This window comes from Streptomyces sp. NPDC047042 (assembly GCF_040644035.1).
In the GTDB taxonomy this organism is placed as follows: domain Bacteria; phylum Actinomycetota; class Actinomycetes; order Streptomycetales; family Streptomycetaceae; genus Streptomyces.
Window position 1 is genome coordinate 93,654 of the sequence record NZ_JBEYVP010000032.1, and the last position, 43,794, is coordinate 137,447.

Consider the following 43,794-nt stretch of genomic DNA (forward strand, 5'->3'; position numbering starts at 1 on the left):
TCCCGGCACCGCCGAGATCGAGATCAACCCGCTGCGGCTCACGGCCGACGGACTGATCGCGCTGGACGCCGTGATCGTCCCCACCGCTTCCCCCGAACAGGCCGCACAGGCCGCCCAGGCCGCACAGGACCGTTAAGGAGAACGACCATGCCCAGGCCGAGCAGCAAAGGCGCTGTGCCCTGGCCCGAGGAGTACGCCAGGCGCTACGCCGACAAGGGCTACTGGGAGGGCCACACGATCGGCGACCGGCTCCACGCCGTCGCCGACGCCACTCCCGACACGGTCGCACTCGTCGACGGCGAGCTTCGGCTGACGTACCGTCAGCTCGCCGAGCGCGCGGACGCCGTGGCACTGCGGCTGGCCGCGCTGGGGCTTCGCCCGGACGACCGACTGGTGGTGCAGCTGCCGAACACCGCCGAGTTCGTGATCCTCGCCTACGCCTGTCTGCGTCTCGGCGTGATCCCGGTGATGGCACTGCCGGGACACCGCCGACACGAGATCGGCCACCTGGTCGAGCACAGCGAGGCCGTGGCCATCGCGGTACCGGACGTCCTCAAGGAACACGACCACCAGGCGATGGCCTTCGAGGTCGCCGAAGGCTCACCAACCCTCAAGCATGTCCTGGTACTCGGCGACAAGGTCGGCGACGACGCCGTGGACCTGCGGGAGTTGTGCGCCGCGCCCGGCACGCCGACGGACCGGGCCACCGTGGACGGGTACCGGCCGGACAGCCGCTCGATCGCCGTCTTCCTGCTTTCCGGCGGCACCACCGGACTGCCCAAACTGATCACCCGCACCCACGACGACTACCTCTACAACGCCCGCCGCAGCGCCGAGGTCTGCGCGTTCGGCGCCGACACGGTCTACTTCGCCGCGCTGCCTCTCGGGCACAACTTCCCGCTCGCCTGCCCCGGTTTGCTGGGCGCGCTGCTGAACGGCGGCCGGGTGGTGCTGGGTTCGCCCAACCCGGAGAAGGCGTTCCCGATCCTCGAACGCGAGGGCGTCACGGCTTCGGCGCTGGTCCCGGCCATCGCCCTGCGCTGGCTCGACCACCACCGGGAAAACCCCGGAACCGACCTGAGTTCGCTCAGACTCCTCCAGGTCGGCGGCTCCCGGCTGGCCGACCATGTCGCCCGCCGGGTGCGCCCCGAACTGGGCTGCACCCTCCAACAGGTGTTCGGCATGGCCGAAGGCCTGCTCAACTACACGCACCTGGACGACCCCGAAGACATCATTTGTACGACGCAGGGGCGCCCCATGTGCGAGGACGACGAGCTCCTCGTCGTCGACGAACTGGGCAACCGGGTCCCCGACGGCGTCCCGGGGGTGCTGCTCACCCGAGGGCCGTACACGCCGCGCGGCTACTACTGCGCCGAGGAGCAGAACGCCCGCGCCTTCACTGAGGACGGCTGGTACCGCACCGGCGACATCGTGCGGCTGCTGCCCGACGGCAACCTCGTCGTCGAGGGCCGCGACAAGGACATGATCATCCGGGGCGGGGAGAACATCTCCGCCGAGGAGATCGAGAACTTCGCGTACCAGACGCCCGGAGTCGCCCGCGCCGCCGCCGTGGCGATGCCCGACGCACAACTGGGGGAGCGCGTCTGCCTCTACGTCGTACCGGAACCGGGACACACGGTCGCCCTCGACGACATCCACCACGTCATGGACAACGCGGGCATCGCCCGCTTCAAGTTCCCCGACCGGCTGGTGACGGTCCCCGAACTCGCCGCCACCAAGGTCGGAAAGATCGACAAGAAGGCCCTGCGGGCCGACATCGCGCGCCGCCTCGACACCGAAGGAACCTCCGATGACCAGTGACTCCGTCATAGCCCCGGAGGAGACGGACCCCGAACTCCGCAAGCTGTACGACGGCTTCGCCTCCGCGGGGCTCATCCCTCTGTGGACCGAGATCGGCAACCTGATGCCGCTCACCCCGCAGCCCGAGGCCGCCGCGCACGTCTGGCCGTGGGACACGCTCCTCCCGCTCGCCCGCAGGGCCGGCGACCTCGTGCCGGTCGGGCGCGGCGGTGAGCGCCGCGCCATAGCGCTCGCCAACCCGGGCCTGCCCGGCCGCCCGTACGCGACTCCCAATCTTTGGGCGGCGGTTCAGTACCTCGGCCCGCGCGAGGTCGCCCCCGCACACCGTCACTCGCAGGGCGCCTTCCGCTTCGTTCTGGAGGGCGAGGGCGTGTGGACGGTCGTGGGCGGCGACGCGGTCGAGATGCGCCCCGGCGACCTTCTCCTCACCCCGTCGATGCACTGGCACGGTCACCACCACGTCGGCGACGCGCCGATGGTCTGGCTCGACGGTCTCGACATCCCGCTCGTGCACCGCCTGGACGCCGGGTTCTTCGAATTCGGCGAGGACGGCGTCTCGGACCGCTCCACCCCGTCCCGCTCACGCAACGAACGCCTGTGGGGCCACCCGGGACTGCGCCCGATCGCAGCCTCCAGCACCCCCGACTCCCCGCTCATGGCCTACCGCTGGGCCGACACCGACGACGCCCTCACCGCCCAACTGGAGCTGGAGGACGAGGGACACCCCGGCGTCATCGAGCCCGGGCACGCCGGTATCCGCTTCACCAACCCTGCCACCGGCCGCGACGCCCTCACCAGCCTGCGCACCGAGATGCACCGCCTGCGCCCGGGCACCACCACCGCCACCCGCCGCACCGTCGGCTCGTCCGTCTGGCAGGTCTTCCGCGGCAGCGGCACCGTCACACTCGACGACCGCGAGATCGAGGTGTCCGACGGCGACCTGATCGCGGTCCCCTCCTGGTGCGCCCTCACCATCGCCGCCGACACACGGCTCGACCTGTTCACCTTCAACGACGCGCCGCTCTACGAGGCACTGAACCTCGCCCGCACCGAAACGACCGGGAGCACCTCCGCATGAAGCTCGCCACCATCCGTACCGCCGACGGCACGGCGGCCGTCCGCCTCGACGGCGACCGTGCCGTGGAGATGGGCGCCCCCGACGTCGCCGCCCTGCTGCGCCGCCCCGACTGGCGTGCGCACGCGGACGCCGCCGACGGACCGGCGCACGACGTGGCGGCCCTCGACTTCGCCCCGGTCGTCACCACCCCCGCCAAGATCTTCTGCGTGGGCCACAACTACCGCACCCACATCGCGGAGATGGGCCGCGAGATGCCGTCGTACCCCGCGCTCTTCGGCAAGTTCGCCAACGTCCTGCTCGGCGCCCGCGACGACATCGTCCACCCGGGTGAGACGGAGGAACTCGACTGGGAGGCCGAACTCGGTTTCGTCATCGGTTCGCGGCTGCGCCGTCGGGCGACCAAGGAGGAGGCGGCGGCCGCGATCGCCGGCTACACCGTCGTCAACGACATCTCCATGCGGGACTGGCAGTGGCGTACCCCGCAGTGGCTGCAGGGCAAGGCGTGGGAGGCCAGCACGCCGGCCGGGCCCTGGCTGGTGACCGGCGACGAGATCGACGACGCGGCCGACCTGGAGATCCGCCTGGAGGTGGACGGGCAGGTCATGCAGCGCTCACGCACGTCCGACCTGCTGTTCACCCCGGCGGACATCGCCGCGTACCTCAGCACCTTCACGACGTTGGAGCCGGGCGACCTCGTTCTCACCGGCACCCCGGGCGGGGTCGGCGCGGCCCGCGACCCGAAGGTGTTCCTGAAGCCAGGCCAGGTCGTACGGACCGTCGTCGAGGGCATCGGGGAGTGCGTGAACACGGTCGTCGAGGACAAGGCGTGAGCAGACCGGAACGGGTTCTCGAGTGGGTCGAGGACGGCCAGCACCGGCTGCTGGCGGCCATCGACGCGATGCCGGACGACGCGGTCACCGCACCGTCCGCGCTGCCCGGCTGGACCCGCGGCCATCTGCTCACCCACCTCGCCCGCAACGCCGACGCCCTGGTCAACCTGCTGACCTGGGCCCGGACGGGGATTCCGGCACCCATGTACACCTCGCCGGACCAGCGCGCCACGGACATCGAGGCGGGCGCCGGACGCCCGCTCGCCGAACAGCGGGCGGACGTACGGGAATCCGCCGCGCGTTTCCGGAAAGCCGCCGAGGCGCTCTCGGCCGACGCCTGGTCGGCCACTGTCGTGAGCGGCCAGGGCCGTGAGATCCCGGCGTCGGAGGTGCCGTGGCTGCGGGCCCGCGAGGTGTGGATCCACCTGGTCGACCTGCGGGTGGGCGTCGGCATGGACGCGTTGCCTCCCGGCTTCGCCCGAGCCCTCGTACGCGATGTGGCCGGGTGGATGTCGGCCCGCGTCGAGCCGGGCATCGGCGCCGAGTTGGCGATGGAGGGCCACGGCACCGTCGTACTCGGCACGCCCGTCCCGGGCGCCACGGTCACCGGACCGCCGCACACCCTGGCCTCCTGGCTCACCGGCCGGGGCAGCATCCAAGAGCTGCGTGAGCGGCGTGAGCTGCGTGTCACGGGTGAACTCCCGGACATTCCACGCTGGTTGTGAACCCAGTCCCCATCACCCGACTACTCATCACCCGACCACTCGATCACCCGATCACGCGATCAAAGGAGACCGACATGAGCGAGACCTTCGTCCTGGTGACCGGAGCCTGTCACGGCGGATGGGCCTGGCGCCCGGTCGCGACGGAGCTGAGAGCCGCCGGACACGTGGCGCACACCCCCACCCTGGCCGGGCTGGGCGCCGACGACGACCCGCGCGGCGTGACCCTCACCGACTGCGTGAACAGCCTGGTGGACTACGTCGAACGTGCCGGGCTGTCCGACGTCACCCTGGTCGGCCACAGCTGGGGCGGTTACGTCCTCGCCGGCGCGGCGCCGAAGCTCGCTTCGCGTCTGCGGCGCCTGGTCTTCTGGAACGCGTTCGTGCCGCAGGACGGCGAGTCCCTGATCGACGCGTGCCCGCCGCACTACGGCGAGATGTTCCACGCCGTGGCAGCCGCCTCCGGCAACGACACAGTGACGTTTCCCTTCGAGGTCTTCCAGCAGGCATTCATGCAGGACGCCAGTGAGGAGACCCAGCGCGTGATCCACTCCCTGCTCGTCCCGCAGCCTCTCGGCACCTTCACCGAGAAGCCGGACACGACGGCGTTCACCGCACTCGACATCCCCACCGCCTACGTCCTGGCCACCGAGGACCTCGCCCTGCCAGGGGAGTGGGCCTGGGCCGACCGCTTCCTGCCACGGCTCAAGAACCCGCTGGTCATCGAAACCCCGGGCAGCCACGAGGCCCTCTTCACCCGCCCCGCCGAACTGGCCGACGCGTTCGTCAGGGCCTGCGCGGCATAGGCGCCGGCCGGACGGCCGTACATGTGCCCTGCGTGCAGCGGCCTTCGTCCGGCGGCGGAGCAGCCGCCACGTACACACGTACACACGCGGGGAGGGGGATATTCGGGCGGTGCACGGCGGCGGCGCCCGTGCCCTCGAAGAGGGCGTTGGCGCGCGCGGCAGGCTGCCGGAGGCACCGGGCGGTGGGAGGCGGCCCAGGGCCGACCAGCCGTCCGGCAGCCAGTGCGGCCCATTGGCGGGGCCGATGGCGGCCCTGGCCAGGTGGCACTTGATGCCGCTGACCTGCTTGCCGCCGTCATAGCCATGCAGGCCACCGCGGTCACTGGCCCGAACACTTTGAGTGTCCACGATGCCGGCACTGGGCGTGGGATCACGGCCGAACTGCACCCGCCTCTTGCTCGCGGAGAACGGTCAACATCCGCTCCCAGACGCCGTCTTGCTGCCTTCGCTGCCAGTGGTGGTAGACCGGCTCTCAGCCAGTAGGCCAACGTGTTGCGGATCTCCCGCAGGGAGTTCGAGGGATTCGCCGAAGGTGTTCGGATCTTGGCGTTCATGGACAGCTGTCACGGCGGCTGAGAGGTCGCGTCGCAGACGGAGGCGTGATGTCCTGGAACCACCCACAGGAGTACACGCCCATGCGTCACAGCCGGACTTTCGCCTTCGCGTCCGCCCGGTCGCCCGCGCCGACCGGAGCGGGCGGGGGCCTGCTGCCGGCGCGGGAACTCGCGGCCGCCTGGTTCCTCGTCGTGCTGATCGCTGTGCCCGCCTGGGTGCTGACGATCGGACAGGCCCGGGACATGGGGGTCGAGCCCGGCACGATGGGGATGGCGCTGCCGCTGTTCTTGCTGCTGTGGGTGACGATGATGGCCGCCATGATGCTGCCGTCCATGGCGCCGGTGGCCATCACATGGGTGCGCGGGATCGGCCGCCAGTCCTCCGGCTGGGCGCGGACCGTGCGCACCGTCGAGTTCGTGGGCGGGTATCTGTTGGTGTGGACCTCCTTCGGACTGCTCGCCTATGCGGCCCTGGCCCTCACCGGTGGCCTCGTGGACGACCATCCCACGGCCGGGCGCTGGATCGGCGCGGTGGCGTTCCTGCTCGCGGGTCTGTATCAGCTCAGCCCCCTCAAGTACGTCTGCCTGCGGCACTGCCGTGACCCCATGAGCCACCTGGTGCGCTACGCCGGGTTCCCGCAGCCGGTCCGAGACCTTCGGGTGGGCGTCCATCACGGCGCCTACTGTGTCGGCTGCTGCGCGGGACTGATGGTCGTACTGGTCCCGCTCGGCGTGATGAACGTGGCGGCGATGGCCGCACTGGCCGTGCTGATCTTCGTGGAGAAGCTGTGGTCCCGTGGCCCGCTGCTCGGCCGGGTCGTGGGTGTCGCGTTTCTCGTGCTGGCCGTGCTCGCACCGTTCCAGGACTGGCTGCTGCCGGGGTTGCAGGGCTCGATGCCGTCGATGGACGGCATGTGATTCACCCGGCCCCGAGGACCGTGCCGCCCGCCATGCCGGCCCGTCGGCAGCTGGAGAAGCCCGCTCTTCCTGCTGCTGGCCGCGACGTTGCTCGTACGGTTCTGGCGCACGGGTGGCCCTGCCATGCCATGCTGCGGATGATGGGTGGCTCACCCGAAGCCGGCGAACAGAGGCACGGGCACGCCCCTACCCGCCATGCACACAATCACTGAGCTGCCTCTTCCCGCCGCACCGGTAGTGTCCCGGGTGGGCCACTCGTCGTGCCGGGGGCGCCGCCGGGTGGGGCTCCTGCCGACCCGTCTCGCTCGTCAGTCGGGACCGCTCCAGTCGAACGGGAAGTGTTTGCTCGACTTGCCCGAGCGTTCCCAGGAGAAGCCGAACGCGTCGGCGCGGTCGGCGGTGGACCGTCCCCAGGTGGCGATCTGGCCGGGGCCGACCTCGGCGCCCGGGGCGTTGTGGACCTGGACGCGTGTGCCGTCCGGCGTCGTCGGGCCGGTGAGGGCCTCGGCGGTGGCCGTGACCTTGCCGGGTATCTCGGCTCGCCAGGTGGTGAGGTCGTCGTCGATCTCGACGTGGATGGGGGCGAAGTCCATGCCGCGCATCTCGGGGTGGAACATCGCCCCGAACTGCGCCGGCCAACCGCCCGCCTCACCGCCGAAGATGGCGCCGAGCGCACCGCGCTGCTGCTCGTCGGCCCGTTCGTCGAGGAAGACCGCGGCGTACGGCTCGGTGTGCGTGCCGGCCCAGGGGTTTCCGACGAAGGAACCGAGCATCAGGACGTTGAGACCGTCGAGCCGCACGTCGCCGTAACTGCCTTCCCGGATGTGCCACACCATGACGCCTTCGCAGTCGCCGTAAGTCGGGGGCTCTGCGAACGTGCAGGGGCACGGTATGGCGCACTTGCACACATCGAACCAGTCACCGGCCAGGCGCCAGCGCGTACCGGTGGTGACCTGCTCTGTTGTCATCTCGCTTCCCTCCTGCCGAGCCCAGGGGAGCCCACTCGGAGTGGCGAGACCGCGTGTCCCGAGCCCGCACCCGGGGATGGCGAGGCGGTCTCCATTCCAGCTTGCACCTCCTGTCCCGGTAGGGGGAAACCGGGCCATCGTGGCGCTCACATACGCGGTCCGTCCGTGTGGGGGATACCGCCAGCCGCGCAGCCGCGCAGTCGCCGGTGTCGGCCGGCTTCAGCAGTCCCGATTGGTCAGCAGCCGGCGCAGCTCCGTGCGCCGCGTGCCGTCGGCGAGGACGACGGTGAGCCACGCCTTGGCCACCGGAGGACCGCAGTCAGGTAGGAGCGGTCGGGCAGTTCAGCGGCGGCGTCACTTGCTCGCGGCGAACCGAGGTAGAGCTGGGGCGTGTATCGAAAGTGGATCTTGGTGGCTCGATATCTGGGCAGACACGCCTGTCTCGCAAGATCGGCAGCGGTCGATGGGCGGGTACTGGTAGTAGTCGGCCATGGCAGGAGAGTTGTGGACCCCTGTGGTTTCGATGGTCGGTGTGGCTGTAGGTGGTGCGTTGACGTATCTGACTCAGCGCGCGACGCAGCGGACAGCTGACCGGGCTGAAGAACAAAGGCGGGCTGCGGTACGGGCCGAAGAGCGGCGTGCCGAGCAGATCAGGACCGTGCAGGAGTTCATTCGGTGCGCGCTGGAGGCTGAGGGCGTGGCGCATGCGCGGCCGCATGAATGGGCGGTCGGTGATGACTGGTACGTGACGGCGAGGCCGGCGATGGACGGTCTTCGAATAGCCGAGAAAAGCATCGAGTTGCTGTGTGCAGCCGACCTTCACTCACCGACGAGCACCTACGCCCGCGCCCTTAATGAAGCGGTCTGGCAGGAGCGTGACGGGGGGAGTCTGGCCGAGCGCCTGGAGCCGCTCAAGGCGGAGTTCCTCGCCGCGGCGCGCCGCAGTCTGACGTGACACGCACCGCCGGGCTCGGTCCCCGACGTGGGCTCGGCTCCCGCGAGCCGCAGTAGCAGGCCGGCGATCTCCGTGGCGGCGTAGCCCGCGCGTGAGGCGATCCGGGGGTCGCCGAGGTCGCGGCTCTGCTCGGCCCGCTCGGGCTGTGGTTGCGCATCCGAACCCGGTATCCGGCCGACAAGCGCTCACCGGCCGAAGCCCCCGCCGCGTCGTCCCCCGCCGCGCAGGCCGTTCTGGCCTTGGGCGCCGGGGTGGTGGGCGGCGTCTACGGGATCGGCGGCGGTTCCCTGCTCGGGCCGATCCTCGCCGCCCGCGGCCTGCCCCTGGCCCTCATCGCACCGGCCACGCTTGCCGCGACGACGTTCACCACCTCCATCGCCGCCGCGGCCGTCTACACCGCTCTGGCGCCGGCGAGCGCGGGGCCGTCGCCCCCAACGGATGGCCCGGCCCGGCCTGCGGCCCCGGCGGTCTCAGCAGCGGCTACCTCGGCGCCCGGCTCCAGCCGCTCCTACCCGAGACGGCACTGCGACCCCTGCTCGGCACTCTCGCCGCCGCCCTCGGAGCCCTCTACGAAGCCCAGACGTTGCGCTGATCGCGTCTGTGCGGTGTTCAGGCGGAGGCAGGGATGCTCAGCTCGCTGAGCAGGCCGCGCACCCGCGCCTCTATGGCGTCGCGGATCGGTCGTACGGCCTCGACGCCCTGGCCTGCCGGATCCTCGAGCTGCCAGTCCAGGTACCGCTTGCCGGGGAAGACGGGGCAGGCGTCGCCGCAGCCCATGGTGATCACCACGTCCGAGGACTGCACCGCCTCGGTGGTCAAAACCTTCGGCCTCTGGGCGGAGATGTCGATGCCGACCTCCTTCATCGCTTCCACGACGGCCGGGTTGACGGAGTCGGCGGGCGCGGAGCCGGCCGAGCGGACCTCGATGCGGTCTCCGCCGAGGTGGGTGAGGAAGGCGGCGCCCATCTGGGAGCGGCCGGCGTTGTGGACGCAGACGAACAGCACCGACGGGCGCGGGGCGGGAGTGCTCATGGCGGGTGTGTCTTTCTCGTGGTGTGGTCAGGAGACGGCGGGTTCGGGTTCGGGTTCGCCGCGCGGGACCTCGACTGCCCGGCGGGCCGGAACGGCGTGCAGGCCGTAGACCGCGGTCACAACGGCAAGTCCGAGGGCCGCACCGAGCAGTTGCGCGGCGATGAACGGGGCGACGGAGCCCGGCGCGATCCCGGCGAACGTGTCGGTGAACATGCGGCCGATGGTCACCGCCGGGTTCGCGAAGGACGTGGAGGAGGTGAACCAGTAGGCGGCCCCGATGTAGGAAGCCACCGCGGCCGGGGCCAACGCGGCGCGGCCGATCCGGTTCTGGCCGAAGACCAGCAGGATGAGCCCGGCCGTTGCGACGACCTCGCCGAGCCACAGGTGGCCGGCGGACCGCTGGTGGGTGGAGAACCTCACCAGCGGCTTGGCGAACATCGCGTCGGCCAGGATCGCCCCGCCGACCGCTCCCGCGATCTGGGCGGGCACGTACGCCGCGACGTCCCGCAGGGCGATGCCGCCTGCGGTGCGGCGGCCTGTGAACCAGGCGGCCAGGGTCACGGCGGGGTTGAAGTGCGCGCCCGAGACCGGCCCGAACAGTGCGATCAGTATGCCCAGGCCGAAAACGGTGGCCAGGGAGTTGGCGAGCAGCTGGACACCGACGTCATGTGACAGTTCGGTGGCCTGGATGCCGGAACCGACGACCACAGCCACCAGCAGCCCGGTCCCGATCGCCTCCGCGGCGACCCGACGGCCGAGCGGCGCGCTCACGCAGGGGCTCCGGCGGGCTGCGTCGTGGTCAGGAACGCGGCGAGCCGGTCCAGGACGCCGGGCAGCACCCAGTAGTACACCCAGGTTCCGCGGCGCTCGCAGTCGATGAGGCCGGCCTGCCGCAGGAGCTTGAGGTGGTGGGAGATCGTCGGCTGGGACAGGTCGAAGGCCGGGGTCAGCTCGCACACGCAGACTTCCCCGCCCTCCCCGCGCGAGGCGATCATGGACATCAGCCGCAGCCGCACGGGGTCGCCCAGCGCCTTGAAGACCTTCGCCAGGTCGGCCGCCTGGTCCTCGGCCAGTGGGGCGGCGGACAGGCCCGGACAGCAGGCGGTGCCCTGGCCGATCACCTCAAGCTCTTGTTTCGACATGCCTCTATGTTGACGTTTTTCGATTCAGGACGCAAGGTTGAATCAATGAACGTCAATACAAGCCGTTCCGGGCGCCGCCATGCCCGTCATCGAGGAGTGAAGTCATGAGCGAGCATTTCACCGACCTGCGTGAAACCGTCCGCCGGCGGTACGCCGCGGCAGCCGTGAAGGTCACCGAGGGCAATGCCGCTTGCTGCGGACCCGAGCCCGTCGAGGTCGACGAGAACTTCGGCTCGACCCTCTACGCCGCCGACGACCGCGACGCCCTGCCCGCCGCGGCGGTGGCTGCCTCCCTCGGCTGCGGCAACCCGACCGCCGTCGCCGAACTCCGCGAAGGCGAACGCGTCCTGGACCTCGGCTCCGGCGGAGGCATCGACGTACTGCTCTCCGCCCGCCGCGTCGGCCTCACCGGCAAGGCGTACGGGCTGGACATGACCGAGGAGATGCTCGCCCTGGCCCTGGCCAACGCTGCGAAGGCGGGTGCCACGAACGTGGAGTTCCTCAAGGGCACGATCGAAGCCGTCCCGCTGCCCGCGAACACGATCGACGTCGTCATCTCCAACTGCGTGATCAACCTGTCCACGGACAAGCCCGCCGTCTTCGCCGAGACTTTCCGCGTCCTGAGGCCCGGCGGCCGGATCGGTGTCTCCGACGTCGTCGCCGACGACACCCTGACCCCCGACCAGCGCGCCGAGCGCGGCGACTACGTCGGCTGCATCGCCGGAGCGCTCTCCTTCGCCGAATACCGCGCCGGACTCGAGGCCGCCGGCTTCACGGATGTCGCCATTACCCCGACCCACCCGGTCGCCGACGGCATGCACTCCGCGATCGTCCGCGCCACGAAGCCGGTGACCGCCGAAAAGGCCCGGTCGACTGCCGAGTCGAGCGATGCCTGCTGCGGCGTCGGCGCCTGCTGTACGCCCGCTGAGACCTCCGTCGACCCCGCCCTCACCGCGACCGAGGCCAAGACCGCGTCAGGGTGCGACTGCCAGGACTGACACAACACGGGTCCCACAAGTTGGGAACCCTGTCCACGGCTTGATTTCGTACGCCCATGACGGGCCTGTCGGCAGCTGCGTCACGGCCCGCGCGAGGACGACGTCCACGGGGCCACTCCACCCCATCGGCCTGCACGTTTGGTAGGTGCCGGACGAGCCGGGAGCTGCGGAAGCGGCGTGCGACGGCGGGTCTGTCACTGACCCAGCCGGCCGAACTCATCCACTACGGCCGCGGACACATCAGCCGTGTTGAGCGCGGCGAGAAGGAGCCGAGCTGGGAATTCGCCCGCAGCTGCGACCGCGTGCTCATGATCGCCAGATCGCCGACTATCTGCGGGGGTTGGCGGTGTCAGCGGACTCGCCCGGTGAGACGAGTCCTGTCTCGTAGGCGAGGACGACGGCCTGGGCCCGGTCGCGCAGGGTCAACTTGGCGAAGATCCGGGCCACGTGGGTCTTCACTGTTGCCTCACTGAGCGTCAGTTCCCGCGCCAGTTCGGAATTGGAAAGACCCCGCCCCATGAGCGTCAGCACCTCGCGCTCACGCGGCGTCAGCGCGGCCAGGTCCCGGTGGACGGCCGGCGTCGCGAGACCCGAACCGGTGCCGAGGGCGCTGGGGGCGCTGGGGGCGAAGCGCTCCACCAGGCGGCGGGTGATCGAAGGCGCGAGCAGGGCGTCACCGGTGTCGACCAGACGTACGGCGGCGGCCAGATGCGCGGGGGTGACGTCCTTGAGCAGGAATCCGCTGGCTCCGGCGGAGAGGGCGGCGTAGACGTAGTGGTCGAGGTCGAAGGTGGTCAGCATGATCACCCGGCAGTCCGGGGACTCCGCGAGTACGCGGCGGGCGGCTTCCAGGCCGTCCATGGTGGGCATGCGGATGTCCATCAGGACGACGTCGGGTCGCAGCCTCCGTACGGCGGCCACGGCCTCGGCTCCGTCGCCGGCTTCGCCCACCACGTCGATGCCGCGGGCGGTCAGGATCAGGCGGAAGCCGGTGCGGACCAGTTCCTGGTCGTCGGCGATCACGACACGAGGGGCGGATTCGGTGTGCGTCGTCATGGCCGGTCCAGCGGGATCCGGGCGCGGACGCGGTAGCCGCCGCCGAGTCGGCGGCGGGCGTCCAGGTCGCCACCGTAGAGGGCGACCCGCTCGCGCAGGCCGAGCAGCCCGCGTCCCGTTCCGTCCGCCTGGCCCGGGACCGGCTCTCTCCGCGCGGGCTGGTTGCCCGCCAGGATGCTCGGTCCGCTGTTCAGCACCTCGACTCGCAGGGAGTGGTCCGTGTATCGCACCGTCACGTCGGCTTTCGCTCCGTCCCCGTGTTTGAGGGCGTTGGTCAGGGCCTCCTGGATGATCCGGTAGGCGGTGACATCGATCCCGGTCGGCAGCGGGCGCGGTTCGCCCGAGATCCGCATCTCGACGGGCAGGCCGGCAAAGGCGATCCGGTCGATCAGCGGGCTGAGCCGGCTCAAGCTCGGCTGCGGTGACAGGTCCATACCGTAGGGCTCGTCGTCGCCGTTCTGCGCGGGTGCGAGCAGGCCGAGCAGGTGCCGCAGCTCGGTCATCGTGTTCCGCCCGGCGGTCTCGACGGCGCTCAGGGCCGCCGCGGCCTCGTCCGGCATCGTGGCCAGCACCTCGCGGGCCGCCCCGGCCTGGACCACCATGAGGCTCACGTTATGGCTGACGATGTCGTGGAGCTCGGTGGCGATCCTGGCCCGCTCGGCGTCAACCGCGGTCCGTGTCGCGCTCTCCCGCTCCCGTTCCAGCAGCCAGCCGCGCTCCTCGATGACCGCCCGGTGCAGCCGCCGCGCCCGGACCACCGCCACGCACAGACACCCGGCGGCGCCAACTGCCGCCGCCAGGGCAATGATCAGCCAAGTCGTCCCAGAGGCCCACACCGGATCATCTTCGCAGCCGCGCGACGCGCCCCGCATCAGCCCCCGGATGCAGCTCTGTACATCCCCAGGATGACCTGCCCGGACGGATACATCCGGGAGGCGACGCCCGCTCCGCGGAGTCCGTCCTAAGTTCGAGCCATGACAACTGATCACGACAGTGCCCGGCAAGTGGTGGTGCGGCTGGACGGCGTACACAAGGAGTACGGCGACACGAAGGCCCTGGACGGCCTGTCGCTGGAGGTCCGGGCGGGGGACGCGGTCGCCGTGATGGGTCCCTCCGGCTGCGGCAAGTCCACCCTGCTCAACATGGTGGCCGGCCTGGACCGGCCGACCTCGGGCACAGTCGAGGTGCGTGGTCATGACCTCGGGAAACTGAACGAGACCGGCTTGGCTCTGTTCCGGCGGCGGAACGTCGGCATGATCTTCCAGTTCTTCAACCTGATCGACGATCTGCCGGTCCTGGACAATGTGGCGCTGGCCGCGCAGCTGACCGGCACCCCGGCCCGGCAGGCGCGACGCCGTGCCCTGGAACTCCTGGACGAACTCGGTGTCGCCGAGCGCCGGAACAACTATCCGGCGACGCTGAGCGGGGGAGAGCGCCAACGCGTCGCCGTCGCACGGGCCTTGATGAACCGCCCGGCCCTGCTGCTTGCCGACGAGCCGACCGGCGCCCTCGACAGCCGGTCCGGCGAGCAGGTGATGGATCTGCTGATCGACCTCAACCAGATCGGCCAGACCCTGCTGATCGTCACCCACGACCCGCAGCTGGCCACCCGCTGCGCCAGCCGGCTGATCGAAGTCGCCGACGGCCGGATCGCCCGCGAGAGCACGCTGGAGGCGACCGCGTGAGCGCCGTTTGGAGAGCCTCCCGCGCGGCCGTGAAACGCCGCCGGCTCCAGACCTTCGTCATCGGGCTCGTCGTGCTCTGCTCCACGACGACCGTCCTGCTCGCGCTGGCGCTGCTGAGCGCCGCCTCGGGCCCCTTCGACAAGGCCTATGCCGCACAGCGCGGTGCCCACACGGTGGCGACCTTCGACACCACGAAGGTCTCGCAGGAGCAGTTGGCGCGGACCGCCCGGCAACCCGGGGTGGAGACCGCGGCCGGACCGTTCGGGCAGGCCGTCGTCGACATCCCCAAGGACTGGCTCTGGATGGCGGGCGGCACCCTCGCCGTGGTGGGCCGGGCCGATCCGGCGGGCCCCGTGGACCGGATCGACCTCCTCGAGGGCCACTGGGCCACCGCACCCGGCGAGATCGTCGTCAACTGGTCCGCCCAGGGCTCCCCGGGCACCGCGCTCCTCGGCACCAAGCTGGAGATCTCAGGTGGAACGACGCTGACCGTCGTCGGATTCGCCACCAGCATGAGCAAGTCGGCGAGCGCGTGGGTCTCGCCCGAGCAGATGGCCGCACTGCACCCGACCGCCGCCCAGATGCTGTACCGCTTCACGGACTCCTCGACAGAGGCCCAGCTGACCGCCTCGCTGGCACGGGCCACCACGGGACTGCCCCAGGATTCGCTGACCGGCGCACAGACCTACCTCACCCTCGAGCAGGCATTCTCCGCGCTGGCCGACTCCTACCTCCCGTTCATCACGCTCTTCGGCATCCTCGGCCTGCTCGTCTCCACCCTGATCGTCGGCAACGTGGTCAGCGGGGCGGTCGTCTCCGGGTACCGGCACATCGGGGTGCTCAAGGCCCTGGGCTTCACCCCGAACCAGGTCCTCGCCGTCTACCTGACGATGCTCGCCGTACCGGCGGTGGTGGGCTGCGTGCTGGGCACCCTGCTGGGCAACGCGCTGGCCCGGCCGATCCTGAAGGTCGCGTTCACCGGCATCGACGTGGGCCGGGCCCCGGTCGGCGACATCAGCCCATGGGTGTCCGTGGCCTGCCTCGTGGGCATGCCCGCCATCGTCCTGCTGGCCGCGCTGGTTCCCGCCCTGCGCGCCCACGGGCTGCCCGCCGCACGGGCGATCAGCGCCGGCGACGCTCCGCGCGCCGGGCGCGGACTGCGCGTACAGCGGATGCTCGGCGCCACCCGGCTGCCGCGCCCGGTCAGTCTGGGCATCGGCCAGCCGTTCGCCCGTCCCGGCCGCACCCTGCTGACCATGGCGGCCATCGTCCTCGGGGTCACCACGGTGACCCTGTCGACCGGACTGACCAGCACCATGGTGGCGTACGGCAAGGTCGGGCGGGCGGACGGAAGCGCCAGGATCCACGTGACGACCGGCGGCTCGGGCAACGACCGGACTCCGTCCCGGCTCAGTGACCTGCAGATCGAGAAACAGCTGCGGTCCCTGCCGGGCGCGCAGGGGGTGCGGGCCCGCGCCCTGTCCCAGGTGAACATGACCGGGCAGACCCAGCCCGTCTTCGCCGACTTCTACCGAGGCGACGATTCCTTGTACGACCACACCATCGTCAAGGGCCGAGCACCGTCTGCGGCGGGAGAGATCGTGGCCGGGCCGGCCTTCCTGACACAGCGCGGCCTGAAGCTCGGTGACCGGGTCACGCTGGAGCTGAACGGCAGGAAGATCACCGCGACCGTCGTGGGCCGGCTCATCGAGGGCGACGCCCGGGCCCTGGAGGCCACCTGGCGGACCCTCGCCCAACTCGCACCGAACGCCCACGCGACCGAGTACACGGTACGGCTCGCCCCCGGCGCTGACGCGCGCGCCTGTGCCGAGGCGGTCGCGGCGCTCGCCCCGGGCCTGCACGCGTCGGTGATGGACTCCGGCAACGCCGGCACGACCACCGTCGTCACCTTCTCGACGGTGTTCACGGTGCTGCTGACGCTCGTCGCGTCGCTCGGTGTCTTCAACACCGTCCTCCTGAACACCCGTGAGCGGCGCCGGGACCTGGGCATGCTCAAGTCGATCGGGATGACCCCCCGACAGGTGGTGGTCATGACGGTGACCTCGGTCGCCGGGCTGGGCGCGGTCGGCGGGCTGCTCGGCATCCCGCTCGGGATCGTGGCGCACCGCCTCGTCGTGGACAACGTCGGGGTGGTCGACTTCCCCCCGTCCATGAAAGACGTGTGGCACGCGCCGCAGCTGGCCGCGATGCTCATGGCGGGTGTGGCGATCGCAGTCCTCGGCGCCCTGGTGCCGGCCCGGTCGGCGGCCCGGATGACCATCGCCTCGGTGCTGCACACCGAGTAGAACGGCGCCGATGCCCGCAGGCTGGGGGAGATCATGCGGTTGCGGAGCGTCGTGCTGCTGGGTGTCGACGTACGGTCGGGATCGGGTCGACGAGAAGCCGACAGGTTCGCGGATTCCTGAGGGTACGGCCTGTGCTCGGGAGGTGTAGTGCCTTGGTGGTCCTCTTCCACGTGAGGCTTCGCTCAGGCGAGGGGCGGGGGACTCGCGGAGCGTGTCACCGACCGTGCTCACCGAGCCGACCGCGTGCCGACCCACCGCAGTTGCTGGGCCAGGCGTGGCGGCGGTGACCGTGGGCCTGAGGGTCATGGCCGGTATGCGCATCGTGAGCCGGCTTCCCACCTGGGCGGTTCCCCCGGCTGCGGAGAAGGTGCTCCACTCGCCGTAGGCGGCGAAACCCCGCACCACCCCGCACCACCCCGCACCACCCCGGATCACTCCTGCGGCTGCGAGTGCGACGACACTCCGACCGCCTGCGCGGACGAGTCTGCCAGTGGGCTGCCTAGCCCCGCCCTACAGCTGCCCTACAGCCCGTTGTCCAGCGTCAGGAGGAGCTCGGCGATCCGCCACCCACCGCCGGACCGGCGCAGGCCGAACGTGTAGACCCCGGTCGAGATCATCTGGATGCTCTGGCCGGTGTTCCTCGTCTGCACCAGATAGGCCCGCACCTCAGCGGTGGCGGCGCCTGCCGTGATGATGACGACATTGCCCAGGTGGTGCCGCACCCTTCCGGTCTGGACCTTGTGCCCGTCACGAACGAAGTCGAGGACCGCCGCGCGTCCGGCGACCGGGCCGAGCACTCCCTGTCCGGGCATCGTGAAGGTCCACGTGGTGTCTTCGGTCAGGACCGATTCCAGCTCGGGCACATTCAGCTCGTCGAGGGCGTGGGCGTACTTCGCCACCGCCTGCTGGAGTTCGGCGATCACGAGACCACCGTCAGCACGATCTTGCCCTGGATGTGGCCCTGCGCGGCCCGCGTGTGCGCGCTGCCGGCCTCCGGCAGCGGGTAGGTGCTGTCCACCCCGACCTGGACCTTACCCTCGTCGAACAGGCGCCCGATCTGGGCGAGTTGGGGACCGTTGGAACGCACCTGAATGTTCGAGACGGTGATGCCCAGACGCGCCGTCGCTTCCGGGTCGTACTCGGCGAAGAACACCGGAAGCATGGTGCCGCCGCGCTTGAGCACGGTCAGAAAGCGTGAGCTGTCCGGGCCCCCGACGGTGTCGATCACCAGGTCGACGCCGCCGACCACGTCCGCGGCGTGCGTCCTGGTGTAGTCGATGAACTCATCGGCGCCGAGCTTGCGCAGGAACTGCTCGTGCCGGCCCGAGGCCACCGCGATGACGTGCGCCCCCTTCCATTTCGCCAGCTGCACCGCGAAGTGGCCCACTCCACCGGCGGCCCCGTTGACCAGCACGGTCATCCCTGACGTGATCGGCACCGGCCGGTGCACCTGGCCGGTGAAAGGAGACGGCACGTCGTGGCCGAGCTCAACCAGGAACTGCCAGGCCGTCAGCACCGCCATCGGCGCCCCGGCCGCCTGCACGTGGTCGATACCGGCCGGCTTGTGAGCCAGGTCCGAAGCCGGCGCGGCCACGTACTCGGCGTACGTCCGGCCGTCGAATCCGGGGAACCGCAGCATGCCGAAGACCTCGTCACCGACGGCGAACCCCGGCACGTCCGGAGCGACCGCCTGGACCACGCCCGACATGTCCGTTCCAGGGACCAGGGGGAACTTCAGCTCCGGCCTCATCTCGGCCGGCATGACCTTCATCCCCTCACGCAGGTACCAGTCCGGCGGGTTGATGCCCACCGCGTGTACCCGGACGAGTACCTCGCCCGGGCCGATCTCGGGAACCGGCACCTCGTCGTACCGCAGAACTTCCGGCCCGCCCGCCTCGTGGAACTGGATCGCCTTCATCACGCCTGTCGCTTTCTCGGGGAAACGTTGCTCCCTCAGTCAAGGTCCAGGACGGCATGACCGTCCAAGACCGGTTCGGCAACCTGGTCATTCCGAAACGGCATGACACGTACGCTGCAAGGGTGAACGATCTCGGACAGGACCTGGAACTGCGGCTCGTGCGCTACTTCACCGTGGTGGCAGCGCACCAGCACTTCGGCAGGGCCGCCGACGAACTGCGCGTGGCCCAGCCGGCACTGAGCCGCCAGATCCAACGGCTCGAGAAACATCTCGGCACACGACTGCTGGACCGCATCCCCCAGGGCACCCGGCTCACTCCGGCCGGCCGGACGTTCCTGCCCCGGGCCCAAGCCCTGCTCGAGGCCGCCCGCCAGGCCGAACTGGCCGTACGTGAACAAGCCGAGACCGAACGAATCACCATCGGCTACGTCGAAGACCTGGTGATCACCGCCGCTGTACGGGAACTGCGTCGCCGTCACCCGGACGCCGAGATCGCCACCCGGCATCTGAGCTGCCGCGACGTCGGGGCACTGTCCGCCCAGCGCGTCGACGCCCTGATCGCGCGAGCCCCGCTGCCGCTCACCGCCGACGACCTGCTCACCACCCCGCTGTACGAGGAGCCCCGGATGCTCGTGGTCCCGCACGGCCATCCCTTGGCCGACCGCGAGTCGGTGACCGCGCAAGAGCTGGCCGGCGAAGAGGCGGCGCCGTGCGCGTTCGAGACCGCGGACTGGACTTCCTATCGACTCCTCGGGGCCGGCCTGCCGCCGATCGAGAGCTACGAGGACAAGCTCGAACTCGTCGCGAGCGGCGAGGCGATCGCCGTGCTACCGGTCGGCGACCGACGCAGCTCACTGCGTCCCGACCTCGTCACCGTCCCGATCGAGGGCGCTCCTCCCAGCCAGGTCGTCCTGGTCAGCCGCAAGGGCGACCCGAATCCGATGGTCAGGCATCTCCGGCTTGCCGCCAAGGCCGTCCTGACCGCCCCGGCAGCCTGACCGGCACCAGCCGCACCCGCTTGGCGCTGAACTGCGCCAAACTGCACCGAGCGGTGCTCACACGCGTCATGTACGTCGCGCATCTGCCGGAATCGCTCGCGGTTACCTACTTAGTGTGGGTCAGCTCTGTCTCGGTCGATGAGGAAGTGCTGCCCCGCGACGGCGATGTCCTCCGCAGTCTGAGCGTCGACGCACGGCTCCACCACGGCCACCGCCCCGCTCGCCTTCGTGTTCCCCCGGATGCCGACGCACCGCTCGCCGTCCCCCGCCGAGCGCAGCCGCCAGGCGCCGGCGCCGTCCGTGTTCCCGGTGCCCTCGGCCCGTTCGATGCGGAACAGTTGAACGGTGCCAGGGGCAGCGCAGTCGTCCCAGGGTTCGAGCATGGTCCGGAAGTAGCCCTCTTCCTCTCCGAGGACCGTCAGGCAACCCTTGCCCATGCCGGGTTTGTCCCACTGGATGCGGTACAGCCCGTCGTCCGTCTTCAGCAGCGTCGTCGTCGGTGGTACGGCTTTCCCGCACGGCCATTGGGCCGCTACTACCTTGGATTCGCCGCTGTCCGCCCGAGCCTGCCCCTCAGTGAGACACAGTCCGGGTGCACCGACTGGCCGGATGCGGGACAGCCCGGGGGCAGGTCCCTGCCGGGCGACGGGAGTCTGCCCGTTCTCGGCCGACCCGGCCGTCACCGGCGTCCGGCCGTCCGCGCTGCCCCCGCCCGACGGCTCGTCGTCCCGCTGAAGCAGCAGGAGCCCGCCGACGACGAGCAGGACGACGGTGCCGAGCAAAGCGAGGGAGGCGGTACGGACCCGGCTGCTGTCGGCACCAGAACCCGACGACGACACGTCCGCAGCTCCGGTTGGACCGGGAGGCGTCCCCGACGCCGTACCGGACGTCCCCGACGCCGCGATCCGCTGTCGCGAGGCCAGCCACGTGGCCTCCGCTCGCTCCGCACCGCAGGTCCGGACGAGCGCGGAAACGAGTTCGGCGCGCGGCAGCCCGTCCCGGCGCAGCATGTCAGCGACCGTACTGCGGGCCAGGACGTCACCCCGCGCGGCGGCCCGCTCTTCGAGCTGACGGTAGGTAAGCCCGCTGTGGTCCTTGAGCCGGCGCAGCAGGGCGACGAACTCGGCCGAGGTGCGCGCCGTTCCCGGATCCGGGAGTCCGGTGCCGTCGGTGCCCGCGCTTCCATCAGTGTCCCGGGCTCCCCCCGTGGTCCCCATGTGGTGATTGTCATCGTTGGCGACACGGGCATCAACCCCGGTCTCAGCCACATCACTTGATTTGTCCGTCTCTCTCGGACACGCTTCTGACCAGGCCGGACAGCTGTCCGTGCAGAGACGCCGCCCAGCCCGCGTTCCGCGTGCTTCGACATGCCTAGAGCGCGGATCTGGCCCATGATCTGCGGAGACGCGATCGCACGCATCCCAGGGCGTTTCTGTAGGCATGAAGCGACGCGCAGGTCAGTAAAAGGCCTGAGTGCGCCGCCGATCCACAACGAGGCGAGGAGCGGCTGGCCGAGCCCTGCTGTATCGGCGCAAGCAGTCTCAACATGGTCTACCTGCAGACACATGGTGCCCGGCAAGGCCCTCGACGGGCCTTGCCGGGCACCACGAAGGAGCTGACGCGTGTCAGTTCACCACGTAGAGCTTCTTCGGCCAGCCGATGCGGTCCAGGCGCTTGAACAGGTCCTTGATGTTGGTCGGGTTGAGCTTGATGCAGCCATTGGAGTAGTAGTCGTTGGGATTGCTGTTGGTCCACCGCTCGGACTCGATGGTCCCCGCGTTGCCGTTCGGCTTCATCTCGCTGTGGATGAACAGTTCGGTGCGCTTGGTGCCGTTGTGGCACTTGCGGTCGGAGATCTTGATGACGAAGCCGTTGATGATGCCGTCGAAGTTCTTGCGGTGCCACTCGATGGCGTACGGCCGGCTCGCCCCGGCGTTGGGCAACCAGCCCCTGCCGACGGCACAGGTGTCCTTGACCTGGCCTGAGCCCGCTGGGTACGTCTTGATCACCTTGTCGCGGCCGGGAGTGCGCTGGACCAGCTCGAGGTGGGATTTCGTGACCGAACCCTTGTCGAAACGCAGGTAGTAGGCGTCGGTTGCCTGGGTGGACGCCTGAGTTTCGGTGCGCGCCTGCGCCGGGGCAGTTGTGGTGGCTGTCAGGCCACCGACTAAGACGGCGGCGAGCGCGAGGGGAACGATGTGTGCGGGCTGTGCGGTCTTTCGCATGAGAACACTCCTAGGTGGTGTGTGGCGGTTCGTGACGGTTGCGCTGACGGAATCAACGCTGCTGGCCACGGTTCGGTCCGGCAAGGGATGCCCGGTGTCCCGGACAGTCCGGTGCTGTCCGGGCTGGTCACACCGCTTTCCGGACAGAGATCAGGGCCGCTGCAGGGACCTCGAGTCGCCTGTCGGGGTGAGGGCCGAGGATGGCGCCATGGGTACCGCGGGGGTGTGGAGCCCGAACGTGCATGCGGTGTCGAGCCGTTCGTCGGCATGATGAAGCAGCTCGAGGACGCGTCGGGACTGAGGTGCCGGCAACTTGGACAGCATGCTGAACACAACGGGCGGTTCCTTCCGCGCAGCACGAAGCCCCGGCTGGACGGGGGAGGCCAGCCGGGGCCGTAGGTGGTGGCGTGCGGAGGGCGGTCGCCTCGCGGCGAAAGGCTCCATGGGGCTTCAGCCGAACGATCTTCCCCATGGGCTATGGGTGAGGCCCGGGGACACTGTCCCCTCCGCAGCCACATACAGATGAACCGTCAACGGTCCCTGGTTGTTCCGCCGTTGGCGCCGCGCGATGTGTGAACTGGGGTACCCCGAGATGCTGGCCTGCCCGGCGACGACGGACTGTCCGTCACTGTCTACAGTGCCGATCCCGACACACCGGCCACGGACGCCCTGCGGTTCCTGGCAAGTTGGGCAGCCGCCCAGGACCAGTAGTAAATCCAAGGTCGGCACCAGAACCGGGTCGCCACACGGACCGACGGCGAGCGCTGAGGAGGGCCGGCATCGGTCAGCACACGAGCCCCGCTGCCCCGCCCCACCCGGCGCAGCAGCGGCAGGTACCCCCGCAGGTACTCAGGCACCACGAAGCACAGCTCGCCAGGCCCGTTGGGATCCTCGCGCAGCTTCTGGGTCAGCCCGTAAGGGTCAGCCCAGGTCTTGACGCCGAAGCGCCACGCCCCGGACCGGCCGGGACGATTCACCGCGGTCCACGCGCCCACCCCGCTGTACTACGTCTTCGGCGACCTCAAAGTCCTCACCCCGGCCGAAGTCGTCCACTGCACCGCCCACGCCATGCGTCGCCGCCGCGGCGCCTTCAAGAGAGGTACGAACACGACGAACTGTGCGGGCACAGCGCCAACTGGGTCGGGTTGGTGGCGCGCATCCTGAGTCTCTCCAGTGCGACCTGTCTGCTTCGCGTCGGTGAGAGTGCTGGCAGTGACGGTCGATCAGGAGAACGACTTACCAGCTGGTTGGCCAACCTGTGGCTATGGCGTGCAGCTGACACGGAGGTGGTATTCGCGGCCCGGCGTCTGCCATGGGGCGGAACATCCCCAGCCCCGGCTCACTACTACAAGAAGGCAAACCGCTCTTCGGGGACGACAGGGCAGCTCAGAGGCATATTGATCCGAAACTGTCGCAGGGGCGGGCTTTTATCTCTTGGCTGCTTCCATGAGTTGAGCGATGGTGCGGTCTGTCAGTTTCCACATGGTCTTCATTCCGTACGGCTCCTGTTCAGAATCGTTGAGAATTTCCTCACCTTCCGGATCACGAGAGATGTTAACCGTCAGGTAAGGATTGGTGCTGCCCTTGGTGAAGAAATCTCCTTCCTTCCATTTTGGCAATACCCACCAGGCGGTCGCATAGTCGGCTCGGTGTGTCATGTTGAGCACCTCGCTGCTACGGTAGATCCTCGAATGAAAACGGTAGAACTCGTCACCCTGGGCCGCGACCCACCCCGGGGCGTTCCAGATGTGTTTCCCGCCCTCAGATTCCGTGTCCCAGGAAGCCTCTTTGGATGCTGAGTAGCTGTTACCCAGCTTGCATCTGTCAGCCCTGATGAAAGAGACGCCCGCGCTCAGCTCCACGCGGCCCATGCCAGACTTGAGGGGCACCTCCACTGTGGCGTCAACTGAAAAATCGTCGCCGGGGTCGAGCCTGGAACCTGGAGACGTGATGTCCCCGGTACCCAGCATGCGAGAAGGGGAGTAAATCACGTGCGGCAGCGTAGAGCCGTAGCTCCACATGTCATTCTTCCAGGTACTCATGTTGCCATCATCTTCTGAGAACTTTGTGGGGTACCCATTGACTTTCCACATGGTTCCCACGACGTAAATTCGCACGGAGCCGGAGTTGCGGAACTCGATATGTGCCGGCACTTGCAAGGCCGTCCCGTCCGCACTCATAGTCGGCGTCCCGAAAGAGACACCAAAGGGGACCTGCACGGGAGTGTTATACGGGATGTACATCTGGGAATAGGCGAGGCTGGCAGCTCCGATGACTGCGGACACCACAGCACCCAGCGCGAAGCCGCGTGGATGAGGGATCCCTCGCCAGACATTTTGCTGAGTCAGCACCCACAGTGCCCACGCAATCCAGAGTGCCAGGCCGATCCACAGCCAGAGGAACGGGGTGTTCTCCCCGCCCTCGATCTGGATGACGAGGAACATCAGATCGGTGCCGGTCACGGCGCCGACACCAACAAGGACCGCCGCGCCCGAGTACGGCATGGTCCTTTTTCCCCAGTAGTCAAACAGGGCAAGGACGGCAACGAGCTCAACCAGCGCGGCGGCGATGAGAGCGACTCCCATGAGACGCCCGCCGTACGCCAGCGCATTGAACGCGTCCGCCATTCCCACATGCAACAGTACGGCGGCGGACACAAGGAGCCCCAGCGCCATGCCAACGGCCTTACCCCGCCTTCTCCATGGACGGTCGGGCCAGCGTTCGCTGTCGGCCAACCAGTGGACATGTCTGGAGTCGTTCAGGTCGAAGTCACGCGGCAGTCCGGCCCGACGCAAGAGCCTTCGCAGTTCCCGGAGAGACCAGGCACTACCGACGGGGCCACCCCCGACACGTACTGCCCGCAAGCCTCGTTCGTCAGGCGCCTGTACGACTACGAGCGGTTGACTGATCATGACCGAAGAATGACTGCGGCCTTGTGGCGACAGCGGGAAGGACACACCCTGCGATCGGGTGTTCATTGACATAAGCACCGTTCCTCTCCGGCGCCGCCTGCGGCGGTAAGAAGCTGTTGTTCTTCCGGACTTGAGAACGGCGTTTTCACTGGTCGGGAGCAGGGGCGGTGAGTCCGTGGGAGTCGTGACCTGTCATGTCGTCGTTGCGGATGCCGTCGGTTGTCGGACTGCTGGAACAGCACGAGCTCGCGGATTCGCTGTCGGGTCGACGGGCTGCGTGAGGAGGCAAACCGTATCCAAGGGTTGCCTGTGGACAGCATCCTGAGCTGCGGGATGGCGCTCGTGACACCGGTCACGGATAAAAGCCCCTTACGGATAAATGCCCCTCCGTTGCCGGGCCCAGAGAAAACGGACAGCCAGTGGCGGCGGCCGTCAGGTCGCGGCCAAGGGGTGGCTTCGCACAGTGGCCCCGTCCCGCGTCACTTCGCATGCGGGCTGGACCTGTCGCCGATCCGGCCGCGAACGACCGGAAAATCCCGAGGACGCGATGACCACCGCACCCAACCCGCCCATTCTGCCGGCCCCGGCGGACACCGCCGCGACTTCTCCTACTACTGATGTACCTGGAGAAGCGTCCCGGGCCCGGAAGGCTGCGGCGGCGAAAGCCGGAGCGGAGATCCGCGGCGAGGTCCTGCTCACCCTCGCGCAGCTGCGCCTGGCCACACCCCGCCAGCTCAAGGCTCTGGTGCTGCCCCACCAGCAGGACACCGACCACGTTCGTCGCGCGCTGCGCAACCTGCTCGCCGCATCCCCGGCTCTGGTCGGCCCGCCTACCGCGTCCAGCACAGCTACGGGTAGTGCACCCCGGCCGGGCTCGCCGAAGCCGCCGCCTCCGGTGACCTCGCACCGAGGGCCGGCCACGCCACCGGGAAGCGCGCGGCCGGCAAGACCGGCCTGCCGGAAGACGGTCTCGCCCTGGTCGACACCGTCATCGCCTTCCACCGGCCGGAGACGGCGGACCGTGCCGACTGGCAGGTGGAGGTCGCCCACCCGACCCCGGCCGGGAACCTGGTGCCCGACGGGGTGGTGCTGCTGGCCGACGGCTCCAGCGCGTTCGTGGAGATCGACCGCACGATGTCCTACGCCCTCCTGGTCGCCAAGCTGGAGCGCTACGACGCCTACCGAAACGCGCCTGCGTCCGGGCGCGGCAACGCCGCCCGGGCCCCGCGCCCCCACCGGCTGGAGACCTACGCCGGGCCGTCCCTTGACCGGCCGTTCCCGCCAGTGCTGCTCGTCTTCGCCCCCGCCCCGCGCCGTGCGGCCCCGGCAACGAGGGAGACCGCCTTCCATGATCGCGCCCGCGCCGTCCGGGGGTGTGAACTACAGGCTCACCGCGGCGACCACGACTCTGCCGCTGCCGCTGCCGGCCCGGCACGGCGCCGACGGGCCGGTGTCGCGGGTCGTCGGCAACGGCCGGGAGTGAGGAGCGCTGTTCTCTGGCCGCGCTGCCGAAGGCACGGTGAGCACGGTGGGTCCGGCCTCCACCAGGGCCGGGCCCACCGCCCGCACCTCCGTTGTCAGTGACGGCTGCGACGCTGATCAGATGAACGGAGACGAACAGCTGAGGCGCGGCCGGGTGTACGGCCACGACCACGACGACCCCAACCCGGGCCCGCTCCCGCACCGGACCTACGCCGAACTGGTCGGCGGTCCGCTGGACGGACTGCTGCTGGACATCCACGGATGGCGGACCGTGGAAGTCGACGACGGGGTGGCCCTGGCCACCGAGCTCGGGCAGTTCCCCGGCGGCCGGTCGCTGTACGACCCGCACCCGGGCGAACCCCGCACACCCGGTCCCGGGGTCAGCTGCCGCTTCTACTACTCCGGCGACACGCCCTGACCGCGCCCCGGCCGTGAGCCCGACCACGGCCGGAGTGACGGGTGGTGCGCCGCTACGCCTTCCGGAGCGGGGAGTTGGAGTCCCCTGCTGCGGGAGACCCATTGGAAACTCTGGCGGGACGGCAGTAGGTCATAGTCCAGGGTGCGCAGCGCGCAGCCCCGATCCCTCGGTCATGTGCCACGGCTCGATCCTTGACGGGCCGTCCCGCTCGGGACGGCTGGACCGGACAGCCGGTCAGACAAGGTCCCAGCGACCCACCCCCACCGGCGGAGAACGTCCAGCCCGTTCACAGCTGCCCGCTTCTGGCAGGCGCCAGAACGACGGGGCTGTACGTGGCACCGCTGCTTGTGGGGCAGGACTGGCGGTAGGTCTGCCTTCACGGGCCGGACGGCGCTCGCTCGTACGCCAGTGGCGATCTGTGCGGCTCGATTCTTCGTCCGGCTGTGAGGTTAGGCATCGGCGCCGAGGTCTCTACGCATGGCTTCCCGAAGGGCCTGGTACGCGCGGTCGTAGCGATGCCGTCCGGTGACGTACTCGCTGCAGTCCCGGCTGAATCCGTCAGCAACCACGTCGCGCAGGCCGCGAAGCCGCCGGAACGAATCGTCGGACTTCTCGACCACGTAGCGTGGCACGCAGATCGACAGCTCGTATCGCAGGCTGGTGCAGGCTTCGAGGGCTTCCCGCACTGCGCGCCGAGCAATGCTCATGACTTGTGGATCGGGGCTCGGGGAGCGCGCGAAGGGCGTACCTTCCCGAGTGATCGATTGAAGGTCACCGAGTAGGCCGACGCTGCGAACGTCGGTCGGGAAGGCCCGCCCGTGCTCAGCGTAGTCAATGCCGATGGCACCACCCCGAACGGCGCCCTGATCGACGAGATCGTCCGCGAGGACGCACGACGGATGCTGGCCGCCGCACTTGAGGCTGAAGTCAACGCTTGCAGGGCGCCGCGGGTGAACGACCATCGGGTCGACGAGGCGACCTGGGAGCGCAAGAGGTTTGCCTCGGTAATCCTGCCGCCCTGGTGCCGCAAGTCCCCGAAGATCAGCGTGGTGCTGCCGCTCCTCTACCTGCACGGCCTGTCCCGCGGGGATTTCGTGCCGGCGCTGCAGCAGTTCCTCGGTTCCTCCGCCGGGCTCTCGCCCGCCACGGTCGCCCGGCTGACCGCGCAGTGGCAGGCCGACCACAAAGCCTTCGGAGAGCGCGGCCTGACCGGGTCCGACCACGTCTACGGCTGGGCCGACGGCATTCACCTGCGCATCCGACTCGCGGAGGCCAAGTCCTGGGTCCTGGTTGTCATGGGCGTGCGCGCGGACGGCACGAAGGAGCTGATCGCGATGGCCGACGGCTACTGCGAATCCGCCGAGTCCTGTGCCGACCTGCTGCGCGATGCCGCCCGACGTGGGATGCGCGCCCCCGTCCTCGCCCTCGGCGACGGCGCACTCGGCTTCTGGAAGGCCCTGGCCGAGGTGTTCCCCGAAACTTGCCATCAACGGTGCTGGGTTCATAAAACGGCCAACGTCCTCAACGCCCTGCCGATGTCGGCCCAGTCCGGCGCGCGCAAGGCGCTGCAGGACACCTACGACGCCGAGGACCGCGAGCACGCGGTCACGGCCGTCGCCTCGTTCGACAAGACGTACGGCGCGAAGTGGCCCAAGGCCGGCAAGAAGATCACCGATGATGTCGGCGAACTGCTGGCGTTCTACGACTTCCCGGCCGAGCACTGGATCCCTCTGCGCACGACGAATCCCATCGAATCGAATCGACCTTCGCGACGGTACGACTGCGGACCAAGGTCACCAAGGGCGCCGGCAGTGCCGCCGTCGCACTTGCCATGGTCTGCAAGCTCGTCGAGTCCGCCCAGGCCTGCTGGCGGGCGGTCAACGCACCCCACCTCGTCGCGCTCGTCCGCGCCGGAGCCCGTTTCGAACAACGGCCACCTCGTCGAACGTCCCGAGGCGGTGACCGCATGAGCCGACCGACGCACGGCACGCTGCATCACATCGAGCTGTGGGTGCCGGACCTCAGCCGCGCGCTCGCTTCGCTCGGCTGGCTACTGGAGGCGCTGGGTTACGCCCTCTTCCAGAGCTGGGACGGCGGCCGCAGCTGGCGGCTCGGGCCGACGTACCTGGTCATCGAGCAGTCCCCGGCCCTCACCGCCGAACAGCACGACCGCTGCCGCCCAGGACTGAACCACCTGGCCTTCCACGTCGAAGACGCTGTCACCGTCGAGAAGTTGACGGCCACCGCAGCTCAGCACGGCTGGCATCTGATGTTCCCCAAGCGGCACCCATACGCCGGCGGCGGACAGCACTACGCCGCCTACCTGGAGAACGACGACGGCTTCGAGGTCGAACTCGTCGCGATCAAGTCACCCGAACGAAGCTGAGACCAACCGATCCACAGGTCTTGACGATTACTCCTGCGCGCCCGTGCTGTAGGGGGTCGGGATCTGGGTTCCGAACGGCCACACGGCAAGCGTGTCGGGCCGATGCGAGAGCTGCGAGGTCGGCCGACGCGTTGGCGATTCCTGCGCCCACGATCGTGCTGGCCAGCGAGACCCATTCCTGTCGGCTCGGAGGCTGACTGTAGGTTCTCACTACGGGTGACATGTTGATCTCGTTCGACCAGGGGTTTCATAGTTGTCTTACGCACTGTCGCCAAAGATCAATCTCAGAACTCGTCGTTTCCTCGCCGTGAGACGTGGATGGCGCAGGCGCATCGGCAAGGCTCAGCGCATCTGCTATCGGACTCTTGGTACCGTCCCGCTGATCCGCGGCGTGCCAGACGCTGAATGGGCCTTGGTGCAGAGCCGGGGCAATCTGCCGCCACGTCTCGCAGGCACGGCACGGTCAGGCGGCAGCCTTCTGTGGCTCGCCGGGTTCGTAGCTGTACAGCCACGCGGTGGCCTTCTCGTAGATGAGCGGCACGCACACGCGCATCAGCAGCGCCTGCAACCGCCGTTTGACGGGGCCGGCCTTCTTCACGCAGCGGTTGTCCTCGGCGGCGTCGAGGAGTTTGACGATGCGTGGGCGGCGTTGGGCGTCGTACGCCGTCAACGCGGCCGGGATCGTTGGCTCTGCTCGCAGCACGGTGGCGAGTGTGAGGGCGTCCTCGATGGCCATCGAGGCGCCCTGTCCGGCGCCGACCGGGTGTGCGGCGTCGCCGATCAGGACGACGCGGTCGGCGTGCCAGGTCGGGACCGGGTCGACCGCGTGGAAGGTCACCGTTGGCTGCAGGTGTGTGGTGGCGGCGATGACCGCCGAGGGCACTGCCTCTTTCGCGTAGAGGTCCGCGGTGCGCCGCAGCCAGTGCGTGTCGCTGACGCCGTTCCGGTCCGGTTCGACCGGGTCGGCGATCTGCGCCGACCACCACACCTCGTCGTCGCCTGTGGCGAGGTGGATGAAGGCGCCGTTGCGGGCGAAGGTCATGTTGAACACGCCTGGCTCGACACCGTCCATCCGGGACACGCCGGAGACGGCGTAGAGCCCGGCGTATTCGGGGTGCGGCGCGTCCTGGTCGAGCAGTGCGCGTACGGTTGACCAGATGCCGTCCGCCGCCACCAGCAGATCGGCGGTGTCGCGCTTCCCGCCGGCGAACTCGGCGACCACGCCGTCCGGTGTCTCGGTCACGGCGGTGAGCCGTTCTCCGGTCACGATCTCCGCCCCGGCTGCGCCGGCGGCGTCGCGCAATACCGCCACGAGTCGGCCACGCATCAGCGTGACGCTGTGCAGGGTGTCGCTGCGCCGCCGGCCCCGTGGCACGTCACCCAGCAGGTGCCCGCCGGCGGACCACATGCGTTGCCTGGGGATATCGACGCCGGCCGCCTGGATTTGTGGCAGGCAGCCGAGCGCGTCCAGGCCACGTAACCCGTTGGTGGCCAGGCTGACGAACGAGCCGACCGGCCCGGCCGGGTCCTCGTGCGTCTCGTAGAGGGTCACTTCGACATTGGTCTGGCGCAACGCCCGCGCCGTGGCAGCCCCGGCGACACCGCCGCCGATCACTATCGCACGCATTCCAGCTCTCCGTTCGGTCAAAGGGGGGTCGGTGAGCGTCAGGACGCCCATTCGACGAGTTGCAGCACGATGCCGTTGGGGTCGGTGACCTGGAAGAGCCGTTCACCCCAGGGTTCTTCGCGTAACGGCATAGTGATGTTGGCGCCCCCGGCGCGCAGGCGCTCGTGTTCGGCGGCGATGCCGGTCACGGTAAAGGCCAGGATCAGTCCGGCCACTTGCTGGTCACGCTGGTCCTCGGGCAGGACCTCGATGCCGCGCCGCAGCAGCACGATGTCGGCTGCCGCGGCGTTGGGTGTTGTGTCGGGTCGGGTCAGGGAGACGAAGCCGTCGGCGGCGTTTGCTTGCTTGTAGCCGAAGTGGGTGATGAGAAAGTCCCGGGACGCGGTCACGTCCTCGACGGTGAGCGAGATGGTCGTGGCGGTGATGTTCATCGTTGTCTCCCGGCTGTTTCCGTGGCGGTGTAGGTGAGGATGGCGACTCCGCTGTCGAGGACGACGTTGTCGCGCAAGGCGAAGCGGCGTGGGGCGGCGTCGGTCCTGCCCGCGAACAGAGGGATGCCGGCCAGGGCGGTTACCGGGTTGACCTTGAGGATGAGTTCGTCGATCTCCTGGTAGAGAGCGCCGGCGAGTTCGGCACCGCCGGCGAGCCAGATGCCCTTGGTGGTCTCGGTGGTCTCGGCCTTGAGTTCCCTGACTGCCGCCACCGGGTCGGTGGCGACCACCTCCACACCCGGGTCGGGGTTGTGGTCGAGGGTGCGGGAGAAGACCAGGTGCCGCAGATGCGGGTAGGCGTTGGTGACGCCCGCGTCCAGACCGATCTGGTATGAGCGGCGGCCTTCGAGCACGGTGTCGAAGCGGGTGCCCGGGTCAGTGATGCCGAGCGCCTCCCGGGCGCCTGCCGGCAGGGTCTCCGGGTAGTGCTTGACGATGTGGGCCAGGTAGTCCTGGCCGACGGTGAACAGGCTGCCTGTGGGGTCGGTGCGGTCGGGTTCGGCGATGTACCCGTCGAGTGTGGTGGCGACGTAGTAGGTCAGTGTGCGCAAGGGATTCCTTCCGGGGGAGGGTCAGCGGGTGCCACGGGCGCGTGGAATGCCACGGTGTGCCTTGGGTGCTGGCTGCGAGTAATGAATGGCGCGGACCTGCGCCTGTCGCCACGCGCCGTGGCGGCGGCGAAGGGGGAACTCATCGAGCGTCGGGTCGGACTGGGACTTGCCGAGGTCGGACTTCCGCATCCAACTTCCCTTCAGGTGAACTTTGCGACAGTGGTAAGTTTGCCTGAAGGCGCTCTGTGGTGTCAACATAAATTTACTACGAGAGTAAGATTCTTTCTGTGGAGGCCAAGATGGATGCCCCATTGGGCTTGCGGGAGACCAAGAAGCAGGAGACTCGACAGCTGATCTCCGACCACGCCACCCGGCTGTTCATCGAGCAGGGCTTCGAGAACACGACCATCGCCGAGATCGCCGCGGCCGCCCGGGTCGCGAAGAAGACGGTGACCAACTACTTCGCGCGCAAGGAGGACTTGGCCCTCGACCACCAGGACGAGTTCGCCGCCACGCTGGCGCATGTCGTGGCCTCCCGCCGTTCCGGGGAGTCCGCGCTCGCGGCCCTGCGCCGTGCGTTCGAGGCCGTGATCACGGCACGGGACCCGGTCGCGGGGTTCTCCGGTCCGGCGTTCTCCCGCATGATCACCGAGAGCCCGACCCTGTCGGCGTGCCTGCGTGGCCTGCATGACCGGCGCGAACACGTGCTCGCCGACGCGTTGGCCGAGGCTGTCGGTGTTCGAACGGACGACATGACCGTCCGGACGGTCGCCGGGCTGCTCGGCGCCGTGCACCGTGTTCTGTTCGGGCGCATCCAGGATCTGACCCTGGCCGGGCACACCAACGACGAGATCGCCGAGATCGTCACCGGGGAGGCGGCCCGCGCGTTCGACCTCCTCGAACCAGCCCTCGGTGACTACGCGGTTGCCTGAGTGGTCGCTTCGGTCTCGTAGTAGTGCAGGTTTTCGTCGGAGCGGGTGCGGTGCAGGCCGGCCTTCTCCAGCACCCGCTGGGAGGCGAGGCTGTCGTGGGCGGTGTCGGCGCGCACGCGGCGCACGCGCCCGGTGGTGAAGGCGTAGTGGAGCAGGGTGCGTCGAAAGAGTGTGGCGCGGCATGAGTCGCAGTGCCCGGACAGAAGCCGGGCTGGCTCCCGGGGGAGCTGGGATGCCTCATCTTCTTCGCGGGCGGCCCGGATGGGAGCCGGCCGGGCGAGCGGGACGTCGTTTTCTTGAGCAGTGCCAGGCGCACAGTGGCAAGGTTCGTCCCCCCTCGCGGTCAGCGATGTCCTGGAGTGAGAGGCGGTTTTGCTCGTACCAGGTCTGCCATTGCCCGATGCGGGCGGTCGTGTGCTGGGTGCGGCGGAAACGAGGCGGACTTCAGTCCACCGGGGTTCGGGACAGCAGGCGGATGGCGTGTGCCGTGGTGGTGTTCAGAGCCTGCGCAACCTGGGCGATGGAGAAGGCGCCGCCGGGGACGGTCTGGTGGAGCTGGGCAGCGGTGATGCTGTCCGGGTCCGGTCCCGGCAGCCGGAGGCCGCGCAGGACGGCGGCGTCGAGTTGTGGCGTCCACTGGACGGGTTCGTCGATACCGTGCTCGTCGAGGATCGTGCGTGCGGTGTGAGTGAGCAGGTCGGCTCGGCTGGCAGGATGCGCCAGCGAAATCGCTGTACTGCTGGCGTTGGGCATGGGTGGCGGTCGCGATGGCCGGGTGCGCGAGACTCGGGGGCGATCCGGTCAGGGTGTGGAAGATCCAGCGTTGGGCGTGCGCGATGTCGGGAGTATGGTTCGTGCGCAGGCAGCGCTCGTTCCGCCGCGGCTTGGTTCATGCAACACCCGTCAGGGTCTGCTGTTGCGACCACCTCTAGAGCCCAAGTTCCCAGGTGGGCCGGTACTCACTCCTATGAAGCCACCCCAGTCGGCGTCGCCGCCGTCTCCTGCCGAGCAGACGTCTCGCGCACCTTCCTCTATGACAACCCCGAGGCCAGGGCCGCCATCGCTCACCTATCTGACGTGGTGGCGGCTCACCACCGCGGCACGCCTGCTCCAGACGACCGACGCCCCACTGTCCGCCGTCGCGCAGCGCAGCGGCTACGGCTCCGCGTACGCGTTCGCCAACGCCTTCAAACGCGAGTACGGGATCTCCGCCGGCCGCTACCGGCAGCAACACCGCACCGACCACCAGCAGTTGTCCGAGAGCTAGGCCTCGAAAGCCCTGAAGACTACGAGGCCACATAGCTCATCGCGTCCGACGGTCGCACCTGAGGTGTAGCTCTTTTGAAGGGAAACCTTGACCTGCACCGAACTGTGGTCGACCCGATCAGCACCTGATCTTCTTCGGTCGCTGCGGACTGCGACTGCTATCAAGGACACGGCTGACGAGGAACACGTGCCAGCGGCCACCGCTCGCCCGCCCAAACGCTCGGGCACTGCCGCCCGCCCCAACCATCGGACCTGGCAAAACGCCTGATCAACCCCTCCCTTCAGAGGAGCTACACCCATTCCCGATGCGGGCATCACGCAGGTGACTCGCCGTTTCCGGCGGCAGCCGGGCCGAGGCTGGGTGAGAGGTGGGCCACCGCCAAGGCGACAGCCTCGTCGGCTGTGGCAGCTTCGCCGAGGACACCCTCGTGAAGAAACCGCTGAACGCGGTAGGGGCGTCCGGCGCGGGACGGGACAATGGCCACCACCACAGGGGATCTGTGCCCGGGGTAGGCGCTGAACCCGAGCGTCCAGTGGCTGGACATCGGGGAGAGCTGCCGCAGGCGCGGTTCGGTCTCGGCAGCATCCACGAGCAGGCCGAACTCCGGGAAGTGCGGCGCATCGGCGGCCTGTTCCCGCAGCAGACGCCAGCTCACGTCAACCGCTGCGGCCGGCCCGCTTTCGTGAGTCTCGGCAAGCTCGCTGAAGTGCAGAAACGGCAGTTTCGCGTGCAGTTCCCGCAGACTCTTGCCCTCCCCCCACGCCACACCTGCCCGGTCGACGTCAGCGAGATCGGGGGTTGCTCCGTGATGAGTTCGATCCCCTGGCTCCAACCGAAACACCGAACCAGCGCCTCTCGGCTCCGATGTGAACGGACAGCGGCCGACGTTCAGGAACCAAGGCCGCGATGCCCGCCGAAACGGCTGGTCCCCAGTCCCCGGGCACGGTCACGAGATCGACACCAAGGTCGGCCGCCACCTGGTCCAAGGCGGCGGCCAGGCTGCCCGCGGCGGCCAGGTCGGGATAGAGATCGGAGTTCACGGTCAAATTGTGCCTTCACCATGCTCTGGCAAAGAACAGCAATTGACGAACGAAGTGCCGCCGGGCGCCGAGGCGCACGGGGCCACACGTCACTGCTCATGCCCGGCGTTCGCTGCTTGGAGAGTGCGACTGACCACCAGGGTCGGGGACGAGGTGCTGCCGGAGCTTTATCGCAAGGTGCTGGTGATCGTGCGGCCGGCGACTCGACCATGCGTACTGCGGTAGCCATCACAGTCGGGTGCCTGGCAGCGAAGAGCCCCGCTTCTCCCGAAGGGAGAAGCGGGGCCCGTGGCCGCAGTCGTTGGAGCATCCTGCGGGGTTCTAGCAGGGGGGGATGGAGCCCTCCCAGAAGAGGGTGCCGGGTGTCAGGCTGATGAAGCCCTCGTGGCCGTTGGCGTGATTGAGGACCCAGACCCACCTTGCCGAGGCGGGGCCGACGTAGCAGATAGCGGCGATGTCGTTTCCGACGAACGCCTGGCCCGCGTTGCACCCAGCGCTGGGGCACTGACGGATCACATCGTTGGCGATGACGCCGCCCTTGTGCCCGACGCTGTTGCAGTCCTGATTCGAACGGGGGGCGCCGTTACCGAGGTTGGACCGCGCGATGAAGCCGGTGTGGCCGTTGGCGCGGTTGTAGACCAGGTCCCAACCCTGCAAGGTACACACGTCGGCCAGGTCGTTGCCCTGGTACGCCTGCCCCTGGTTACAGCCGCTGGCCGGGCACTGGTAGAGCGGCCGGAAGCCGTCCACCCAGGTTCCGACGCCGATTCCCTGCGCGGAGGTGGGGGAAAGGGAGCGCGAGGCGGTGGACGTTGCGGCGGCTGTCGGTGAGATCGCTGCCGCGCACAAGGCGATAGCGGCGAAGATCGCCCCGAGGAAGGACAGAGCTCCGGACGACCGCGTGTGAGCGCCGGTGTTGGGGGCGACCACACTCAACAGGCGGTCACCGAGCATTGAAATGCCACGCATACCTTCTCCCTCGTTACGTCGGAGCACGGGCCCGGGGAGGCCCCGGCTTCGATCGATGCGCCCATCAGTTGTTAGGCGCCGGACATGAGCTTTGACGGCCGGCGGATTGTCTGGCAGGTCCCTTTCACCACTCTGGACAATCTGCAGGCCCTGGCTGAGCGGGTGTTGGGGATGCCGAGGGGCAGGGGTTAGCGTCGGGTGAGGCACGTAGGTGCAGTGACGGGGGAGTCATGGGGCGTCGGGAACGGCCGCTGGATCCGGCGGAGGGGCCGGTCGCGCGGTTCGCTTATGAGTTACGGAAGTTGCGGCAGGAGGCCGGTGGCGTCACCTACCGGGTGATGGCGGGCACGGCGCACTATTCTGCTGCGACCCTGGCGCAGGCTGCGGCCGGGGACCGGCTGCCGTCGTTGTCCATCGCCCTGGCCTATGCCGGGGCGTGCGGTGGTGACCATGCGGAGTGGGAGCGGCGTTGGCGCGAGACCGCGCGGGAAGTGTCCCGGCAGGCCCGCGGGGCCGAGGACGGCAGTGAGCCGCCGTACCGGGGTCTGGCCCGTTTCGGTATCGCCGATCACGAGCGGTTCTTCGGCCGGGACCGGCTCGTCGACCAGTTGGTGGCCCTGGTCGGCCGCAAGCATCTGGTGGTGGTGACCGGGCCTTCCGGCAGTGGCAAGTCCTCTGTGCTGCGCGCCGGACTGATCGCCCGGATACAGCGGACCGCATCCGGGCAGGACCGGCCTGCCGCGATCCGCGTCCTCACCCCCGGGCCGAGCCCGGCCCGCACACATGCCGGGATCCTGGCCCTCGAGGCGGCCCCGGCCGGCACGGTGATCGTGGTGGACCAGCTGGAGGAGGTCTTCACGCTCTGCACCGATCCGGCCGAGCGGACCCGCTTCCTTGATTTGCTGTGCGACCTGCGGTCCGTTCATCAGGGCGTCCGCGTCGTGGTCGCCGTCCGGGCCGACTTCTACGGCCACCTCACCCGCCACCGCCGTATCGCCGAGGCCGCCCCGGACGCCACGGTGCTGGTCCCGCCCATGAACCACGAAGAATTACGGGAGGCCATCGTCCGGCCGGCCGCACTGGGCGGGCTCGTCGTCGAACGCACCCTGACCACCCGGATCATCCGGGAAGTCGCCGACGAAGCCGGCGGCCTGCCCCTGATGTCCCACGCCCTGCTGGAAACCTGGCGTCGGCGCAGCGGCCGGGTCCTGACCGAGGCGGCCTACGATGCCGCTGGCGGCATCCAGGGGGCGATCGCCCGCACGGCGGAAGACTTCTACGGCCACCTCACCTCAGAACAGGCCGAGACCGCCCGGCGGATCCTCCTGCGTCTGGTGACGCCCGGCCAAGGGAATCAGGACACCCGCCGTCCGGCCGACCGCGGCGAGATCACGAAGCTGGGCCCCGCCGCCGTGTCCGACACCGACCTGGTCCTTGACCGTCTGGCCCACGACCGTCTGGTCACCCTAGACAAGGACACCGTCCACCTCTCCCACGAAGCTGTCTTGTCCGCCTGGCCGCGGCTTCACGCGTGGATCGAAGAGGACCGCGACCGGCTGCGCACCCAGCGCCACCTCACCGAGGCCACCCACACCTGGCAGACACTCGGCCAGGACCCCGGCTCCCTCTACCGGGGAGTGCGCCTGTCCGTCGCCGAGGAGTACTGGGCCGGCCCCGGACAGCGGGACGATCTCACCCCGGCGGAACGGCAGTTCCTCACCGCCAGTCTCGCCGCACGCAACCGGCACCGCCGCCAGCGGCACACCCGCATGGCAGCCCTGTCTGTCCTCGTCGTCCTCAGTCTTGTCGCCGCCCTCACCGCCTGGCAGCAGAACCGTTCCAGTGAACGCCGCCGTCTGGAAACCGAGGCACGTCGCGTCGCCAACGTCGCTGGTAGCCTGCGTCCGTCCAACCCTCAAAGCGCGATGCGTATGAGTCTCGCCGCGTGGCAGGTCGCCGACCTGCCCGAGACCAGTTCCGCCCTGCTGGCCGCCGCGAGCGAGCAGGAGCAGGACGTCTTCACCGATCCCGACGGCAGCCCCGCGACCATGCGGCGGTTGAGCGCCGACGGAAGCACGATGATCAGCATTGGAGCGGACCGGGTGACGCGCTGGGACGTTGCCACCCGCAGGCGCATCGGCGTCTTGCCGGGCCTGGGCCGGAGCCTGGAAGTCGCGGCCCCGCCACGGACCGACGCCGGGTGGCTCCCGGTCTTCGTGGACAACCGGGTGGCTGTACGCGACCTCGCCGCCGGACGCTCCACCGGCCCTCCGCTGACAGACGCCGACGGTGGCGTGGAGATGAGCCCGAGCGGTCGCCTCCTGATCGTGTACGACAGGAAGGGCACGCAACTGGCCATCCAGCTCTGGGAGCCACAGGCTCGGCGCAAAGTCCTGCAGATCGAACTGGAGGTGACCGATGGACGTGCCGACCGCAGGGACGTGACCTGGGAGAACCTCTCAGCTCTCCTCTACAACTACAGCACAGAGCGCCGTGGCGGTCAGGACGATGAAGTCCCGGGTGCCCCCGACGCGACACTGAGCGCCGACGACCGCTACCTCGCCGTATGTGTCCCAGGAGAGCGGCTGCGACTGTGGGACGTCGCAAAAAACCGCCGGCTGACCGTACCTTGGCTCCCAAGAGTCACCGAGCGTCAATGTGCCCGGGAACAGATCGAGTTCAGCGCCGACAGCAGCCACCTCGCTGTCGCCGACGACACCGGCTTCCGCACCTGGAACATCACGACAGGCCGGGAACTGCCGAAAGTCGAGCACCCCGGGTTGAGTATCGTGGAGCTGGGCGAGGGCGGCTCGTTCATGGCCGCCGCGGACGGCTCGGAGATCCTCGTGTGGCGGCTCGCTGTTCCCCAGTACCCGGTCTACCGTCACCGACTCTCCGGAGAAACCGTGAAGGAGATCAGGCTGGACGCCCGCAGGGGTGTCCTGCAGTACGTCGGCGGCCCTGCGGAGTCCTGGGGACCCACGGTGCACACCCTCACCCTCGGCCGGGCTGTGTCCCCCCGCTGGGCCGACGTGCCTTCCCTTGCGAGCACCTTCAGTCCGGACGGCTCCGTACTGGCCACCGCGGTGCCGGACCTCGACAGCGAACGCATCCGCTTCCGTGTCGTCGACGGGCGAACAGGCAAAACCCTGGCCGAACCACCCGCCGTGAGGTGCCCAATGCCCGACCGCAACCCACTCGCCAACTGCGCGGTCCTCATGGACCTCGACTCCACCGGAAAAATGCTCGCCTACGGAGTCAGGCGCTACGAGCCCGCGACCGGACCACGAGGACACATTGCTCTGTATGACGTGTCCCGCCGACGGATCACGACGGCCCTGGACGCCGACGAACTCGGCGCGGACATACCGTCGTACGTGGCCTTCGGGCCACAGGATCGCTCGCTGTTGCTGTCGGACATACCGGGCTACGGTTCCGCACCCACCCGTATCTGGGACCTCCGCCGCCGCACGACGACTCGCTTGATCCCCGGCACCCCCGGCAGAGCGGTGCTGCATCCTGACGGCGACCTAGTCGTGTCCCAGCAAGGACGCGCGTACCAGCTGCCGTCCGGCACTCTCCTGTCTGCAAGCAAAGCACCCGGCATGACCAGTGCGGCAGCGTTCAGCCCGGACGGGAGGTATCTGGCAGCCGGGGACACGTCCGGCCGCGTCGTGCTGTGGGAAGGCCATCTCACACAACGCCTCGGCGTACTAGCCTCCGACACCACACACTCGCAGTACGTCTCAGCGCTCGCCTACTCTCCCGACGGCAGAATTCTCGCTGTCGCCGGAGACGAGGGCACCCTGCAACTGTGGGACACCGCCTCACACCAGCCGATCGGATCGCCATTGCCCACCCCTGGCGACACCATCCACGCACTGACCTTCAATGCCGACAGCAGCAGGCTCTACGCATCGGGCACCCACACGCCGCTCCAGACGTACGACGTCACCCTGGACACAGCCGCACGAACCGTCTGTCGCCGCGTCACCGAGGGCCTGACGCCACAGGAGTGGCGCCTCCACCTTCCAGGTGTTCCATTTCGAAAGACGTGCTTCTAATACTCCAGCTATAGATCGTGATCTCGCTGGTGGGAGCCGGTGCGGGGATAGGCGCGGCCACCGCTGATCATCGTGAGTTGTGTGGACTGACGATGAGACGGTGGCCGCAGGTCACAACGTAGATCCGGCTCGCTGGCGGGAGGCTTTCGAGGGCCTGATGGGACGCATAGCGGGTCGCTTCGCGAGGTTTGAAACTCGATGCAGGGCTGGGCGGTTGGTCCTGGGGCTGCTGGCGGGGCTGCCGCGCAGGAACTGCTGGACGATCGCCGAGTGGGCCGGGGAGAAGACCCCGCACGGGATACAGCACTTGTTGCGTCGGGCCTCCTGGGATGCCGACGCGGACGTGACGATGTCCGCGACTACGTCGTGGAACATCTGCATGACGAGGACGCGGTGCTGGTCGTCGACGAGAACGGGGAACGGGAGCCGTACGGCACGGGCACGATCCGGGGGCGGACCTTGGAGACGCGCAGGTTGGCGGTGAGTCCGCCGGGGGTGTCGGCGTAGTCGCGGACCCGGTTGAGGGCGAGTTCGTGCTCGCGCCCGGCGACCGCGAAGTGCATCAGGACCAGGGTTGGGAGCTGCGGCCCGTCGAAGACAGTTGATCGTCAAAAAGCAGAATCGGCTGGGGCTTGACTGCCGAGGAGGGCCACGATCTCCCGTGCACCGTTTGATGTCAGCCGGACCCACGACCCGTCCTGGAAGGAGATCGTGAAGTCGGTCCCGTCCATGCTGAACTGCTTGAGTTCCGCGCCGGTGATTTCGTTCCGGGGCAGCGTCCAGAGGACGACCTCGGATCCCGGAACCCTTTCACCACCGCCCCAGGAGAGGAACCGGCTGCCCCGGGCCGTGTCCGTGTACGCAGTGATTTGCACGAGCCCATCAGAGCCCAGTTCGATCTCGGTCACCATGGGCCAGGGCCGCCGGGAGGGATCGAGCTGCCAAGGCAGCGTACGAGCCGTCTCGTCCACGCCCGCCCATATGACGGGGAAGTCGTCGACCTCGTTCTCACGCTCCTCCAGCTTCCCCCGCTTTGCGGGCGAGGAGGGACTGCCGAGAGCGTCGGCGATGATGTACAGCGGCAGCATCAGGATCCCGGTCACGACACCAAGGACGTACTGGCCGAGCCGGCCGAAGAACCCCCGCACCGCGAAGGCCGGTCCAGGGGGCCAGCCGGGCAGGTCGGGTTCAATATCGTTGCGCTCGTGGTCACGGTAAGACCGACGCTTCGCCACCCCCGCGGCAGTACCCGTGGCGAACTCAGCCCGGTAGCGCCCCAGTTCCTCAACCATGACCCGTCCTTCCCCGCCGTTCCGGCAAGGTCAACTATGCCAGCGCGGACAGCGACCGGCCCCACAGCCTCGAACGGCTGTTGAGCAGCACCTCGCGATGCTGCTGCCCGGGTCTGGGATGCTTCCTGATCGCTCGGCCATCCTGTCCCACCGGCCGCCGCTCCCGGAATCCGCCCCTGGTCGTCTCGGCTGCGCCGTCACCCGGTTGCCCGCTCAAGTCTCTCGGATCCGTTGGCAGCGCTCAGAACGACTCGGGCAGTATGCCCCGAGGTCATCGGCCAAGCCCGCCCTGGGCTGACCCGTCGTCTCTCCGGGATCGCGCACCATGGCTTCGTTCGAGGGCCGGTCCCAGTTTACGTGGCTACATCTGGCGGGGTACCAGGAGCCGCCGCTCGACGCAGCGTTGGTGCCTGGGTTCGGAGAGGATGTCGGCGCCGGCGTGCAGCGCGGGTTGATTGCACCTACCGGCATGGCTTCGTCGATACGGGAATGTACCCGGGTGCTTTGGCTGGCCAGAAGTGACGGTTGACTCGTCGATTATCCCCATGGCTATCTTTCGTGCACCATTCATCTACCTCCAAGTGATTGGCAATTCATGCAAAGTAGACGCAAATGGGCTGCGGGGCTGGCCCCCTAATTGGCTGTTCTCTTATCCCTTCCCGCTGAGGCAGTCACCAATGCATGACCAGATATCCCCTCGGCGGCTCACGGTCGCCTCCTGGGTACCCTGGAGGACTTAACCCCCACGGACGAGCCACTAGCATCGAAAACAGAAAAGGCTACTTCGGCCACGGAATCCTGCTCGCCAACCGCTCCGGGATCGACGGAACGGCGTGCCGGTGCTGTGCTCGCGTGCACCTCCATAGCGGGGACCACAAAGCAGGCATCCGCAATAAGCGGGGCTCCTGGCGCTGCTGTCGCGCAAGAGGCCGCCGCCATCTGCGCCATCACGGCCCCGGGGAACTGGCATTTTGAACGCTTGAGCGCCTGTCTGCGTGAAATGAAAGTGACGTTCACCCTTCGCGGCTCACGGCAAGAGGTGCTCGGGACGGCTGTCCTCTATGTCAGCTCCAGCGCTACCCTGAATCCTCGCTCAGGATCGTAGAACGAAGATCTTCAGGTCGAAGCCACCCAGTACACGGGGCAGGTCAAAAGCCTCAATGTGGCGGCGGAAGTGACATGCACCTCGAACTGCACAGCGACACAAAATCACCCGTGGGCGGAAACTGGACGCTCACAGACGGACAGGTCGCCCCTGGGACGGTGTCCTACCGCAACGTCCCAGCAGTGGGGCTGGCTGACTCTTCAACGGTCAAATACAGCCTCACCACCACTCAGGTCGGCACCACACCCACGCAGCCCACCGTCAACTGGTCGAATCCACGAGCCGTCCGCTGCGACTCCGCCCTGACCGAGAGCGGCAATACAAGTACCGGTTGCGCACTGCCCGGGGTCACTCCACTGCTGGAACTGCCGCTGAGCACATATGGCGCGCCGGCGATCACTTGGCCCTGCAGGCCGGTGCGGGTACCGGCAAGACCACCACGCTGGCGCAGCTGGCCCACGTCACCCGGCGCCGTGGCCGCTGCCTCGCCTGCAACCGGGCCATCGCTCAGGACGCTACCGCCCGCTTCCCCCGAAGCGTTCTGTGCAAGACCGCTCACGCCCTCGCCTGCGCCGCTGTCGGCCACCGCTACACCCACCGCCTCAACGCCCCCCGCCGCCCGGCCTGGCAGACCGGACAGGCCCTCGGCTGACGCTCAGAGGGGGGCTTGTTGGTGTACTGGAGGACGGCTGAACTGGAGTGTTGCTGATGGGCTGAGAGGCTGAATTGGCTGTGTGAGCGGGGAGTTCAGGGTGTGTGAGCTGGGGTTGTGGGTTCTGTGTGGAGAGGTTCCTGGCTTGTTGTAGGCGGTGGTGGGGCGTAAAGGCTGGGTGTGTATTTGTGCTGGTCAGAGTGGTGTTGAGGAGTGGATGCGGGTTTTCGGGACGCGGTCGGCGGTGAGAGGAAGACCGTCGGGTTGGCGTTGAGCTGGTTCCGTGCGCCGTATTTGTCCGTGGATCACGATGCGGCCAGCCGCGGTAGGAGGTCGGGTGGGCGGCTCGGTTTGCTGTTGTGGCGGGTGAGGGGGCTGTGGGTTTCCAGGAGTACGCGATCGGGCGGGATCTCCTGCGGCAGTCGTTGGGCTTGTGCGGAGGCGATCATGGCGGGGTTGACCGAGAACCACAGGCCGGCGTTCACGGCTTGGTCCAGCATGTCAGCGCTCACGGAATGTTCCCGTCGGGGTGTGATCCGCTCACGGAATGTTCCCGCGGGCCGCTCGTCGGTTCCCGGTAGTGCGCTCGTGATG

40 protein-coding genes and 7 pseudogenes (1 of these 47 cut by a window edge) are annotated in these 43,794 nt (G+C 68.8%); 24 read left to right on the forward strand and 23 right to left on the reverse strand.

Annotation, left to right across the window (positions count from 1 at the left end):
* From ABZ855_RS33080 to ABZ855_RS33110, 7 genes are all read left to right on the forward strand, one after another.
* Window positions 1-136, forward strand: the 3' end of a protein-coding gene (locus ABZ855_RS33080) for an acetate--CoA ligase family protein (RefSeq protein ID WP_360813212.1). The gene continues 1,979 nt to the left of window position 1, outside the view; the window shows 136 of its 2,115 coding nt (coding positions 1,980-2,115); its start codon lies off the left edge, out of view; it ends in the stop codon at window positions 134-136.
* Between the two features lie 11 nt (window positions 137-147).
* The gene (locus ABZ855_RS33085; protein ID WP_360813213.1) at window positions 148-1,821 is read left to right on the forward strand and encodes an AMP-binding protein; all 1,674 of its coding nucleotides are present in this window, start codon (window positions 148-150) and stop codon (window positions 1,819-1,821) included.
* Window positions 1,811-2,899, forward strand: coding sequence for a cupin domain-containing protein (locus tag ABZ855_RS33090; RefSeq protein ID WP_360813215.1), 1,089 nt, complete (start codon window positions 1,811-1,813; stop codon window positions 2,897-2,899). The genes ABZ855_RS33085 and ABZ855_RS33090 overlap by 11 nt, the downstream gene beginning before the upstream one ends.
* A complete protein-coding gene (locus ABZ855_RS33095) occupies window positions 2,896-3,729 on the forward strand; it encodes a fumarylacetoacetate hydrolase family protein (RefSeq protein ID WP_360813216.1) in 834 nt (277 codons plus the stop codon). Before ABZ855_RS33090 ends, ABZ855_RS33095 begins: the two co-directional genes overlap by 4 nt.
* Window positions 3,726-4,454: a maleylpyruvate isomerase family mycothiol-dependent enzyme gene (locus ABZ855_RS33100; protein ID WP_360813218.1), complete on the forward strand. Its 729-nt coding sequence runs from the start codon at window positions 3,726-3,728 to the stop codon at window positions 4,452-4,454. Before ABZ855_RS33095 ends, ABZ855_RS33100 begins: the two co-directional genes overlap by 4 nt.
* Window positions 4,455-4,528: 74 nt before the next feature.
* Complete coding sequence (locus ABZ855_RS33105; protein WP_360813220.1) at window positions 4,529-5,257, forward strand: alpha/beta hydrolase family protein; 729 nt, start codon at window positions 4,529-4,531, stop codon at window positions 5,255-5,257.
* 635 nt (window positions 5,258-5,892) lie between these two features.
* Window positions 5,893-6,729 carry a DUF2182 domain-containing protein gene (locus ABZ855_RS33110; protein WP_360813222.1) on the forward strand — a complete coding sequence of 279 codons (837 nt, stop codon included), beginning with the start codon at window positions 5,893-5,895 and terminating at the stop codon, window positions 6,727-6,729.
* 308 nt (window positions 6,730-7,037) lie between these two features.
* Here ABZ855_RS33110 and ABZ855_RS33115 read toward each other — a convergent pair whose 3' ends face one another.
* Complete coding sequence (locus tag ABZ855_RS33115; protein WP_360813224.1) at window positions 7,038-7,697, reverse strand: DUF1326 domain-containing protein; 660 nt, start codon at window positions 7,695-7,697, stop codon at window positions 7,038-7,040.
* Window positions 7,698-8,247: 550 nt separating this feature from the next.
* On the opposite strand from ABZ855_RS33115, the gene ABZ855_RS33120 reads away from it, so the two are divergent.
* Both ABZ855_RS33120 and ABZ855_RS33125 read left to right on the forward strand, forming a co-directional pair.
* Window positions 8,248-8,652, forward strand: coding sequence for a hypothetical protein (locus ABZ855_RS33120; protein WP_360813226.1), 405 nt, complete (start codon window positions 8,248-8,250; stop codon window positions 8,650-8,652).
* A gap of 149 nt (window positions 8,653-8,801) precedes the next feature.
* A complete protein-coding gene (locus tag ABZ855_RS33125; protein ID WP_360813228.1) occupies window positions 8,802-9,293 on the forward strand; it encodes a TSUP family transporter in 492 nt (163 codons plus the stop codon).
* Here the strand turns inward: ABZ855_RS33125 and ABZ855_RS33130 are convergent.
* Genes ABZ855_RS33130 through ABZ855_RS33140 form a run of 3 tightly spaced genes read right to left on the reverse strand, consistent with a single transcriptional unit; the run spans window position 9,262 to window position 10,826 of the window.
* Entirely contained in the window at window positions 9,262-9,684 is a 423-nt protein-coding gene (locus ABZ855_RS33130; RefSeq protein WP_360813230.1) for an arsenate reductase ArsC, read from the reverse strand. The genes ABZ855_RS33125 and ABZ855_RS33130 overlap by 32 nt on opposite strands.
* Before the next feature lie 27 nt (window positions 9,685-9,711).
* Window positions 9,712-10,455 (reverse strand): MIP/aquaporin family protein, encoded by a 744-nt coding sequence (locus ABZ855_RS33135; RefSeq protein ID WP_360813231.1) that lies wholly within the window; start codon window positions 10,453-10,455, stop codon window positions 9,712-9,714.
* Window positions 10,452-10,826: a metalloregulator ArsR/SmtB family transcription factor gene (locus ABZ855_RS33140; RefSeq protein WP_360813232.1), complete on the reverse strand. Its 375-nt coding sequence runs from the start codon at window positions 10,824-10,826 to the stop codon at window positions 10,452-10,454. Before ABZ855_RS33140 ends, ABZ855_RS33135 begins: the two co-directional genes overlap by 4 nt.
* 104 nt (window positions 10,827-10,930) lie before the next feature.
* Between ABZ855_RS33140 and arsM the strand changes: the two genes are divergently transcribed.
* Both arsM and ABZ855_RS33150 read left to right on the forward strand, forming a co-directional pair.
* On the forward strand, window positions 10,931-11,824 hold the full coding sequence (arsM, locus tag ABZ855_RS33145; RefSeq protein ID WP_360813233.1) for an arsenite methyltransferase: 894 nt from the start codon (window positions 10,931-10,933) through the stop codon (window positions 11,822-11,824).
* A gap of 56 nt (window positions 11,825-11,880) precedes the next feature.
* Window positions 11,881-12,123: pseudogene (locus ABZ855_RS33150) on the forward strand (helix-turn-helix transcriptional regulator); the annotation flags it as partial.
* Between the two features lie 28 nt (window positions 12,124-12,151).
* On the opposite strand, the gene ABZ855_RS33155 reads toward ABZ855_RS33150, so the two are convergent.
* Window positions 12,152-12,880, reverse strand: a complete 729-nt coding sequence (locus ABZ855_RS33155; RefSeq protein ID WP_360813234.1) for a response regulator transcription factor — start codon at window positions 12,878-12,880, stop codon at window positions 12,152-12,154.
* Entirely contained in the window at window positions 12,877-13,644 is a 768-nt protein-coding gene (locus ABZ855_RS33160) for a histidine kinase (RefSeq protein WP_360813235.1), read from the reverse strand. The genes ABZ855_RS33155 and ABZ855_RS33160 overlap by 4 nt, the downstream gene beginning before the upstream one ends.
* A gap of 210 nt (window positions 13,645-13,854) precedes the next feature.
* On the opposite strand from ABZ855_RS33160, the gene ABZ855_RS33165 reads away from it, so the two are divergent.
* Window positions 13,855-14,565: an ABC transporter ATP-binding protein gene (locus tag ABZ855_RS33165; RefSeq protein ID WP_360813236.1), complete on the forward strand. Its 711-nt coding sequence runs from the start codon at window positions 13,855-13,857 to the stop codon at window positions 14,563-14,565.
* Complete coding sequence (locus ABZ855_RS33170) at window positions 14,562-16,871, forward strand: FtsX-like permease family protein (RefSeq protein ID WP_360813237.1); 2,310 nt, start codon at window positions 14,562-14,564, stop codon at window positions 16,869-16,871. Before ABZ855_RS33165 ends, ABZ855_RS33170 begins: the two co-directional genes overlap by 4 nt.
* Window positions 16,872-17,392: 521 nt before the next feature.
* On the opposite strand, the gene ABZ855_RS33175 is transcribed toward ABZ855_RS33170, so the two are convergent.
* Window positions 17,393-17,794, reverse strand: coding sequence for a nuclear transport factor 2 family protein (locus tag ABZ855_RS33175; protein ID WP_360813238.1), 402 nt, complete (start codon window positions 17,792-17,794; stop codon window positions 17,393-17,395).
* Window positions 17,791-18,789, reverse strand: coding sequence for an NADP-dependent oxidoreductase (locus ABZ855_RS33180; RefSeq protein ID WP_360813261.1), 999 nt, complete (start codon window positions 18,787-18,789; stop codon window positions 17,791-17,793). The genes ABZ855_RS33175 and ABZ855_RS33180 overlap by 4 nt, the downstream gene beginning before the upstream one ends.
* Before the next feature lie 122 nt (window positions 18,790-18,911).
* On the opposite strand from ABZ855_RS33180, the gene ABZ855_RS33185 reads away from it, so the two are divergent.
* Window positions 18,912-19,787, forward strand: a complete 876-nt coding sequence (locus ABZ855_RS33185) for a LysR family transcriptional regulator (RefSeq protein ID WP_360813239.1) — start codon at window positions 18,912-18,914, stop codon at window positions 19,785-19,787.
* Between the two features lie 110 nt (window positions 19,788-19,897).
* On the opposite strand, the gene ABZ855_RS33190 is transcribed toward ABZ855_RS33185, so the two are convergent.
* The 3 genes from ABZ855_RS33190 to ABZ855_RS33200 all read right to left on the reverse strand — a co-directional run bounded on the left by ABZ855_RS33190 (window position 19,898) and on the right by ABZ855_RS33200 (window position 24,687).
* Window positions 19,898-21,004 carry a helix-turn-helix transcriptional regulator gene (locus ABZ855_RS33190; protein WP_360813240.1) on the reverse strand — a complete coding sequence of 369 codons (1,107 nt, stop codon included), beginning with the start codon at window positions 21,002-21,004 and terminating at the stop codon, window positions 19,898-19,900.
* 408 nt (window positions 21,005-21,412) lie between these two features.
* A complete protein-coding gene (locus ABZ855_RS33195) occupies window positions 21,413-22,012 on the reverse strand; it encodes a L,D-transpeptidase family protein (protein ID WP_360813241.1) in 600 nt (199 codons plus the stop codon).
* Window positions 22,013-23,439: 1,427 nt separating this feature from the next.
* Complete coding sequence (locus ABZ855_RS33200; RefSeq protein ID WP_360813242.1) at window positions 23,440-24,687, reverse strand: hypothetical protein; 1,248 nt, start codon at window positions 24,685-24,687, stop codon at window positions 23,440-23,442.
* 1,161 nt (window positions 24,688-25,848) lie between these two features.
* Here ABZ855_RS33200 and ABZ855_RS33205 point away from each other — a divergent pair.
* The 3 genes and pseudogenes from ABZ855_RS33205 to ABZ855_RS33215 all read left to right on the forward strand — a co-directional run.
* Window positions 25,849-26,052, forward strand: a pseudogene (locus tag ABZ855_RS33205) (hypothetical protein); the annotation flags it as partial.
* A gap of 220 nt (window positions 26,053-26,272) precedes the next feature.
* Window positions 26,273-26,407, forward strand: coding sequence for a hypothetical protein (locus tag ABZ855_RS33210; protein WP_360813243.1), 135 nt, complete (start codon window positions 26,273-26,275; stop codon window positions 26,405-26,407).
* Between the two features lie 120 nt (window positions 26,408-26,527).
* Window positions 26,528-26,824 (forward strand): hypothetical protein, encoded by a 297-nt coding sequence (locus ABZ855_RS33215; RefSeq protein ID WP_360813244.1) that lies wholly within the window; start codon window positions 26,528-26,530, stop codon window positions 26,822-26,824.
* A gap of 449 nt (window positions 26,825-27,273) precedes the next feature.
* Here ABZ855_RS33215 and ABZ855_RS33220 read toward each other — a convergent pair whose 3' ends face one another.
* Window positions 27,274-27,531 (reverse strand): hypothetical protein, encoded by a 258-nt coding sequence (locus tag ABZ855_RS33220; RefSeq protein WP_360813245.1) that lies wholly within the window; start codon window positions 27,529-27,531, stop codon window positions 27,274-27,276.
* 111 nt (window positions 27,532-27,642) lie between these two features.
* On the opposite strand from ABZ855_RS33220, the pseudogene ABZ855_RS33225 reads away from it, so the two are divergent.
* Both ABZ855_RS33225 and ABZ855_RS33230 read left to right on the forward strand, forming a co-directional pair.
* Window positions 27,643-28,794 (forward strand): annotated as a pseudogene (locus ABZ855_RS33225) (IS256 family transposase).
* Window positions 28,791-29,210, forward strand: coding sequence for a VOC family protein (locus ABZ855_RS33230; RefSeq protein ID WP_360813246.1), 420 nt, complete (start codon window positions 28,791-28,793; stop codon window positions 29,208-29,210). The pseudogene ABZ855_RS33225 and the gene ABZ855_RS33230 overlap by 4 nt, the downstream one beginning before the upstream one ends.
* A gap of 463 nt (window positions 29,211-29,673) precedes the next feature.
* Here ABZ855_RS33230 and ABZ855_RS33235 read toward each other — a convergent pair whose 3' ends face one another.
* From ABZ855_RS33235 to ABZ855_RS33245, 3 genes are read right to left on the reverse strand one after another with little or no spacing between them, the layout of a single operon-like run.
* Window positions 29,674-30,837 (reverse strand): FAD-dependent monooxygenase, encoded by a 1,164-nt coding sequence (locus ABZ855_RS33235; RefSeq protein ID WP_360813247.1) that lies wholly within the window; start codon window positions 30,835-30,837, stop codon window positions 29,674-29,676.
* A gap of 38 nt (window positions 30,838-30,875) precedes the next feature.
* Window positions 30,876-31,268 carry a VOC family protein gene (locus tag ABZ855_RS33240; RefSeq protein ID WP_360813248.1) on the reverse strand — a complete coding sequence of 131 codons (393 nt, stop codon included), beginning with the start codon at window positions 31,266-31,268 and terminating at the stop codon, window positions 30,876-30,878.
* The gene (locus ABZ855_RS33245; protein ID WP_360813249.1) at window positions 31,265-31,879 is read right to left on the reverse strand and encodes a dihydrofolate reductase; all 615 of its coding nucleotides are present in this window, start codon (window positions 31,877-31,879) and stop codon (window positions 31,265-31,267) included. The genes ABZ855_RS33240 and ABZ855_RS33245 overlap by 4 nt, the downstream gene beginning before the upstream one ends.
* A gap of 299 nt (window positions 31,880-32,178) precedes the next feature.
* Between ABZ855_RS33245 and ABZ855_RS33250 the strand changes: the two genes are divergently transcribed.
* On the forward strand, window positions 32,179-32,811 hold the full coding sequence (locus tag ABZ855_RS33250; RefSeq protein WP_360813250.1) for a TetR/AcrR family transcriptional regulator: 633 nt from the start codon (window positions 32,179-32,181) through the stop codon (window positions 32,809-32,811).
* Here the strand turns inward: ABZ855_RS33250 and ABZ855_RS33255 are convergent.
* Entirely contained in the window at window positions 32,796-32,936 is a 141-nt protein-coding gene (locus tag ABZ855_RS33255) for a hypothetical protein (protein ID WP_360813251.1), read from the reverse strand. The genes ABZ855_RS33250 and ABZ855_RS33255 overlap by 16 nt on opposite strands.
* Window positions 32,937-33,255: 319 nt before the next feature.
* On the reverse strand, window positions 33,256-33,564 hold the full coding sequence (locus tag ABZ855_RS33260) for a hypothetical protein (protein ID WP_360813252.1): 309 nt from the start codon (window positions 33,562-33,564) through the stop codon (window positions 33,256-33,258).
* Window positions 33,565-33,862: 298 nt separating this feature from the next.
* Between ABZ855_RS33260 and ABZ855_RS33265 the strand changes: the two are divergent.
* Window positions 33,863-34,078, forward strand: a pseudogene (locus ABZ855_RS33265) (helix-turn-helix domain-containing protein); the annotation flags it as partial.
* A 313-nt stretch (window positions 34,079-34,391) separates the two neighbouring features.
* On the opposite strand, the gene ABZ855_RS33270 reads toward ABZ855_RS33265, so the two are convergent.
* The 3 genes from ABZ855_RS33270 to ABZ855_RS33280 all read right to left on the reverse strand — a co-directional run bounded on the left by ABZ855_RS33270 (window position 34,392) and on the right by ABZ855_RS33280 (window position 36,087).
* Window positions 34,392-34,844, reverse strand: a complete 453-nt coding sequence (locus tag ABZ855_RS33270) for a DUF6193 family natural product biosynthesis protein (RefSeq protein WP_360813253.1) — start codon at window positions 34,842-34,844, stop codon at window positions 34,392-34,394.
* A 16-nt stretch (window positions 34,845-34,860) separates the two neighbouring features.
* Window positions 34,861-35,118 carry a hypothetical protein gene (locus tag ABZ855_RS33275; RefSeq protein WP_360813254.1) on the reverse strand — a complete coding sequence of 86 codons (258 nt, stop codon included), beginning with the start codon at window positions 35,116-35,118 and terminating at the stop codon, window positions 34,861-34,863.
* Window positions 35,119-35,439: 321 nt separating this feature from the next.
* A complete protein-coding gene (locus tag ABZ855_RS33280; protein WP_360813255.1) occupies window positions 35,440-36,087 on the reverse strand; it encodes a hypothetical protein in 648 nt (215 codons plus the stop codon).
* 230 nt (window positions 36,088-36,317) lie between these two features.
* Between ABZ855_RS33280 and ABZ855_RS33285 the strand changes: the two genes are divergently transcribed.
* Both ABZ855_RS33285 and ABZ855_RS33290 read left to right on the forward strand, forming a co-directional pair.
* The gene (locus tag ABZ855_RS33285) at window positions 36,318-40,151 is read left to right on the forward strand and encodes a hypothetical protein (protein WP_360813256.1); all 3,834 of its coding nucleotides are present in this window, start codon (window positions 36,318-36,320) and stop codon (window positions 40,149-40,151) included.
* 157 nt (window positions 40,152-40,308) lie between these two features.
* Window positions 40,309-40,568, forward strand: a pseudogene (locus tag ABZ855_RS33290) (transposase); the annotation flags it as partial.
* Here the strand turns inward: ABZ855_RS33290 and ABZ855_RS33295 are convergent.
* Together ABZ855_RS33295 and ABZ855_RS33300 are read right to left on the reverse strand one after the other, a co-directional pair.
* A complete protein-coding gene (locus ABZ855_RS33295) occupies window positions 40,511-40,714 on the reverse strand; it encodes a hypothetical protein (protein ID WP_360813262.1) in 204 nt (67 codons plus the stop codon). The pseudogene ABZ855_RS33290 and the gene ABZ855_RS33295 sit on opposite strands and share 58 nt — an antisense overlap.
* A gap of 45 nt (window positions 40,715-40,759) precedes the next feature.
* Window positions 40,760-41,443, reverse strand: a complete 684-nt coding sequence (locus ABZ855_RS33300) for a hypothetical protein (protein ID WP_360813257.1) — start codon at window positions 41,441-41,443, stop codon at window positions 40,760-40,762.
* Between the two features lie 1,436 nt (window positions 41,444-42,879).
* Between ABZ855_RS33300 and ABZ855_RS33305 the strand changes: the two are divergent.
* Window positions 42,880-43,194, forward strand: a pseudogene (locus ABZ855_RS33305) (hypothetical protein); the annotation flags it as partial.
* Window positions 43,195-43,505: 311 nt separating this feature from the next.
* Here ABZ855_RS33305 and ABZ855_RS33310 read toward each other — a convergent pair.
* A pseudogene (locus ABZ855_RS33310) lies at window positions 43,506-43,794 on the reverse strand (hypothetical protein); the annotation flags it as partial.

What these genes read in the sequence shown, in the direction of transcription:
- ABZ855_RS33295 (WP_360813262.1), bottom strand. Translation starts at nt 40,714, where the DNA reads ATGCACTTCGCGGTCGCCGGGCGCGAGCACGAACTCGCCCTCAACCGG.
- ABZ855_RS33250 (WP_360813250.1), top strand. Translation starts at nt 32,179, where the DNA reads ATGGATGCCCCATTGGGCTTGCGGGAGACCAAGAAGCAGGAGACTCGA.
- ABZ855_RS33285 (WP_360813256.1), top strand. Translation starts at nt 36,318, where the DNA reads ATGGGGCGTCGGGAACGGCCGCTGGATCCGGCGGAGGGGCCGGTCGCG.
- ABZ855_RS33155 (WP_360813234.1), bottom strand. Translation starts at nt 12,880, where the DNA reads ATGACGACGCACACCGAATCCGCCCCTCGTGTCGTGATCGCCGACGAC.
- ABZ855_RS33110 (WP_360813222.1), top strand. Translation starts at nt 5,893, where the DNA reads ATGCGTCACAGCCGGACTTTCGCCTTCGCGTCCGCCCGGTCGCCCGCG.
- ABZ855_RS33105 (WP_360813220.1), top strand. Translation starts at nt 4,529, where the DNA reads ATGAGCGAGACCTTCGTCCTGGTGACCGGAGCCTGTCACGGCGGATGG.
- ABZ855_RS33240 (WP_360813248.1), bottom strand. Translation starts at nt 31,268, where the DNA reads ATGAACATCACCGCCACGACCATCTCGCTCACCGTCGAGGACGTGACC.
- ABZ855_RS33235 (WP_360813247.1), bottom strand. Translation starts at nt 30,837, where the DNA reads ATGCGTGCGATAGTGATCGGCGGCGGTGTCGCCGGGGCTGCCACGGCG.
- ABZ855_RS33260 (WP_360813252.1), bottom strand. Translation starts at nt 33,564, where the DNA reads ATGCCCAACGCCAGCAGTACAGCGATTTCGCTGGCGCATCCTGCCAGC.
- ABZ855_RS33300 (WP_360813257.1), bottom strand. Translation starts at nt 41,443, where the DNA reads ATGGTTGAGGAACTGGGGCGCTACCGGGCTGAGTTCGCCACGGGTACT.
- ABZ855_RS33085 (WP_360813213.1), top strand. Translation starts at nt 148, where the DNA reads ATGCCCAGGCCGAGCAGCAAAGGCGCTGTGCCCTGGCCCGAGGAGTAC.
- ABZ855_RS33280 (WP_360813255.1), bottom strand. Translation starts at nt 36,087, where the DNA reads ATGCGTGGCATTTCAATGCTCGGTGACCGCCTGTTGAGTGTGGTCGCC.
- ABZ855_RS33095 (WP_360813216.1), top strand. Translation starts at nt 2,896, where the DNA reads ATGAAGCTCGCCACCATCCGTACCGCCGACGGCACGGCGGCCGTCCGC.
- ABZ855_RS33190 (WP_360813240.1), bottom strand. Translation starts at nt 21,004, where the DNA reads ATGGGGACCACGGGGGGAGCCCGGGACACTGATGGAAGCGCGGGCACC.
- ABZ855_RS33200 (WP_360813242.1), bottom strand. Translation starts at nt 24,687, where the DNA reads ATGGCGCTGGGGCTCCTTGTGTCCGCCGCCGTACTGTTGCATGTGGGA.
- ABZ855_RS33195 (WP_360813241.1), bottom strand. Translation starts at nt 22,012, where the DNA reads ATGCGAAAGACCGCACAGCCCGCACACATCGTTCCCCTCGCGCTCGCC.
- ABZ855_RS33230 (WP_360813246.1), top strand. Translation starts at nt 28,791, where the DNA reads ATGAGCCGACCGACGCACGGCACGCTGCATCACATCGAGCTGTGGGTG.
- ABZ855_RS33140 (WP_360813232.1), bottom strand. Translation starts at nt 10,826, where the DNA reads ATGTCGAAACAAGAGCTTGAGGTGATCGGCCAGGGCACCGCCTGCTGT.
- ABZ855_RS33215 (WP_360813244.1), top strand. Translation starts at nt 26,528, where the DNA reads ATGAACGGAGACGAACAGCTGAGGCGCGGCCGGGTGTACGGCCACGAC.
- ABZ855_RS33090 (WP_360813215.1), top strand. Translation starts at nt 1,811, where the DNA reads ATGACCAGTGACTCCGTCATAGCCCCGGAGGAGACGGACCCCGAACTC.
- ABZ855_RS33210 (WP_360813243.1), top strand. Translation starts at nt 26,273, where the DNA reads ATGATCGCGCCCGCGCCGTCCGGGGGTGTGAACTACAGGCTCACCGCG.
- ABZ855_RS33130 (WP_360813230.1), bottom strand. Translation starts at nt 9,684, where the DNA reads ATGAGCACTCCCGCCCCGCGCCCGTCGGTGCTGTTCGTCTGCGTCCAC.
- ABZ855_RS33165 (WP_360813236.1), top strand. Translation starts at nt 13,855, where the DNA reads ATGACAACTGATCACGACAGTGCCCGGCAAGTGGTGGTGCGGCTGGAC.
- ABZ855_RS33115 (WP_360813224.1), bottom strand. Translation starts at nt 7,697, where the DNA reads ATGACAACAGAGCAGGTCACCACCGGTACGCGCTGGCGCCTGGCCGGT.
- ABZ855_RS33180 (WP_360813261.1), bottom strand. Translation starts at nt 18,789, where the DNA reads ATGAAGGCGATCCAGTTCCACGAGGCGGGCGGGCCGGAAGTTCTGCGG.
- ABZ855_RS33220 (WP_360813245.1), bottom strand. Translation starts at nt 27,531, where the DNA reads ATGAGCATTGCTCGGCGCGCAGTGCGGGAAGCCCTCGAAGCCTGCACC.
- arsM (WP_360813233.1), top strand. Translation starts at nt 10,931, where the DNA reads ATGAGCGAGCATTTCACCGACCTGCGTGAAACCGTCCGCCGGCGGTAC.